The organism is Diaphorobacter sp. J5-51, assembly GCF_001023515.1.
GTDB classification, from domain to species: Bacteria; Pseudomonadota; Gammaproteobacteria; order Burkholderiales; family Burkholderiaceae_C; genus Diaphorobacter; species Diaphorobacter nitroreducens.
This window is the reverse complement of the sequence record NZ_JSYI01000075.1, coordinates 1-56641: the sequence shown is the minus strand read 5'-3', so window position 1 is coordinate 56641 and position 56641 is coordinate 1. Positions and strand designations below refer to the sequence as shown.

The 56641-nt window shown below is 63.9% G+C and carries 54 protein-coding genes and 1 pseudogene (1 of these 55 cut by a window edge); 15 read left to right on the top strand and 40 right to left on the bottom strand.

The annotated features are described in order from the left end of the window. A protein-coding gene (arsA, locus tag OX89_RS10580) for an arsenical pump-driving ATPase (protein WP_047350589.1) crosses the window boundary here: on the bottom strand, positions 1-166 show its 5' end (the start). The gene continues 1595 nt to the left of window position 1, outside the view; only the first 166 of its 1761 coding nucleotides appear in the window; it begins with the start codon at positions 164-166; its stop codon lies off the left edge, out of view. Between the two features lie 113 nt (positions 167-279). On the opposite strand from arsA, the gene OX89_RS10575 reads away from it, so the two are divergent. The 5 genes and pseudogenes from OX89_RS10575 to OX89_RS10555 all read left to right on the top strand — a co-directional run bounded on the left by OX89_RS10575 (position 280) and on the right by OX89_RS10555 (position 3903). Next, complete coding sequence (locus OX89_RS10575; protein ID WP_047350588.1) at positions 280-603, top strand: helix-turn-helix transcriptional regulator; 324 nt, start codon at positions 280-282, stop codon at positions 601-603. Positions 604-625: 22 nt separating this feature from the next. Next, positions 626-1111: an ArsI/CadI family heavy metal resistance metalloenzyme gene (locus tag OX89_RS10570; protein ID WP_047350587.1), complete on the top strand. Its 486-nt coding sequence runs from the start codon at positions 626-628 to the stop codon at positions 1109-1111. 17 nt (positions 1112-1128) lie between these two features. Beyond that, complete coding sequence (locus tag OX89_RS10565; protein WP_015912967.1) at positions 1129-1626, top strand: arsenate reductase ArsC; 498 nt, start codon at positions 1129-1131, stop codon at positions 1624-1626. 1 nt (position 1627) lies between these two features. Next, positions 1628-2710, top strand: a complete 1083-nt coding sequence (gene arsB / locus OX89_RS10560; RefSeq protein WP_047350586.1) for an ACR3 family arsenite efflux transporter — start codon at positions 1628-1630, stop codon at positions 2708-2710. A gap of 16 nt (positions 2711-2726) precedes the next feature. Further along, positions 2727-3903, top strand: a pseudogene (locus tag OX89_RS10555) (MFS transporter). 46 nt (positions 3904-3949) lie between these two features. Here OX89_RS10555 and OX89_RS10550 read toward each other — a convergent pair. Then, positions 3950-4867: a LysR family transcriptional regulator gene (locus OX89_RS10550; RefSeq protein ID WP_047350585.1), complete on the bottom strand. Its 918-nt coding sequence runs from the start codon at positions 4865-4867 to the stop codon at positions 3950-3952. Positions 4868-5080: 213 nt separating this feature from the next. Here OX89_RS10550 and OX89_RS10545 point away from each other — a divergent pair, with 213 nt between their 5' ends. Next, positions 5081-6778, top strand: a complete 1698-nt coding sequence (locus OX89_RS10545; RefSeq protein WP_047350584.1) for a thiamine pyrophosphate-binding protein — start codon at positions 5081-5083, stop codon at positions 6776-6778. A 437-nt stretch (positions 6779-7215) separates the two neighbouring features. On the opposite strand, the gene gshA is transcribed toward OX89_RS10545, so the two are convergent. The 11 genes from gshA to OX89_RS10495 all read right to left on the bottom strand — a co-directional run bounded on the left by gshA (position 7216) and on the right by OX89_RS10495 (position 24279). After that, complete coding sequence (gene gshA, locus OX89_RS10540; RefSeq protein WP_047350583.1) at positions 7216-8748, bottom strand: glutamate--cysteine ligase; 1533 nt, start codon at positions 8746-8748, stop codon at positions 7216-7218. 172 nt (positions 8749-8920) lie between these two features. Then, positions 8921-9832: an SDR family NAD(P)-dependent oxidoreductase gene (locus OX89_RS10535; protein ID WP_015912961.1), complete on the bottom strand. Its 912-nt coding sequence runs from the start codon at positions 9830-9832 to the stop codon at positions 8921-8923. 203 nt (positions 9833-10035) lie between these two features. Continuing rightward, positions 10036-12552, bottom strand: a complete 2517-nt coding sequence (ligD, locus tag OX89_RS10530) for a DNA ligase D (RefSeq protein WP_047350582.1) — start codon at positions 12550-12552, stop codon at positions 10036-10038. Positions 12553-12576: 24 nt separating this feature from the next. Then, positions 12577-13620 carry a Ku protein gene (locus tag OX89_RS10525; RefSeq protein WP_047350581.1) on the bottom strand — a complete coding sequence of 348 codons (1044 nt, stop codon included), beginning with the start codon at positions 13618-13620 and terminating at the stop codon, positions 12577-12579. 1023 nt (positions 13621-14643) lie between these two features. Then, positions 14644-16766: AAA family ATPase (locus OX89_RS10520; RefSeq protein WP_234305550.1), on the bottom strand; the 2123-nt coding region annotated here is incomplete at its 3' end. After that, positions 16763-16996 (bottom strand): hypothetical protein, encoded by a 234-nt coding sequence (locus tag OX89_RS10515; protein WP_047350580.1) that lies wholly within the window; start codon positions 16994-16996, stop codon positions 16763-16765. The genes OX89_RS10515 and OX89_RS10520, both read right to left, overlap by 4 nt. A gap of 62 nt (positions 16997-17058) precedes the next feature. Continuing rightward, positions 17059-18243: a GIY-YIG nuclease family protein gene (locus OX89_RS10510; protein ID WP_047350579.1), complete on the bottom strand. Its 1185-nt coding sequence runs from the start codon at positions 18241-18243 to the stop codon at positions 17059-17061. Next, the gene (locus OX89_RS10505; RefSeq protein ID WP_047350578.1) at positions 18236-20278 is read right to left on the bottom strand and encodes a DEAD/DEAH box helicase; all 2043 of its coding nucleotides are present in this window, start codon (positions 20276-20278) and stop codon (positions 18236-18238) included. Before OX89_RS10505 ends, OX89_RS10510 begins: the two co-directional genes overlap by 8 nt. Before the next feature lie 2 nt (positions 20279-20280). Continuing rightward, complete coding sequence (locus tag OX89_RS18595) at positions 20281-21294, bottom strand: hypothetical protein (protein WP_157497420.1); 1014 nt, start codon at positions 21292-21294, stop codon at positions 20281-20283. Continuing rightward, positions 21291-24020: a DNA methyltransferase gene (locus OX89_RS10500; RefSeq protein ID WP_047350577.1), complete on the bottom strand. Its 2730-nt coding sequence runs from the start codon at positions 24018-24020 to the stop codon at positions 21291-21293. Before OX89_RS10500 ends, OX89_RS18595 begins: the two co-directional genes overlap by 4 nt. A gap of 58 nt (positions 24021-24078) precedes the next feature. Continuing rightward, the gene (locus OX89_RS10495) at positions 24079-24279 is read right to left on the bottom strand and encodes an AlpA family transcriptional regulator (protein WP_010378957.1); all 201 of its coding nucleotides are present in this window, start codon (positions 24277-24279) and stop codon (positions 24079-24081) included. Positions 24280-24610: 331 nt separating this feature from the next. On the opposite strand from OX89_RS10495, the gene OX89_RS10490 reads away from it, so the two are divergent. Further along, the gene (locus OX89_RS10490) at positions 24611-24979 is read left to right on the top strand and encodes a helix-turn-helix domain-containing protein (protein WP_047350576.1); all 369 of its coding nucleotides are present in this window, start codon (positions 24611-24613) and stop codon (positions 24977-24979) included. Beyond that, positions 24976-25335 carry a transcriptional regulator gene (locus tag OX89_RS10485; RefSeq protein WP_047350575.1) on the top strand — a complete coding sequence of 120 codons (360 nt, stop codon included), beginning with the start codon at positions 24976-24978 and terminating at the stop codon, positions 25333-25335. The genes OX89_RS10490 and OX89_RS10485 overlap by 4 nt, the downstream gene beginning before the upstream one ends. A 245-nt stretch (positions 25336-25580) precedes the next feature. Here the strand turns inward: OX89_RS10485 and OX89_RS10480 are convergent, their stop codons facing one another. The 10 genes from OX89_RS10480 to OX89_RS10435 form a co-directional block, all read right to left on the bottom strand. Further along, on the bottom strand, positions 25581-25811 hold the full coding sequence (locus OX89_RS10480; RefSeq protein WP_010378963.1) for a type I toxin-antitoxin system ptaRNA1 family toxin: 231 nt from the start codon (positions 25809-25811) through the stop codon (positions 25581-25583). Between the two features lie 40 nt (positions 25812-25851). Beyond that, positions 25852-26124, bottom strand: coding sequence for a hypothetical protein (locus OX89_RS10475; RefSeq protein ID WP_210768845.1), 273 nt, complete (start codon positions 26122-26124; stop codon positions 25852-25854). Positions 26125-26126: 2 nt separating this feature from the next. Beyond that, positions 26127-27725: a P-type conjugative transfer protein TrbL gene (gene trbL / locus OX89_RS10470; protein WP_047350573.1), complete on the bottom strand. Its 1599-nt coding sequence runs from the start codon at positions 27723-27725 to the stop codon at positions 26127-26129. Further along, positions 27722-27991 carry an entry exclusion lipoprotein TrbK gene (trbK, locus tag OX89_RS10465; RefSeq protein ID WP_047350572.1) on the bottom strand — a complete coding sequence of 90 codons (270 nt, stop codon included), beginning with the start codon at positions 27989-27991 and terminating at the stop codon, positions 27722-27724. Before trbK ends, trbL begins: the two co-directional genes overlap by 4 nt. Before the next feature lie 15 nt (positions 27992-28006). Beyond that, entirely contained in the window at positions 28007-28792 is a 786-nt protein-coding gene (trbJ, locus tag OX89_RS10460) for a P-type conjugative transfer protein TrbJ (protein WP_033996778.1), read from the bottom strand. A 265-nt stretch (positions 28793-29057) separates the two neighbouring features. After that, complete coding sequence (gene traJ / locus OX89_RS10455) at positions 29058-29429, bottom strand: conjugal transfer transcriptional regulator TraJ (RefSeq protein WP_047350571.1); 372 nt, start codon at positions 29427-29429, stop codon at positions 29058-29060. 319 nt (positions 29430-29748) lie between these two features. Next, a complete protein-coding gene (locus OX89_RS10450; protein ID WP_047350570.1) occupies positions 29749-30027 on the bottom strand; it encodes a TraK family protein in 279 nt (92 codons plus the stop codon). Positions 30028-30746: 719 nt separating this feature from the next. Then, on the bottom strand, positions 30747-31616 hold the full coding sequence (repC, locus tag OX89_RS10445) for a replication protein C, IncQ-type (protein WP_011805736.1): 870 nt from the start codon (positions 31614-31616) through the stop codon (positions 30747-30749). Next, positions 31606-32484, bottom strand: coding sequence for a helicase RepA family protein (locus OX89_RS10440; protein WP_047350569.1), 879 nt, complete (start codon positions 32482-32484; stop codon positions 31606-31608). The genes repC and OX89_RS10440 overlap by 11 nt, the downstream gene beginning before the upstream one ends. Positions 32485-32487: 3 nt before the next feature. Then, positions 32488-32721 (bottom strand): plasmid-related protein, encoded by a 234-nt coding sequence (locus OX89_RS10435; protein ID WP_033996783.1) that lies wholly within the window; start codon positions 32719-32721, stop codon positions 32488-32490. A gap of 91 nt (positions 32722-32812) precedes the next feature. Here OX89_RS10435 and OX89_RS10430 point away from each other — a divergent pair, with 91 nt between their 5' ends. Beyond that, positions 32813-33793, top strand: a complete 981-nt coding sequence (locus OX89_RS10430) for a LuxR family transcriptional regulator (RefSeq protein ID WP_232346593.1) — start codon at positions 32813-32815, stop codon at positions 33791-33793. Positions 33794-33872: 79 nt separating this feature from the next. Further along, positions 33873-34118, top strand: coding sequence for an AlpA family transcriptional regulator (locus OX89_RS10425; protein ID WP_011805740.1), 246 nt, complete (start codon positions 33873-33875; stop codon positions 34116-34118). 91 nt (positions 34119-34209) lie between these two features. On the opposite strand, the gene OX89_RS10420 is transcribed toward OX89_RS10425, so the two are convergent. The 3 genes from OX89_RS10420 to guaB form a co-directional block, all read right to left on the bottom strand. Continuing rightward, the gene (locus tag OX89_RS10420) at positions 34210-35412 is read right to left on the bottom strand and encodes a site-specific integrase (protein WP_011805741.1); all 1203 of its coding nucleotides are present in this window, start codon (positions 35410-35412) and stop codon (positions 34210-34212) included. A 307-nt stretch (positions 35413-35719) separates the two neighbouring features. After that, the gene (gene guaA, locus OX89_RS10415; RefSeq protein ID WP_047350567.1) at positions 35720-37336 is read right to left on the bottom strand and encodes a glutamine-hydrolyzing GMP synthase; all 1617 of its coding nucleotides are present in this window, start codon (positions 37334-37336) and stop codon (positions 35720-35722) included. Between the two features lie 77 nt (positions 37337-37413). Next, on the bottom strand, positions 37414-38889 hold the full coding sequence (gene guaB, locus OX89_RS10410; RefSeq protein ID WP_011805743.1) for an IMP dehydrogenase: 1476 nt from the start codon (positions 38887-38889) through the stop codon (positions 37414-37416). Positions 38890-38994: 105 nt separating this feature from the next. On the opposite strand from guaB, the gene OX89_RS10405 reads away from it, so the two are divergent. After that, positions 38995-39492 (top strand): DUF4124 domain-containing protein, encoded by a 498-nt coding sequence (locus tag OX89_RS10405; RefSeq protein WP_047350566.1) that lies wholly within the window; start codon positions 38995-38997, stop codon positions 39490-39492. A gap of 86 nt (positions 39493-39578) precedes the next feature. Here the strand turns inward: OX89_RS10405 and OX89_RS10400 are convergent, their stop codons facing one another. Both OX89_RS10400 and OX89_RS10395 read right to left on the bottom strand, forming a co-directional pair. Continuing rightward, complete coding sequence (locus tag OX89_RS10400; RefSeq protein ID WP_047350565.1) at positions 39579-39923, bottom strand: RnfH family protein; 345 nt, start codon at positions 39921-39923, stop codon at positions 39579-39581. Further along, positions 39916-40356, bottom strand: coding sequence for a type II toxin-antitoxin system RatA family toxin (locus tag OX89_RS10395; protein ID WP_011805746.1), 441 nt, complete (start codon positions 40354-40356; stop codon positions 39916-39918). Before OX89_RS10395 ends, OX89_RS10400 begins: the two co-directional genes overlap by 8 nt. Before the next feature lie 114 nt (positions 40357-40470). On the opposite strand from OX89_RS10395, the gene smpB reads away from it, so the two are divergent. The 4 genes from smpB to OX89_RS10375 all read left to right on the top strand — a co-directional run bounded on the left by smpB (position 40471) and on the right by OX89_RS10375 (position 42810). After that, a complete protein-coding gene (gene smpB / locus OX89_RS10390; protein ID WP_011805747.1) occupies positions 40471-40944 on the top strand; it encodes an SsrA-binding protein SmpB in 474 nt (157 codons plus the stop codon). A gap of 98 nt (positions 40945-41042) precedes the next feature. Next, positions 41043-41408 carry a hypothetical protein gene (locus OX89_RS10385; RefSeq protein WP_011805748.1) on the top strand — a complete coding sequence of 122 codons (366 nt, stop codon included), beginning with the start codon at positions 41043-41045 and terminating at the stop codon, positions 41406-41408. 16 nt (positions 41409-41424) lie between these two features. Beyond that, positions 41425-41940, top strand: a complete 516-nt coding sequence (locus OX89_RS10380) for an RNA polymerase sigma factor (RefSeq protein ID WP_047350564.1) — start codon at positions 41425-41427, stop codon at positions 41938-41940. Between the two features lie 30 nt (positions 41941-41970). Then, a complete protein-coding gene (locus OX89_RS10375; RefSeq protein ID WP_011805750.1) occupies positions 41971-42810 on the top strand; it encodes an anti-sigma factor in 840 nt (279 codons plus the stop codon). Here OX89_RS10375 and OX89_RS10370 read toward each other — a convergent pair. The 12 genes from OX89_RS10370 to OX89_RS10315 form a co-directional block, all read right to left on the bottom strand. Continuing rightward, entirely contained in the window at positions 42761-43852 is a 1092-nt protein-coding gene (locus OX89_RS10370; protein WP_047350563.1) for an enoyl-CoA hydratase/isomerase family protein, read from the bottom strand. The genes OX89_RS10375 and OX89_RS10370 overlap by 50 nt on opposite strands. Beyond that, positions 43849-44733 (bottom strand): DMT family transporter, encoded by an 885-nt coding sequence (locus OX89_RS10365; protein ID WP_047350562.1) that lies wholly within the window; start codon positions 44731-44733, stop codon positions 43849-43851. Before OX89_RS10365 ends, OX89_RS10370 begins: the two co-directional genes overlap by 4 nt. A gap of 208 nt (positions 44734-44941) precedes the next feature. Further along, positions 44942-46771 carry a translational GTPase TypA gene (gene typA / locus OX89_RS10360; RefSeq protein WP_047350561.1) on the bottom strand — a complete coding sequence of 610 codons (1830 nt, stop codon included), beginning with the start codon at positions 46769-46771 and terminating at the stop codon, positions 44942-44944. Then, positions 46768-47769: a tRNA pseudouridine(55) synthase TruB gene (truB, locus tag OX89_RS10355; RefSeq protein WP_011805754.1), complete on the bottom strand. Its 1002-nt coding sequence runs from the start codon at positions 47767-47769 to the stop codon at positions 46768-46770. The genes typA and truB overlap by 4 nt, the downstream gene beginning before the upstream one ends. After that, positions 47766-48143: a 30S ribosome-binding factor RbfA gene (gene rbfA / locus OX89_RS10350; protein WP_011805755.1), complete on the bottom strand. Its 378-nt coding sequence runs from the start codon at positions 48141-48143 to the stop codon at positions 47766-47768. Before rbfA ends, truB begins: the two co-directional genes overlap by 4 nt. A 12-nt stretch (positions 48144-48155) precedes the next feature. Continuing rightward, on the bottom strand, positions 48156-50987 hold the full coding sequence (gene infB / locus OX89_RS10345) for a translation initiation factor IF-2 (RefSeq protein ID WP_047350560.1): 2832 nt from the start codon (positions 50985-50987) through the stop codon (positions 48156-48158). 24 nt (positions 50988-51011) lie between these two features. Beyond that, the gene (gene nusA, locus OX89_RS10340; RefSeq protein WP_047350559.1) at positions 51012-52496 is read right to left on the bottom strand and encodes a transcription termination factor NusA; all 1485 of its coding nucleotides are present in this window, start codon (positions 52494-52496) and stop codon (positions 51012-51014) included. 69 nt (positions 52497-52565) lie between these two features. Then, entirely contained in the window at positions 52566-53159 is a 594-nt protein-coding gene (gene rimP / locus OX89_RS10335; RefSeq protein ID WP_047350597.1) for a ribosome maturation factor RimP, read from the bottom strand. 151 nt (positions 53160-53310) lie between these two features. Then, positions 53311-53700 carry a thioredoxin domain-containing protein gene (locus OX89_RS10330; protein ID WP_047350596.1) on the bottom strand — a complete coding sequence of 130 codons (390 nt, stop codon included), beginning with the start codon at positions 53698-53700 and terminating at the stop codon, positions 53311-53313. A gap of 10 nt (positions 53701-53710) precedes the next feature. Beyond that, positions 53711-54985, bottom strand: coding sequence for a cytochrome c (locus OX89_RS10325; RefSeq protein WP_047350558.1), 1275 nt, complete (start codon positions 54983-54985; stop codon positions 53711-53713). Continuing rightward, entirely contained in the window at positions 54982-55668 is a 687-nt protein-coding gene (locus OX89_RS10320; RefSeq protein WP_199856236.1) for a cytochrome c4, read from the bottom strand. Before OX89_RS10320 ends, OX89_RS10325 begins: the two co-directional genes overlap by 4 nt. 43 nt (positions 55669-55711) lie before the next feature. Continuing rightward, on the bottom strand, positions 55712-56467 hold the full coding sequence (locus OX89_RS10315; protein ID WP_047350557.1) for an SDR family oxidoreductase: 756 nt from the start codon (positions 56465-56467) through the stop codon (positions 55712-55714). Positions 56468-56641 lie beyond the last annotated feature (174 nt).

Here is a 56641-nt window from a genome sequence, read left to right as displayed (position 1 = left end):
CATCAAGGTTCGACGCCGCGTCGGTACTGACCAATAGAACCTTCTTGCCCGCGTCTGCCAAGGCGATGGAAACCGCTGTGGATACCGAGGTCTTGCCGACACCACCCTTGCCGGTGAAGAACAGGTACCTGGTGGGCGCGTCCAGAAGGGTGAAGTGAGATGGCATAAGCGTTCGTGGTCAATGCACCGAATGGGCGGGGATAAGGGATTGCCTCAGGCATGCGTCATGTTGCACCGAAGAAATTTACAATAATTCCAATATCGTTGTATAGTTGTTTTATGCAAGAAATCGATGTCATCCGCTCCCTCGCAGCGTTGGCCCAAGAAGTACGCCTGCGGGTGTTTCGCGCACTGGTCGTGGCTGGCGCAGAGGGACTCACACCGGGCTCGTTGTGCGAGCAACTGGCGGTGGCACCCAACACCCTGTCCTTTCACCTCAAGGAGCTCGTGCACTCCGGCCTCGTCAGCCAGGAGCGTCAGGGGCGCAACCTGATCTACCGGGCCTCCTTCGACACGATGGACGATCTGCTCGGCTACCTCACCGAGAACTGCTGCCAGGGCGCGTCCTGCCTGGCGGAGGCAGCAAAGAGCTGCGACTGCTGACCCACTTTTGAAGGAGAACCCCATGAAGCGATTCCATGTCCACCTGCATGTGGAAGACCTGGCCCAGAGCATCCGTTTTTACTCCCAGCTCTTCGCGGCCGAGCCCGCTCGCGTGGAGGCCGATTACGCGAAGTGGATGCTCGACGATCCGCGGGTCAACTTCGCGATCTCCACGCGGGGCACCTCCCCAGGCCTGGATCACCTGGGCTTTCAGGTGGACGACGCGGCCGAACTGTCAGAACTGAAGGCCAGGGCCGCATCGGCCGACATGGCCCTGCTCGACGAAGGCGCCACCACCTGCTGCTATGCGCGCAGCGAGAAGCACTGGGTTACCGACCCGCAGGGCATCGCGTGGGAGCACTTTCACACGCTCGGCGACATTCCCATGTTCAACGAGTCCAGCCCAACGGCTGCCGCCGGCGCGTGCTGCACGCCAAAGGAGCCTGCGGCCACGGCATCCAAGACGCCCTGCTGCGGGCCCGCCACGTCCTCATCCACCTGCTGCTGATGCGCTGAAGGTTCTTCATGACAACGCCCTTGAACGTTCTTTTTCTCTGCACGCACAACTCCGCGCGCAGCATCCTGGCCGAGGCCTTGCTCAACGCCATGGCGGGCGGCCGCTTCAAGGCCTGGTCTGCCGGCAGCAGCCCGCGCGACAACCAGCAGCCGCATCCCCTGGGTCTGCAAGTCCTGCAAAAGGCAGGCGTCTCCACCGAGGGCTTGCGCAGCAAGAGCTGGGATGAGTTTGCCGCCCCAGGCGCGCCCACGATGGATCTGATCATCACCGTGTGCGACAACGCCGCGGGAGAGGTCTGCCCGATCTGGCCGGGGCACCCCGCAACGGCGCACTGGGGCTTCGCCGATCCTTCCGAAGGCGACGCGCCTGACTCAGAAAAGCTGGAAGCCTTCCGCCAGACGCTGCACCTGATCAAGCGCCGCTTGGACCTGCTGATCAACCTGCCCGCCGACAAGCTGGAGAAAGCGGTATTGCAGACCAGCGCCCGCGAACTCGCAGGGAAATGACATGAGTGCCCAGTGCGAAACCACCGCCCAACGCGCGGCAGGCGCTCCCATGAGCGTGTTCGAGCGCTATCTCACCGTGTGGGTGCTGCTGTGCATCGTGGTAGGCATCGGGCTGGGCCAGGCGTTTCCCGGCGCGGCGCGGACCATTGGGTCGTGGGAAGTGGCGCGTGTGAACCTGCCGGTGGGGCTGCTCATCTGGGTGATGATCATCCCGATGCTGCTCAAGGTGGACTTCTCCGCCCTGGGCGAGGTGCGGCACCACGTGCGCGGCATCGGGGTCACGCTGTTCGTGAACTGGCTGGTCAAGCCATTCTCCATGGCCTTCCTGGGGTGGCTGTTCATCCGCCAGTGGTTTGCCCCCTACCTGCCAGCGGACCAACTCGACAGCTACATCGCCGGCCTGATCCTGCTGGCCGCCGCCCCCTGCACGGCCATGGTGTTCGTATGGAGCCGCCTGACCGGCGGCGACCCCCTGTTCACGCTGTCCCAGGTCGCGTTGAACGACAGCATCATGATCGTGGCGTTCGCGCCGCTGGTGGCCTTCCTGCTCGGCCTGTCGGCCATCACGGTGCCATGGGACACCCTGCTCACCTCGGTGGTGCTGTACATCGTCATTCCGGTGGTGCTGGCCCAATGGTGGCGGCGCGCCTTGCTGGCACGGGGGCAGGCCGCGTTCGACGCGGCACTCCAGCGCATCGGGCCGTGGTCCATTGCGGCGCTGCTGCTCACGCTGGTGCTGCTGTTCGCCTTCCAGGGCGAGGCCATCCTGCGCCAGCCACTGATCATCGCACTGCTGGCCGTGCCCATCCTGATCCAGGTGTTCTTCAACTCGGCGCTGGCCTACTGGCTCAACCGCGCGGCGGGCGAGAAGCACGCGGTCGCCTGCCCGTCCGCCCTGATTGGCGCATCCAACTTCTTTGAACTGGCCGTGGCCACCGCCATCAGCCTGTTTGGCTTCGAGTCGGGCGCGGCACTGGCCACGGTGGTGGGCGTGCTCATCGAAGTGCCGGTGATGCTGCTGGTCGTCAAAGTCGTGAATTCATCCAAGGGCTGGTACGACGCGGGTGCAAAGCGTGCAGCGTAGAACCACCACCACGCTGATGCTGGGCGTGGCCCAGACACTGGCGTGGGCGTCGTCGTACTACCTGCCGGCCGTGGTGGCCGCGCCGATGGGGCGAGACGTCGGCATGTCTTCGTCGGCGGTGTTTGGGGCGTTCTCGATGGCGCTGCTGGTTGCCGCAGCAACCGGCCCCCGGGGCGGGGCGCGCCATTGACCGGGCTGGTGGGCGGCCAGTGCTGATCGTCAGCAACCTGGTGTTTGCCGCAGGGCTCGCGGCGCTCAGCCTGGCCTCACAGCCCGCCCATGTCTTTGCTGCCTGGGCCCTGATGGGCCTGGCCATGGGCAGCGGCCTCTACGAGGCCGCGTTCGCCACCGTGGTCCGCCTGCATGGCCAGGACGCCCGGCGGGCGATCACCGGCATCACCTTGCTGGCAGGCTTTGCAAGCACGATCGGCTGGCCATTGACGGCCTCCCTGGAGTCGGCGTTCGGCTGGCGGCAGGCCTGCCTGACATGGGCGGCGCTGCATCTGCTCATCGGCCTGCCGCTGAACGCGATGCTGCCCACGGCCGCGCCGGCCGCTTCGGCCGGTGCGCAGGCCGCTGCGGCAGGGAGCCCTCATGCACAGGCAGCGGCAAGCCCGGCACCGGCCCGGCGGCGTGCGGCCGTGCTCATGGCCTGCGTGTTTGCCATTGCGTGGTTCAACAGCACCGCGATGGCGGCGCATCTGCCGCAGGTCCTGCAGGCTTCGGGCGTGGCCTTGGCTGGCGCGATCGGCATTGCGGCGCTGGTGGGGCCGGCCCAGGTCGCGGGGCGATGGGTCGAATTCACCGTGCTCAAGCGGTCGCATCCGCTGTTGTCGGCGCGGCTGGCCACGCTGGCGCATCCGCTGGGCGTCGTACTGCTGATGCTGCTGGGCAGCCACGCGGCGCCCGCGTTCGCCGTACTGCACGGGCTCGGCAACGGCATCCTGACCATTGCCATCGGCACCCTGCCGCTGCTGATCTTCGGCGCACAAGGCTATGGGCAGCGGCAGGGGTTCCTGATGGTGCCCGCGCGCATCGTGCAGGCCGGGGCGCCATTCCTGTTCGGGTTGGCCGTGGAGCGCTGGGGCGGCGCGGCGCTCTGGCTCTCCGCCACACTGGCGGTCCTGGCGTTTTTGGCACTGGCCGCCCTGGCCGCCCTGGCCGCAGGCATGAACCGGTCCGGCGACGCTTGACCGCTATTGCCAGGGAAGGTGTCCGCCCGCAATGCGCACCATGCGCTCATCCACCAACGCGGCCCAGCTCCCGCTGGCCCGCCACCTCCCGCAGCCACGCCCTGAAGGCCTTCACCCCCGCCGACTCTGCCCGCGCCAGCGGCACCACGAGGTAGTACGCATCGCTGCTGGTCAGCACGCCACCGGGCAGCTCCACCAGCGCGCCGCTCGCCAACTCCTCCTCCATCAGAAACCGCGGCAGCAGGGCCACGCCCAGGCCGGAGATGGCGGCCTGGGCGATCATGGCGAACTGCTCGAAGCGCGGGCCGCGCAGGGCCTGGGGCGCGGGCACGCCCTCCTGCTCGAACCAGTCGGCCCACAGCATGGGGCGCGTGGTCTGGTGCAGCAGGGTCAGGCCGGCCACGTCGGCAGGGGTCTCGATGCGGTGGCGGGTGCGCAGCGCGGGGCTGCACACCGGCACCACTTCTTCGTGCATCAGGTAGTCGCACACGGCGCCGGCCCAGTGGGGCGCACCGTAGTGGATAGCGGCATCGAACGGCTCCTGGGCGAAGTCAAAAGGCTCGCCACGGGCAGAAAGATTCACCGTCAGCTCCGGGTGCAGCGCGGCAAACGCAGGCAGGCGCGGCACCAGCCAGCGCGCGCCCAACGTGGGCAGCACCGCCAGGTGCAGGAGTCCGCCGCCATCGGCCAGGGCCATGGCCTTCTGCGTGGCGGCACCGAGCTGCTGCAGCACGGCGCGTACGTCGGCGGCGTAAAGGCGCCCCGCATCCGTCAACACCACGCGCTGGCGCACCCGGGTGAACAGGGCCTGACCGAGCTGTGCCTCCAGTTGGCGCACCTGGCGCGAGACGGCGCTTTGCGTGAGGTGCAGCTCCTCCGCCGCACGTGAGATGCTGGCGTGGCGCGCGGCGGCCTCGAAGGCGAGCAGGTCGGCCAGGGGCGGCAGGAAAAGTTTGCGAAACATGGCGTTAATTCATGCAATCAAAGAATGAACCCGACCAAGGCTTGTGGTAACGCATAAGGCGTCAGCGCTTGATCCATAAGCGCTGGCGGCAGGCAGGGCTGGGACGGGATATTGCCACTTGATGCGATTTAAGCAACAAGTCGTTCCGCTTTTTTGCTATGCAAGCGCGCATGGCTGGGCGATATTTGCAGCTTCGCCTTCTCTTGGACCTCCATGCCGCACACCGCTACCTCCACCGCCGCATCCCGCACGGGCGGGCAGATCCTCGTCCAGCAGCTCATCGTGCACGGCGTGCAGCAGCTCTTTTGCGTGCCGGGCGAGAGCTACCTGGCCGTGCTGGACGCCCTGCACGACGCCAACATCGCCGTCACCGTGTGCCGCCAGGAGGGCGGCGCGGCCATGATGGCCGAGGCGCAGGGCAAGCTGACCGGCCGCCCGGGCATCTGCTTCGTGACGCGCGGGCCGGGGGTCACCAACGCATCGGCGGGCATCCACATCGCGCACCAGGATTCGACGCCGTTGATCGTCTTCGTAGGCCAGGTGGCGCGCGGTGCGCTGGGGCGCGAGGCGTTCCAGGAGCTGGACTACGGCGCCGTGTTCGGCACCATGGCCAAGTGGGTGGTGCAGATCGACGATGCGCGGCGCGTGCCGGAGCTGGTCTCGCGCGCATTCCACGTCGCCACCTCGGGCCGCCCCGGCCCCGTGGTGGTGGCCCTGCCCGAGGACATGCTGACCGATGCCGTGCAGGTGGCCGATGCCCTGCCCTACTCCGTGCCCGAGACCTACCCCGGCGCGCCCGCACTGCAGGCACTGGCGGCGCGGCTGCAGGCGGCCGAGCGGCCGGTGGTCATCGTGGGCGGCAGCCGCTGGTCCGACCAGGCGGTGCGCGACATGCAGGCCTTTGCCAGCGCCTGGCGGCTGCCGGTGTATTGCTCGTTCCGCCGGCAGATGCTGTTCCCGGCCAACCACGCCAGCTACGCGGGCGACCTGGGCCTGGGCGTCAACCCCCAGCTGCTGGCGCGCATCCGCGCGAGCGACCTGGTGCTGGTGCTGGGCGGGCGGCTGTCGGAGATCCCCTCGCAGGGCTACGAGCTGTTCGACATTCCCGTGCCGGCGCAGCCGCTGGTGCATGTGCATGCCGACGCCGACGAGCTCGGCCGGCTCTACCGCCCGGTGCAGGCCATCCACGCCACGCCGCAGGCCATGGCCGCCGCCCTGGCCAGCCTGCGCCCCGCGGCCGAGCCGCGCTGGACCGCGCACACCGAGGCTGCGCGCGCCGAGTACCTGGCCTGGAGCGACCCGGCGCCCATCCGCATCCCCGGCAAGCTGCAGATGGGCGAGGTGATGCAGCACCTGCGCGCGGTGCTGCCCGCCGACACCATCTTCTGCAACGGCGCGGGCAACTTCGCCACCTGGGTGCACCGCTTCTGGCCGTTCACCACCTATGCGAGCCAACTGGCCCCCACCAGCGGCTCGATGGGCTACGGCCTGCCGGCCGGCGTGGGCGCCAAGCGCCTGTGGCGCGAGCGCGAGGTGGTGGTGTTTGCGGGCGACGGCGACTTTCTGATGCATGGCCAGGAGTTCGCCACCGCCGTGCAGTACGGCCTGCCGCTGATAGTGGTGCTGTTGGACAACGCCATGTACGGCACCATCCGCATGCACCAGGAGCGCGAGTACCCCGGGCGCATTAGCGCCACACAGCTCAAGAACCCCGATTTCAAGGCCTATGCCCAGGCCTTCGGCGGGCACGGCGAGCGCGTGGAGCGCACCGAAGACTTCGCCCCGGCACTGGCACGCGCACGGGCGAGCGGGCTGCCCAGCGTGCTGCACTGCCTGATCGATCCGCAGGCGATCACACCCACGGGAACGCTGGATGGCATCCGGTCGGCGGCGATGGCGCGCAAGGGGTGATCTGAAGGGCTAGGGCCTGTTCACACTATTTTTGCCAGATGCGTTGCGATCAAAAAGGGCCAGGCGCAAGGCGCCAAACGAAGCTGGGGTGCTACCCCAGCGAGGCTTGGCAACGCCGCGAATGGCCCTTTTTGATCGCAACCCGGAGGGAACGGAGTGAGAACCGCGCCATTCGTCGTTGCCCTCCTAGCCAAGGCCCCGGCCTTGGCGTCGTCACGCGCCTAGATTGGCGCGGTTTTCACGCCATTCGCACTGGCAAAAATAGTGTGAACAGGCCCTAAATGGGGCTCTGCGCTTGTGGGGCAAGCGCGGACAGCTATCGTTTCTGAGTTTTTTCTGCTGAATGCTTGGGTGCCGACCGGGTTATGCGCCCCCGCGCAGCAACATCAAAAAGAATAGCTGGCGGCGCTTACGCCATAAGCGCTGCCCTCAAAAAACTACCCCAACTGCTCGACCGCCATGAACCGCTCGCGCCACGCCTCGAACGGCAGGTCATCTGCCACTTCAATGGCCCGCTGCTCCTCCAGCGACCGCTCGGCCAGCGCCTGGTAGCGCGCCTGCTGCGACTCGCTCCAGGGCTGTCCCATCAGGATGTCCCGCGCCGACTGGGAATGCGCAAGTGCGAAGGCGATGAAGTCGTTGTCATGCTGCTGTTGCAGCTCGGCCAGCACGCGCGCGGACGGTGTGGAGTGCGGGGCCGCCAGTGTCGCCTGGGCCGCCGTCAGCGCGTGCGCATAAGCCTCGCCGCCGTGGGCGGCATCCAGCGTGGCGGCAATGGGCGCGCATTCGGCCAGCACCTCGGCGGCCCAATCGGTCAGCAGCACACGCTGGCCGCGGCGCATGAGCTGCAGGCCGGCCTCGCGCCCGCGCTCGGCCGCCAGGTGCTGGTTGTTCTTGAGTTCGGCGATCTCGGCCGGCGTGTCGGGCGGGCTGTCCGACAGCAGGCAGTGCAGCAAAAACACGTCCAGCAGGCGCATGGTGTCGGCGGTGATGCCCACGGGCACGAACGGGTCCAGGTCCATCAGGCGCACCTCGACATACTCCACGCCGCGCTCGCGCAGCGCGTGCAGCGGGCGCTCGCCGCTGTGGACGGTGCGCTTGGGCCGGATGGTGCCGTAGAACTCGTTCTCGATCTGCAGCAGGCTGGTGCCCAGCTGGTTGTAGTCGCCGCCGGGGTTGCGCACGCCAATCGCCTCGTAGGCCGGATAAGGCCGCGTGAGCGCCTCGTGCAGCGAATCGGCATAGCCCTGCAGGCCGTTGTAGCTGACGGCCAGCGTGGCCTGGGCGTCGCTCTGGTAGCCCAGGCGCCCCATGCGCAGCGAAGTGGCATGCGGCAGGTACAGCGCGCGCTTGCCGTCGCCCAGCGGCTGCAGGCTGTGTTGTCGCCCTTCGACGAAGCACGGGCACAGCGCAGGCGATGCACCAAACAGGTACAGAAGCACGAACGCGTGCCGGCGGAAGTTGCGGATCAGCGCAAAGTACTCGTCGCTGCCCACGCCGGGCAGCGACCAGTTGTAATGAATGCCCGAGATGGTCTGCATGCGCCGGCCGTAGCGGTGGCCCAGGCCCATGCGGTACACGCTCTTGGCACGCCCCGGGTTGGACGAGCCATAGCGCGCCAGCGGAATGGTCTCGTCCGTAGGCAACATGCAGGGCATGCTGGACACCCAGAGCATCTCGCCGCCCGGCTGCTGCTGGAGCACGCGGTGCACGAACTGGTGGATCTCGGTCAGTTCATCCTGGCATTCCTGCACCGTGCGGTGGGCACCGGTGATGAGCTCGATCTGCGATTCGCTGTAGTCCGTGGTGATGCAGGGGTGCGTGAGGGCCGAGCCCAGCGCCACCGGATGGGGTGTGAGCGCCAGGGCGCCCGTGGGCAGCACGCGCAGCCCCTCCTTCTCGATGCCGCGGCGCATGCCTGCCAACCGGTCGGCGGACAGGGCTGCGATTCGCTGTGGGAGTGTGCTCATGGTGGTGGTTGTTCCATCTTTTTTGATGTGGGGCCGAAACTTAGCACGCCGCGCTGCGGCCTGCCCGCGCCCACATCAAGCGCCGGCCTGACACCGGGGAACTGCCGCCGGCCTCTGCACGGTCGCTCTTGGTACCGTAGCAGCGGGGCAGCACCGCCCCGGACAGGCCGTGTCAGCGGTGCGCAGCCAGGGCCTGCGCCACCTCGTTCGTCCCCTGTGCGGCGCCGCTTTGCGGTACCTGCTCACCCGCTCCGCGGGCCGTCACCTCGGCCAGGCGCGCGGCCAATTGCTCCGGCACATCGGCACCTTGTCCCAGGTGGATGCCCTGGGTGAGCGTAATGTGCGCGGCCTCGAATGTGCCCGCGCCTGCACACAGAATGGTGCGCGTGGGCGCGCTCTCATGCGCCAACACCAGCATGGCGGGTACCACCGCCTCGGGCTGGAGGGCAGCCAGCACGTCCTCGGGCATCAGGCCCTCGGTCATGCGGGTGGCGGCCGTGGGTGCCAAGGCGTTCACATGGATGCCGTACTTGGCCCCTTCGATCGCCAGCGTCTGCATCAACCCCACCTGCGCCAGCTTGGCCGCGCCGTAGTTGGCCTGGCCGAAGTTGCCGTACAGGCCCGTGGAGGACGTCGTCATCACGATGCGCCCATAGTTCTGCGCCTGCATGTGCGGCCACACCGCCTTGCAGCAATGGGCCGCGCCCATGAGGTGGACCTGGACCACGAGGGCAAAGTCCGCCATGTCCATCTTGGCAAACGACTTGTCGCGCAGGATGCCGGCGTTGTTGACCAGGATGTCCACGCGACCCCACGCGTCCATGGCCTGCTGCACCATGGCCTGTACAGCCGCGAAATCGGTCACCGACGCACCGTTGGCCAGCGCCTCGCCGCCTGCGGCGCGGATCTCGTCCACCACGGCCTGCGCGGCAGACACCGAGCCGCCGCTGCCGTCCACGGCGCCGCCAAGGTCATTGACCAGCACCTTGGCGCCACGCGCTGCCAGCGCCAAAGCATGCTGACGGCCCAGGCCGCCACCTGCACCCGTCACGATGGCCACACGGCCGTGGAAATCAAGGGACATGTTGAAGTCTTTGAACGAAGGATTGCCACCAGACACGCAGGCCCGCAACCACCGGTGGCCGGGCACACGCGCAGCGAGAAGAAATAGCCCCGGCCGATGACCGGGGCGCTTCAAAGGATACAGGAAGCAACCAGGTTCAATGAGGGCCGCCTAGACCGCTTGTATGCCTTCGCCCCACCATGAGTGCTTGCAGGGCACCAGGGCTATGTGTGGCGTTTTTCCCCAAGCGCCTTGATCGCCGGCCCGATGGACACGGCAGCCTCGTCATAGCCTGACCAGGGGCCGTTGCCGGTCTTCAAGCGCCGGTCCACGGTCTGCACCGTCCAGTGGGCGCCACCCGTGAGCGCGTCCAGTTCCTGCCAGGCGACGGGCACAGACACGCCCATGCCTGGCCGCGCGCGCGCCGTCCACGCACAGGCCGTGGTGGCGCCAAAGCCATTGCGCAGGTAGTCCACAAAGATCTTTCCCACGCGGTTGCGGGGCCCGCTCTTGGCCACGAAACGCTGCGGCAGGGTGCGCGCCAGATGCTGCACCACGGCTTGGCTGAAATCTTTCACGGCATCCCAGCCGTGCAGCCGCTTGATGGGCACCACCACATGCAGCCCCTTGCCGCCGCTGGTCTTGAGGAACGATGGCAGGCCCAGCTCGGTGAGCATCAAGCGCACGAGCGCTGCGCCCTCTTGCACGTGCGCCCACGGCACGCCCTCGCCCGGATCCAAGTCGAAGGTGATGCGGTTGGGCCGCTCGATCCGGTCCTTGCGAGCATTCCAGGTGTGAAACTCGACGGTGTTCATCTGCGCGGCCGACAGCAGGCCCTGCGCCGTGGCCACTTCCAGCAGCGGCGGGTGGCCAGGATCCAGGTCGGGTGACAGCGCACTCACCCCGTCCAATGCCCCCGTGTCCAGGTGCTTTTGAAAGAAAAGCTCGCCCTCCAGACCTTGCGGCGCCCGCAGCAGGGATACCGGCCGCCCCTGCAGGTGGGGCAGCATGAGGGGCGCTACCGTGGCGTAGTACCGCACCAGATCAAGCTTGGTGAACCCCGTGGAGGGATCGACCACGCGCGCCGGGCTTGTCACCTGCAGCCCCCCCACGCGCGCGGCGCGGCTGGGCGCAGCCCCCTGCAGGTGCGCAGGCTCCTCGTGGACGATGGCGGCGGCGGGCTTGTCGTCGCGCAACCCGCGGAACACGGCGTGGCGCACCTTGCCCTCTTTCGTCCATTCGGCGAAGGAAACCTCCGCCACCAGCGTGGGCCTCACCCAATGCACCTTGCGGGGGATGGAGCGCGGCTGGGCAAACGGGCTGTCCTGGGTGCGCAAAGCGCCCAGCCGCCGGGCCAGGTCCGCGAGAACGCGCTCGCTGAAACCCGTGCCCACATTGCCGGCATAGCGCAGGGCACCGCCCTCGTCATGCACGCCCAGCAGCAGTGAACCGATCCCTGTGCGTGAGCCCTGCGGGTCGGTGTATCCGCCGATGACGAACTCTTGCCGATGGCTGCACTTGAGCTTGATCCAGTCCGTGCTGCGGCGGGAGGCATACACGCTGTCCTTGCGCTTGCCGATCACCCCTTCAAATCCCAGCCGGCAGGCCGAGGCCACCAGGTCCGCCGGCCGGGCTTCGAACGATTCGCTGAACCGCACCCGGTCTGAGGAGGCTGGTTGCAGCACACTGCGCAGCAGCGCACGCCGTTCAGCGAGGGGCATCTGCCTCAGATCGCGCCCGTGCGCATAAGGCAAATCGAAGGCATAAAAGACCAGCGCGTCGGTCGATCGCCCGTCAAACGCATTCTGCAGCGCCTGGAAGTCGGGGACACCCTGGGCGTCCAGCACCAGCACCTCGCCGTCGATCCATGCAGAGGACAGCGGCAAGGCGGCCAGCGCTTGCGCCAGGGCGGGCATCCTGGCGGTCCAGTCGTTGCCGTTACGGGTGTACAGCCGTGCCTTGCCGCGCTGAACCCGGGCCAGCATGCGATAGCCGTCGAACTTGAGCTCCCACAGCCACTGCGAAAGGTCGGCCGGCGGTCCGTCCACCAGCGTGGCGAGTTGCGGGGATAGCTGGTCAGGCAGCGGTGCCGTGGGCGCTGATGTCCACGGCACCGCCGCTGCCGTGGGAGGCTGAATCTGCGCGGGCCCGGCCCGCTGAGCGAATGCGCGCGTCGGTGGCGCAACGGGCGGCTGGTCTGCCACGGTGTCGGGCATCTCGTCGACCACGCTGAATTCCCCGGCCGCACGCTCCAGCCCGTCGCGCTCCTTGATCAGCAGCCAGGGGGGCTGCTTATCGTCGTCCCGGCCATGCATACGCACCAGGGTCCAGTGACCATGCAATTTGTGGCCGTGGATCTCGAACTTGAGCTTCCCCTTGCGGTAGCCTTCGCGCGGATTGCCCTGCGGCACCCAATAGCCGCGGTCCCAGATGATGACCCGACCCGCGCCGTATTGGCCCGGCGGGATCTGCCCTTCGAATTGGTTGTAGGAGATGGGGTGGTCTTCCACCTGCACGGCCATGCGTTTGTCCGCCGGGTCGTAACTGGGGCCCTTGGGTACGGCCCAGCTCTTCATGGTGCCGTCCAGCTCCAGGCGCAGGTCATAGTGCAGGCGGCTGGCCCAGTGCTTCTGGATCACGTACTGCAGCGCCTGCGACTGCGCTCCGCCGTCCGCGGGCTCTGGCGTCACGGCAAAGTTGCGCTTTTGCTTGTACGCCGCCAGCGGGTCTTTGCGGGGCATGGTCCGTCGCCTTGTCCGGCACCGCTATCCGTGCGCGCGGCGAGGCTTCTTGGCCGCAGCGGTCTTGGCAGGCGCCGCCTTGGCCGCCGTCTTGCGGGCCGGTGACTTTTTGGCGGCGGTGGATTTGGCCGCTGCCTTGCCCGACGGTGCAAGGCGTGTCACGGAGGCGGGCTTGTCCTTGCGCGGCGGGGTGGCCGAGGCGCCCTCCAGGCTGCGCTTGAGCAACGCGGTGAGGTCCAGCACCTCCGCCCCCGCAGCCACCGCCGGTCCTTCATCCGGCTGAGCGACATGGGCAATCTCTCCCGCAGAGGCCTTGGCCTCGACCAGCCTGTGGATCTCCTCAGAGAAGGAATTGCGGAAGCGGTCCGCGTTCCAGTCCTGTGTCATGTCATCGATGAGCTGCATGGCCATGGCCAGCTCCGCGTCCTTGATACCCGCGGCTTTCGCATCCAGCGGCGGCAGGGCCAGTTGCTCGAATGAGCGGATCTCCCCTCCCCAGCGTAGCAGGTTGAGGATCAGCGCTCGGCCGCACGGAATGAGCACGGCCAGGTGCTGCTTGGACTGGATCACCACTTTGGCCACGCCCACGCGGTTGCTCTGGCGCAGGGCCTCGCGCAGCAGTGCGTACACCTTTTCGCCACGCTTGAGGGGTGCCGTGTAATAGGGGCGCTCCAGGTAGACAAAGGGGATCTCGTCAGCGTCAAGAAACGCCTCGATCTCGATCGTCTGCGTGACCTTGGGAAAGGCGGCCGCGATTTCCTCGGGCGTCAGAATGACGTAGCGGCCTTCTTCATACTCCACACCCTTGACGATATCGGCCGTGGCGATTTCCTTGCCCGTGATTTTGTTCACACGCTTGTACCCCACCGGCTCCATCGACCGGCGGTCCAGCCAGTCAAAGTCGATGCCCGAGCTGACGGTCGCCGAGTACAAGCCCACGGGAATATGGACGAGGCCAAAGCTGATCGCCCCCTTCCAGAGGGTGCGTGTCGAGGTGGGGGCCTTGCCCTGCCCCTGCTTCGCGCCAGATGGCAGAGCGTCGCTCGCGGTCGGCTGCTTAGATCGCATGTGCAAACGCTATCCATGGCGCAGGGGCGCAGATGTAGGACAGCGGTTGCTTCTATCGTGGTGGAATCTCCAGTCATCGTGGGTCTTGGACGATGTGCGGAGGCTTCTTGCCGTCGGCCTGATGTGCGGACGCTGCCGCCCCCTCGCCGCGCCCCCGGTGCATCGCCCTGCACCAACAACTGCGCTGCCCGCACACGGACCAGCGGCTCGCGCTGCTTGTTCAGGCAGCCTGGCAGGCACCAGCACTAAGCCACACGTTCATAGGCAGCCCCGTGTGCGCCCCGTTCGGCGCAATCCACCCCCTCTTCCCCAATGCAATCCATATTCACAAAAAAAGGCTTCAACCCCTACCTAGCAAGCGCCAGCAGCTCCTATTTTTAGAGCAAAAAAACAACGCCCGGCGTTCAGACCGGGCGTTGTGCGGAAGTTGACGGGGGTCACAGGTGCAGCACCTACTGCCTCCTAGACGCCGGTAAGGGTCACTCCCACTCGATTGTTGATAGACAAGAAAACCACTTTTATATCAACATCATTTTTGAAGAAGAACAACAAGATGCCATGAAAAATACCATGCCAAGTTCTCCCGGCGCTGGGTGACGCCAAGGATTCAGGGCAACCTCGCAGCGCCCTGACGCTGCCGAAGGCTGTCCGCCCAGGCCGCCAAGGCATCAATCTCTGCCGTCAGTGCTTCTGGCCTCGGCAGAGGGCGGTTCAACGCAGCGGCGGCGCTGTGCAGCAGCTCGGAACAGCGACCAAAGCCGTCACGCATGGCCTCGCAGTCGGGAACCGTGATCGCGGTCAGCTTGACCAAGCCAGGCGTCTTCACTTCGTTGGACAGTCGCCGGATGACGTGCCCGACAGCTTCTTCAACCGCGATCTCCCACGTATCGCGCAACGTCGCGGCGATGGATTTGACGGACTTTCGCCACTCGTCTTGATTGCCTTGCTCGAAATGGTAGCGTTCACCGGCAAGCTGATTGCTCAGACTTGTGGTGATGTCACTGACCCGACGCGCTTTGAATNTTGGGCTGCGCATCGTCAGCCGCGCGATTCAACTCGAACAGGAACGCAAGGTCATGAGTGAAGACGATGACCTGGCGATGAGCGGCCTCAGCAACCAGGCGTTTAGCTACGGCCTCCCGGTGCATGTGGTCGAGCGAGGAAACGGGATCGTCAAAGACGATGCCGGACTTGTTTTCGGTAGTGGCGAGTTCGGCCATGAACGCGGCCAAGGCAACGCAGCGATGCTCGCCTTCGCTCAAGACCTGTCCCACCGCAGCCGTGGGCTTCCGTGTAAGTGTGACCTTGAAGCGAGGGATGCCCTGAACACTGTTTTGCTGTCGAAGCTCCACAGCGAGGCCAGCAATCTCGAAGCTCGCCACCTCGCGAGCAAATTGCGCGCGTAGCGCGTCCGTCACCAAAGCCTGAGCGATCTCGGTGCTCTTTGTGGTGACGCGGTTGGTAGCAGTGTCCCTCTGGGCCGCCTCAAGCCGTGCGATTTTCTTCTGGCGTTCGATTTCGGCGAGAACATCGGCTTTGATGCCACCAAGCCATTGCCGATCCACAAGCTCGGCCTTTTCGGCAAGCAAGGCGGAGCGAGCTGGAGAGCCAGCCTCCGCGGCAAGGGCGTTCGCCCGAGTCTCAATGCCCGCTGATTGATCGACCAGCGCCTGGCGCGAATATTCGGTAACGGGCACGTCAATAGCGGCGCTTGGATTCGCGTGGCGTCGCCTGATCTGGCGATGACGCCACAGGGCGCGCAGGGTCACGCCCCTGATCTCCATCGCCAAGGCATCCTGGCGCAGTTCGTCGCGGACGGTTGCCACAATGTTCGCCAGCTCGGCCAACGAAACAGCCTCACCCTTGAACGTTGCCAGCGCCCTGTCGTATGTGACGCGCGCAGCGTCGGCACGTTGCTGGCTGTCGTCGCGCACAAAAGCCTCGAAGCGATTGAGCCGATCAGCGGCGACGGGCGTCAATTCCTGCTGGCAAAGCACGCATACGCTGCCGGACTCAGTGACGGGGAAGCGCCGTTCGGGATAGGCTTCCGCGTCAGAAAATGCTCGGGCACTGGCCCATAGCGCCTGCCAAACCTCCGACCCGATCTGCGGCAACGGTTCGTCGCGGAAAAGCGCACTGGAAGCAGCTTCTGCCGCCCGGCGTGCGGCGTCACTATCAACGGCAAGGCGGCGCAGGTTATTGGCGGTATCGTCGCTGATAGAAGCCAATAGTCGATCCAGGCGCGCAATGTGCCCGTCAACCTTGGTCTTCAACGCCGCAAGCTGGCGCGCCGCGCGAGCCGGATCACCTGCCAGGTCCGCCGTGAGCTGCGCCAATCGGTCTTGCTCTGCTTGCGTGAGCGTTGCCAACGCTTCGACCGTCGCCGGCGCAGTGTTGGCGGTGAGCTTGGCCATGAGCTTGCCGACCGCTGTGTCCCGGCTGCATGCCGGCGTCCTGATCGCTTCGGGCGTTTGCGCCTTTATCTGCGCGATCTCGGCTGCCAGCTTATCCTTGACCGACTTGCAGAGCTGCGCCAGCGCACCTAGCAGCTTGAGCGGAAACGGCGTGTAAGCCACGTCATTCGTATCGTCCACGTGGACGTTCGCGGTGCGGGAATCGAACACGCTGATGCCTGAAAGCGCGGTGTCGGCAGCCTGACCAAGCTGCCAAGCGCAAGTGCGGTTCTGACCGCTGATCGCGTATTCAATCGTGGCGCTCGGCGTGCCTGGTGCAGCGTCATAGATGTCGGGAGCGATTTCCTCGGCTCGGCCTGGAATACGGGCGCGACATACCTTCTTGAGAATCCGCGCGTAGCCGGATTTTCCCGATCCGTTGTCGCCATAGATGATCGTCAAACCGACGCGATGGAGTGTCAGCCGTTGGTCGGGAGCCAGGGCGTTGACATGCCGGACTCCATGGACCTGCCGCAGATAGACTTCCCCCTGATCGCGGTTCGGGCCGCGAAGATGCCCCGCTTCCAGCGGGACCGCCGGGTTGTCACCCTTGCAGATGGAAGCCAGCTCGTCGATCTCGGCCTGCTCCAAGGCCGCTTGCGTTGCAAGCCGGCGCAGTGCGTCGCGCTGCCAGCCAGGACTATCAGCAGACCACGCAAGGATGTTGGCGAGCGCCTCTGCTTCCGTCGTCATACACCTTCGCCTCTCGGTTCGCACCCGCTACCTGTACCAGCCTTCTCCAGGTGCCTGCTCACGGCCTCGGATAGCGTTTCGCCGGGCTGCCAGCCGAACAGATCGCGGATGCTCGCCGTTCGCGCATGGCTCGGCGGCACGAACTCGTAGCCAGCGGCGGTCAACTCGGCCGCCACGTCCTCGGTGATGAAAAACGGCTCGGCCTGGTCTTCCTGATGCGGCTTCGTCATGCTGGTTCCTCCTGGCGTTCATCCTGGCAGGCGGCCAGGGCTAGTCATGCATTTGGGCTGTCCTATGCCTTCACCAGCTTCGCGGCGCTGGGATCGTAGATGTAGCCGGTGATGCTGCCATCCTTGATGCGCGCGACGGCCTCGTCGATCACGAACAGCGGAACGAGAAACCATTCCTCGGGCTGCACGGGGTGACCAAAGCGGTCGTTGATGGTGATGCTCAATCGCGCGGGTGCGAACAGCCTGTGGAACAGGTTCTCCATCCGGGTGCGGTTGATGCCCGCGAGCTTGTAGGTCGCCACCACTTCGACCTTCGCCAGCAGGTAGGTGGAGTCGTGTTCGGCGTTGGCAATGCGCGTCTCCACCCTGCCCCCGGTCACGCCCATCTTGTGAATGATGTCGCGGTGCTGCGCGACATAGGGATGATCGGAGAGGGAGCGCAGGACGTAGATCGTGCCGCTTTCGACATCATCGGCCTCAAGCTCACCGCCGAAAGAGAGTTGCCCGCTCTCGGGCGAGGCCAGCCGCCGCGCGGCGGGGTCGTTGTAGAAAGCGCGCTGGAGCGAGCGCAGCAGCAGGTTGCTTTCGGTACCGTTGGAGAAGATGAGGCGCAGGCGGCGGTCCACTTCCCCGGCGGTGGTTTTCAACGGCTCGCCGACCTCGGCGACGTAGAGAGTAAGGCCATCGAGAACGAAAAAGTCCCCGACTTCAATCGCACGGCGGCCCGCTTCGATGGGCTGGGACTGGCGCATACCGGTTTTGACTTCCGCTTGCACGCGCTCGAACAAGGGCCGGAAGGTCTCGAAGTCCTCGCAGGGCTTGCGATCCGCGATCTCCTCGGCGGCTCGCTTGTCGGCGCTGGTGCGGACATGGCGTAGGACCGTGATGTCGTCCGCGTCGGCTACGCCCGCCAGCTCGGCGGCCAGGTAGTCGATGTCGATGGCTTCATCTGCCGAAGCGGCAACGGTAGGCGCCCCGGCAAGCAATCCCTGATGGTCTAGCGGCTCCAGCAAGGTGCGACAGTCCGGGAGCGCGCGCAAACGGTCCAGACGCACGGCGTAAAGGCGCTCGAATATGTCGCGGTCTTCACCGTGCTGCGGCGCACGGCCGTGCTTTTCGGTGAAGCGTTGGATTTCCTCGAAGCCCGCGATGACGCGCTCCTCACTGGCCGGCCGTCCGCCCTTCTTCTCAGGCGGCGCGAACTCAGCAAGCTCCGCAGCAAGTTCGTCAAGATCGGAGTTACTCATAGCGTCCCTCCGCCTTGAAGCGCATGAAGGCGGCAGCGCCTTCGGCCATGCGTCGCTCCCAGGCATCCTGGGAATCGAGCGCCGGAATGCGGCCGCGCTCCTTCTTGAACTGGACGGCGCGAACGGCCATCTCCTTCGCCTCGTCCGGCGTCAGGCTCGTGCGCTTGGCCGAGATGGCCGCCGCGACCTGCTTCAAGCTGTCCTCGCTCATGGTCTTGGCAAGGATGGCGTAGGCTTCCCCGAAGGGGTTGATGCGGTCGATCAGGTCGATGTCCAACTCGCGCACGTCCATCGCGAAGCGGCGCACGCCGTCGATCAGGGCGGTGTTGGGCGACCCATCGCTCTCGCCTTCGGTAACAAGCCGCTTGGCCTGCTGCGTGAGGTTGAGGGCGGCGATGGCGTGCTCGCGCACGGCCTCCTGATCTTCGGCGTCAAGCTCGGGATACTTGTCCTTGATGATCTTGCCCATGCGAACTTGCGTCAGCTCCTCGGGCACCAGCTCCTCATCGAACAGGCCGCGCTCGATGGTGGGCTTGTCCTGCACGAAGGCCGCGATGACTTCGTTCAGGTCTTCCTGACAGATTCGCGCCGCCTCCTTGCTCTTGGGCTCGGCGAGGCCCTTGATCTCGATTTGGTACGCCCCTGTCTGCTCATTAACACCTACATTGCAGCGGTCCGGGTCGTAGCCACCCTCGCCGTAGTTAAAACCCGGTGCAGGGCCACTGTCGGGGTTCTTGGGCTTGAACTCGAAGCGCGGAGCAAGAACCTGCTCCATCAGCAGGCTTGCCGCGATGGCCTTCAACGTATCGTTGACGGCCTCGGTGACAGCTTCCTCGGCTGCATCCGGCTCGGCGATCAGGTTGGTGAACCTCGCGCGGGTCTTGCCGGGCGCGTCGCGGGTAGCTCGGCCGATGATCTGCACGATCTCGGTCAGGCTGGCGCGGTAGCCCACGGTCAGCGCATGTTCGCACCAAATCCAATCGAAGCCTTCCTTCGCCATGCCCAGCGCGATGATGATGTCCACATGGTCGCGGTTGTTCTTCTGCGCCGGGTCTTTGAGCGAGGCGGACACGCGGTCGCGCTTGGCGGCATCGTCATCGACGAGATCGGCGATCCGCAGCACGCGGCCGTCGGGGCGCTTGACACGTTGGAAGCCGGTCGCAGGGTCGATGCCTTGCCATTCACCCAGCGCCTCGATGATGTGCTCCACTTCCCGCATCTTGTCCTTCGTGCTCTCGCGCGAATTGACATTCGGGATGTGAATGATGGTCTTCTCGGCGGGATCGAGGACATTGAGGATGTCATCGACGTAAGGCCCGCTGTAGAAGAAGTAGCCGATGTCGAGTTGCTTGAGGTACTCGTAGCCGTTGAGCTGCTCGTAGTAGGTGTAGGTGACGGTATCGAACTTCGACTCATCCTGCGGTGCGAGCACGGCCTCGGCGTCGCCACGGAAGTAGGAGCCGGTCATGGCAACGATGTGCGTCTTGCCCCGCGCGAAGAACTGCCCCAGGTGCAACCCGAGCTTGTTGTCCGGGTTGGCCGAAACGTGGTGGAACTCATCGACCGCGATCAGTCGGTCGTCGAACGCCTCCACGCCGTAGGCATCGACCGCGAAGCGGAACGTTGCATGGGTGCAGACCAGCACCTTGTCGTCGCCTTCAAGGAATGCGCCCAGCGACTTGACCTTCCCGCCGTTGTCGTTGCCTGGCGCGTTGCACAGGTTCCACTTGGGTTCGACCTGCCAGTCGGACCAGAAGCCGTACTTCGACAGCGGCTCGTCGTTGAAGCTGGCACCGATGGACTTCTCTGGCACAACGATGATGGCCTGCTTCAAGCCTTGGTTCTTGAGCTTGTCGAGTGCCACGAACATCAGCGCACGGCTCTTGCCCGATGCGGGCGGCGACTTGATAAGCAGGTATTGCTCTCCGCGCTTCTCATAGGCGCGCTCCTGCATTGGACGCATACCAAGGGCGTTGGCCTTGGTGGAACAGCCATTCTGGGCGTAGGAAACGGAGACGGATGGAACAGAAATCATAACTAAATCAACCCCCCAAAACGCCTTCCCCCAGCCATTTTTTGAACATTCGCCAGCCGATGTCCATAGACCAGATCAAAATCCTCAAGCTCAACTGCAGTTAACAAAAAATTGCTACCTTCCGGCTCGAAGACCAAAACTTTTCCATCGTAAACACCGAAACCATGATCTTCAGGCATTGGTAGTGTCAACTTTTCCATGCCGTTATCATTCTCGCGATAATTTTTCGTGACCATAGGACCAACCTCAGTTTTGAAGGTGATCTCGCCGATGTGGGTTGATGTGTTCTTGCCCTTCTTGAGTCCGAAAAAGCTTCGAAATCCATTAGGCGCAAAAATCTGATTTCCTGGCTTATCTTGTCCACGATTTTTTGTAACGTAGCCTGCCTCGATCCAAAAACCTCTAACTGGGCCTGCGACCTTGGCAGATCTCGTCGTATCGCGTGAACCAACCAGAGCCGCCAAACGATCTTCATAGCTCTTTACAATATCTTCCAGCGGGCAAGCCTGTCGCCACAATTCTTCGAACACAGAACGCACAGGCTTGATGTGCTCATCAAGATGAGCCTTCTTCGTAGAAATGATTGTCGCGCCAGCTTCTACACTGCGTCGAAGACCATTGTTCGAGAAATTGCCGGAACCGAGCACAACCCCCTGCATTTTGGTGGTCGTGTTCTTCATCATCGCGATCTTTGGGTGGAAGTCGCGACGAGGATCAAAGCCAGGTCGATCAACGACGAAACGTCCGTCAAAAATTCTGACTTCCGTATTGGTACGGCCTGCAATTTCACGCAGTGCACGCGGGTCCGTCCTGCCATAGTCGATACCAAACAGCCATCGCGACCTAGTCTCCGACCAGAAATCCTTTCCGACACTCAACTCGAACACTCGAAAGCCCGACTGAGTTGCATAAGCAAAGCATCCGAAGAACTCATCTGCAGAAATTGCAAGTCTTACCCGAGCGATCTCTGACAGCGTTGTCGTGCCAGAAGGATGATTGTGTGCAAAGCAACTCATCTCACCACCGCCTTACGGTACAGCGTGAACAGACTTTCCAGTCTGTCCGTGTCATTCTTCATCCGGCGACCAAAGTAGATTCTTTCGATTAACTCATCATTTTGGCGATGCGCCTCGCGCAGGTCTTCCGGCATGACCTTCGCATCGTAAAGCTCGGCGATAGTGCAGGGAAAGTGCCTTTCACGCGCAATCAGAATGTTTTCCGATGATCGATTGAGATCACGCCGGTTCTTTTCGGTAAGGAGAGGGATCGGGAAAGTGTTCCACCCCAACGTATTTGAGTACGAGAAGTCAGTGCGCATGCGGACGCAAACCGTGCCTATCCAGACCCAGTGAAGACGAGAGGCTATCAGCGCCATATTCCAAAGGGGCGCATCGTAAAGAGCGAAATTTCGGTCCCCAATGATGCAGTCGGCGGTCACGAGATCGACCGGCAGATACTCGCGGTTTTCAGAGGATACCCTTGGCACGACGATCGCCGATCTCTTCGCCGTGCCCGCAATCTGGACAAAGCGGTGAGGTGAGTCCGCGAACGCGCGCGTAGATTCGGCCGGAGATCGGCGCCTGTTATCAGCGACGAGTGCAAGCCGGTCGGCGATGAATGAATTTCTCTTAGCTGCCTCGGCCTCTCCCTCTTCGATCCAGAGACAAAAACGAAGCTTGCCGTTGATCAGTTCGTCGGAGCCAAGGAATCTGCGCACGTAAGAGTTGGTGCTGGGGTTCAGCCGAAGCTCGCGCGCTTCTTGCTGTGTAAGGAACAAGTGCCCTCCGTCTCTAGGCATGTTTCCAAACAGCATAGTGGATTGAGGGCCTAACGGTCTGTTGGCCTTCGTGACGGTATCCGGCATATTGGGCACGAGATACGGCCCGATGACTTCACACTCGCGTACGAGGCCATCGTCTCCGAATACACGCTTCGACGAAGACGATTTTGGACCTAGACCAATAATGATCACAGTGACGCCGGCGTTATGGACCGCGAGATTCTTCCACGTAAATGGAGCGTGTGCGAATCGAAGTTCTCTCCCTTGTTGAGTCACCACGGGCCAAATCTCGGATGCCTGCTGACCTTGACAGATGCTGTTAGTGGTAACGAAGGCCGCCATCGCATCTGGCACCAAGCGGGCATACTTGAGATATGCAGCGATCCAGCCCGATACGAAGTCGGTAGTCTTGGCGAGTTGCGGGTGCTCGGACCATGCACGCGCGAGATCCGCCTTCTGTTCTTGATCTTGCCACTTGCTTCCTCTATATGGCGGGTTACCACAGATATACGTCTCCCCGCCCTCATTCTCAAAATCGATCTGCGCCTGATCCAGCGGCGTCTGGAATAGATCGTCGCTAATAAGCTTTACTCCGGTCCCTGTTGGTGGACAGATGCTCAGCCAATCAAGGCGAAGCGCATTGCCACAGGTGATCCAGTTCTCATTGCGCAGTGGCAGGAACTCTAAGAGCGCTAGCTTCTGGCCTCGGTACAACACATCGCACTGGTACTCGGCGATGACCAGCGCGAGGCGTGCGATCTCAGCCGGGAAGTCGCGCAGCTCGATCCCTCGAAAGTTCGTGAGCGGGATTTCTGATGCACGGTCAGGCTCGCCGCGCCGACGATTAATCTCGGCCTCGATGGCGCGCATTTCCTTATAGGCGATAACAAGGAAGTTGCCGGAACCGCAGGCGGGGTCAAAGACCCTGATCTTCGCCATGCGTTTGCGCAGGTTCAGCAGGGTGCGGTGGTTGTCGCCCGCCTCTGCCAGCCGCGCACGCAGGTCGTCGAGGAACAGCGGGTTCAGCACCTTAAGGATGTTGGGGACGCTGGTGTAGTGCATGCCCAGCTCGCCGCGCTCCTCGTCGTCGGCGACGGCCTGAATCATCGAGCCGAAGATATCGGGGTTGATCTTGGTCCAATCGAGGCCGCCAACGTGGAGCAGGTAGGACCGGGCGATCTTGCTGAACCGAGGCACTGCGTCGCTGCCCGCGAACAACTGGCCGTTTACGTAGGGGAAATCCTCCGCCCATCGTGGGATGTTGGCGGCTACCCGATCCTCGCGCTTGGTGTTCATGGCGCGGAACAACGTAGCGATGACCTCGTGCGTATTCGTCGAGTCCTTGGCGCTCATCGTTGCCACGGTTTCGGTGAAGCGGGCCTTGCCGACGAAGATGTCGGTATCCTCAGCGAAGAAGCAGAAAATGAGCCGCGCCATGAAGTGGTTCATGTCGTGGCGGCGCTCGGCCTTCCCCCAGTCGGGATTGTCTTTTAGCAGTTCGACGTACAGGCGGTTCAGGCGGCTGGTGGCCCGGATGTCGAAGGCGTTTTCGCTGATCTGGCGGACGGTGCTGATGCCCGCCAGCGGCAGGAAGAAGCCGAAGTGATCCGGGAAGTCCTTGAAGGCGCAGGCAACGGTCTCGCCGCTGGTCAGGTCTTCGGCCTCGAAGTCCGCGCCGTCCGTGGCGAGGATGAACTTCGCCTTGGCCTTGACCGTCGCCGGGCTGGCTTTGAGGGCGGCCAGCGTCTGGGTCACCCGCCCTGCGTCGCACGTCAAGATGTGGATGTTGCTGGTCTGGAGAACACCGCCGAGGTCAGACTTGTTCGACGCCCCCGCGCGCAGGCGCTTGATGGTCGTCGCCTTGTTGCCAAAGGCTTCAAGGAAGGCGTAGGGGAACTCTGCGGGGTCAAAGGGCTGCTCCGCAAGGTCTGTGATGGCCTGTTCGATTTCTACGGCATTCATGGGCGTGTAGCCCCCCCTCTGGGCGAGGTCGCCAGGTTGTTGTCGTTTTGCGGGGCGCTCATGTCTTGTCCTGAGTTTTCTCGGCTATCTGCGCGGCAATCCAGCGATCCAACTCGCTGCGACGAAACCGCCAGGTGCCGCCCAGCTTGAATCCCGGTATCTCCCCCTGCTGGGCCAGCCGGTAAACGGTCTTCTTCCCTGCCTTGAGGTAGACCGCCACTTCATCCAGCGTGAGAATTTCGCTATCAGGTTGGTTCATATCAGGCGGCTCGCTTGGTGTCGCGCGGCGAAGTCTTCCAAAGTTTGGCCAAGTTTACCATCTGATCCACCCAAATGAACCCCGAATCTCATGTGCACGAAGCTACGGATTCGGCCGATGCCCCTGTCCTGCGGCGGCCTCGCGGCACCGGCTCGATGGCAACACCATGTGCTTCGGCCGGCCAAGTCGTAGATGGATTACGCCAAGAAGGGGTCGCATGTCGCTTCCCGGAAAAATCAGGCAACGTAGTACCCTTTGACCTTTCAAAGCCGTGCTCTCTGTGGCCTCATCTGGATGAGACGGGCTAGGCAACATCAGCGTGAGGTGTGCGATGGGCAGGAAGGAAACCGAGGAAGCGATTGCAGACAGCCGCGCCGGCCGTGTCTCGGGGCGGTTCGCCACAGTCGCCGAGCTGCTGGCCGACCTGAACGCTGACGACACCCCGAACATTCAGCACGGCAGCGCCAACGTCTATGCCGACCTGGGCTATCCCGACGCCGGCGAAATGCTGGTCAAGACCCGACTCGTCACCAAGATCGGCCAGGCCATCAAGGCGCAACAGTTGTCGACCGAGCAAGCGGCTACGCTTCTCGGATTGACGCCGGCCGCGCTGCACGAGCTGCTGACCGGCCGCTTTCGCTCGCAATCGGTCAATGACCTGGAGCGCCTGGCATCCATGCTTGATGAGGCCAGTCGATGACAGGCTCGAAGAACCTGGAAAACTGGCTGCATGAGAAGGTCGGCCCGGCCTATGACGCCTTGAAGGCCGATCCCGCCCGCGCCGTCACGCCTGACCAGGTGCGCTACACCCTGGCCGAGCTGCTGGCCGAGGCCGAAGCCGCCGGCGTGTATCCACTGCCGCCGGAACAACGCGAATGGGTGGATGCGCCGGCCGTTGGCCGTGAGCTGACGCCTTTCGACCCGGCCGAGACGCTGACCTCGGCCGAGGCGATCAGCACCTTCCTGGCCGAAGCCGAGGCCACAGCCGACCCGGCCTATATCGAACACGCACAGGCCGTCGCAGCGCGGGCGAAGGCCATGCACGGCATCGAGTAGGAGAGCTGGCCAGCATCGCCATTCCTGGCGGTGCTGCAGCTCGACGTGCGCCGTTCTGGTGCGCTGGATCTCATCGCTAGAAGCGACGATGCGAGATCCACGCCAAGGGAGAAGGCCAGAGCGGCCGTCATCGTCCGATCTGGCGATGCTCGAGCACGCCAGCGCACATCGTCACCTTTGACGATGCAGGCCCGGAAATGACAAGGGCGGCCAATGGCCGCCCTTGCTGCTCCTGGTGCGCGTGCCTACGCGGCGCCGAGTGACTGCCGCACCGCGTCCAGGGCCTCGCGAAAGTCGGCAGGTGTCGCCTGGCCCGTCTCGGCCTGGTAAAACACGACCATGAAAGCGTTCGCCACGGCCTCGGCGAGCGGCCCGAGCTGCCGCGCCGCGTCCTGGTCTAGCCAGTCGAGCGCGGCGAGTTGCACGGCTGCATGATGAACGGCCTGCGTTGCATTGGTAGGATTCAGGGTTGCCATGATTCACCTCTCTAACAGGTGGGTTGTGGANCCGACGCGCCTATCGGCTGCCGGTGCCGTAGAAGCCGGCGGCCTCGGCCAGCGGCGTGCTTCTCGCGCTGCTGCCGTAGCTGCTGGCGTAGCCGCCCGACCTGGCCGCCAGCTTGGTGGCCTCAATGACGGGCGGAGCAGGTCGATCAACAAAGGCCGCAACTTCTGCCGCCGGGTCTGCATCAGTCGATTGATCGTCGACCGGCTCAACCTCAACCGCCTGCGCCTGGCGCTGCTCGGCAGCGGCAACGTCCAGGCAGTCGAAAAATCCTCTCGGCGTCATCGTCATACCTCCTTGTCGCGGTTGGCGAACGCGGCCACTTCATCATCAGGATCAGCAGCAGCCGAATCGGCCCCTGCCAGGCTGTTGCCGCCAAAGCTGGGCACATCGTCGACCGCCCGGTCTGTCTGGCTGCTCGCCCGGATTGCGGCGGCGATCTTCCCGCCGGTGGTGTCGGCGATGCGTTCGGCGGCGGCGTCGCGGATGCTGGCCGCCTTGGCCTTCGCAACGTCGCCAATGCCTTGCACCAGGTTCGTAGCCGTCGCAGCGACAAGACCTCCCGCACCTCGGCCGGCTTGGCCGCCAGCGTCGCTGCCGCCGCCGGCCTTCGAGCCGCCGCCATCGCCGCTACCCTTCGAGCTGGAGCCGGCTTTGTCGCCGCCCCTCGATTCGCCGCCGCTGCCGCCCGAATTGCTGGAGCTTCCAGAGCTGTAAAAGCCAGCCGCCTGGCCGAGCGGCGTACTTGTGCCGGCACTGGAACCGCCGCCACCAAAGCCCGCCGCCTGCGCGAACGGTCCAGCGTCGGAATCACCGCCAGCACCACCACCAAACATGGGCACTCCGCCCGACTCGCCACCGGCGCTAGCCCCTGCTTTCTCGAACGCCGCCCTAATCGCCGACATGCCGCCGGCGGCCGAGGCCGCACCGCCCATCACGGCCGCGCCAGCCACGCTGGCCGCTCCGGCGGCCATACTCGCCGCGCCCATAGCCGCACCGATGGCGGCACCTGCACCGAAGTTGCCAATGCCGCCAGCGCCACCGATCCCCGAGCCGGTGATGATGCCGGCGACAAGCGGGGGCACACGATTGACCAGCATGAGCAACGCCACGCAGAACACCAGCATCACGCCCAGCTCTTCAAAGTTCAGGGTGCCGGTGTTCATCCTGGCGTAGAAGCTGGAAAGCAGGTCGTTCCCGATGCCGACCAGGAGCACCATCGTCATGATCTGCGCGGCCACGCCCAGCACGGTCTTGTAGTAGTTGATCGCCATGTCGGAAGTCCAACGGCTTCCACCGAAGCCGAGGAAGAAGATTCCGGCGTACATCAGCAGCCAGCCTGATACGAGCAGCAGCAACATATTCACGGCGACAACAGCCAGCAGGATCAGGATGCCGACGCTCAAGGCCACACCGATGAAGCTATCCACGGGCGACCAGATCGACGAGTTCCTGAATGCCTGCTTCAAGATCATGAAGCCGATATCCACAATGCCCGAGGGTGTCACCGACGCCACCCCGGACGCCTGCTCGCCGATCCGGGCCAGTGACTGGATGATCGAGTTGGCGAAGGCCGGGCCGTTGCGCAACAGCCAGAGGAAGAAGCCGAAGAACAGGATGAACCTGATGAACTCGGCGAAGAACTCGCCAATGTCAGCCTTGCGCAGCGCCATGAAGCCGAAGGTGAAAACCAGCGAGATCGTGCCCAGCGTCCAGAACAGGAACGTCGCGGCATTCATCACCACCGTCTGCCAGGACGTGGCTCGCGTGGCGAACTCCATCACCACCTGGTCAAGCATCCCCTGATTGGTGAGTTGGGCCGATGCGGCGGTGGAGTAAAGCGCGAGGGCGACGCCGATCAGCGCCGCCTTGTGCAGTGTTTTCATGGCTTCGCCTCCTTCTGGTCTTTCGGGTCGGCCAGTTCGAGCCAGTTCATGGGCTTCTCGGTCGGCGCGATGCCGCCGGCAGCCGGCGACCGGCGCGAGCACAGCCCGGCGAATTTCTCGCGCGTGACCCTGTCCTCGATCTTCTTGATCGCCTCGATCTGGCAATTGGTGTCATTGACCTCGGGCATGGGCGGGATGGCCGGCTTGTTGTCGCAACCAGCCACCAGCACCACCACGAGGCCGGTAAGCAGCATCGTTTTCTTCATGGTGCAGGGCCTCCGTCAGCGGGTCAGTTCGAGCCAGTTTCTCGGGTTGGCCGTCCGCTCGATCCTGGACTCCCGGGAAGTCGCGCCGGCGGCCTGCTGTTGCGCCTCTAGGTCGGCCTGCGCCTGCATCCTGGCCGTCGCGGCGTTCTGCTGTGCGATCAGCAGGCCACGGATTTGCAGAAGCTGGTTTGCCTGGTTGGCGGCGAGCTGGTTGGCGTAGCCGATGGCCTGCATCTGCCCGGTCGCGCCCTGCGCGGCGGACTGGAGCCGTTCGAGCTGGCGAGCATCGGCGGAAAGGTTGCGCTGCTGTTGCTCCAGGCCCTTGAAAAGCGCGTCGTTCGCCTTCTTCTGACTCTCGCTCGCCAGGCTGCGGTTTTGCTCCATCGCAGCGCGCTCGGCATCCGAGCACCCAGCGGCCGAGAAGCAAGGCGAACCACGGTAATAGGCCACATCCTGGAACTTGCCCAGGTACGCATCGATGCTGCCGAGCTGATTCCGGTAGTAGTTCAGCGTGTCGGTGGCGGCCATCAGTCCGTTGATGGTGGACTGCGCCTGGTCCCAGATATAGGCGGCCGGAGCCATGGTGTTTTGCAGCATGTTTTCGTACTGCTGCAATTGAGTCTGGTACTGCTCGATCTGCTTGAGCGTCTGCGCCACCGACTCAATGGCGGTCATGACGTTCTGCACCAGGTTGCCGCCGTCGATGACGGGGATGCCGGCCTGCGCCGGGGTGACGATGATGCTGCCGGCCAGAGCGGCGGCGAGCGCGGTTTTAGCCGCTAAAAAACGGACGTGCTTCATGGTCGCAATCTCCATTCGATGAAAGAAAGGCAATGCCTTGACCAAGCTCGCGCTTGCCCACGGCAAGGTTTCATCGAAGAGCTACGCCACTAGCTAATCGGTATCGCCCTTGGCACTGAGGCCCGGGCTTCGGTGGTTCTGCTCTCGGCCTTTACGGGGTGTCCCTGGCCTTATGCGTCCTCCCGAGAGTTGATAACGCTCAGGCCGGCGGCCTGGAAGTGCCTCGTGTCGCGTCCGGCACACGGAAATTTAGCCGCTAAAACTCTCAACGGTCGGCCCTCGGCTGCACCACCGATTTCATAAGCCGACTCATTTCACCCTGAGTAGCTTCGATCCGAGCCAACAGGGCGAGGATCGTTGCATCGCCGAAACGGGCAGTGCGCGGATCGTCGGTTAGCCAGAGCTTGAGCAATCCGCCCAGCCGGCCAAGGTCGCCATTCACCCGCATCAGCTCGCGCACGTAGTGGTAGTCCATGACTCCCTTGACCTGGTAGCCCTGGCCTACGTCGCGCAGATAGCGCGCCACGCTGATCCCCGCCATCTTGGCGTTCGCCTCAATCAGTTCGCGTTCTTCTGGAAGGCAGTACACCTTGATCGGCGGGCTGCCCTTCCTGGTGATTCGATTCTCGTCACCCATGTGTCCTCCAACCGGCGGTAGCCGGCAGCCTCGCAGAGCAGGATGCCCGTTGAGCGCCCCGCGCGAATAAGGGACAGTGAAGAAGGACAACCGGCTTGCCGGTGGGCCTACTTCACACATCCTGCCCGCCTTACGGCGTTGTTTTTGCCTCGTATGACTCATCGAACTTCGCGCTGTAACCGCACCGTTGCTTCGCAACAGCGCGCCAACAGCGGGAAAACCAACGGAAATTGCCAATGTCCGCGTGCTTGCAGCGATCCAAGAGGCCGGTAACAGCGTTTCAGCCATGCGCTTGCAGCGATTGAGCATGGAACTTTGCTTACTTCGTACCCTGCCCCATGGAGCTAGGCCGCGCATTGGTGATGTGCTGGCGAACGTACTTCAGGAACGTCTCATACCGGAAAGGGATGCGCCCGACCTCGCGCAGGTGCTCCCAGATGATCTTGAGCGCGTAGCCGGCCTCCATCGCTTCCTTCACGTCCGAGCGCACCGCCATGAAAGCGGCCAGGTAGTCCCTGCGCTTTGTTTGCGAGGTCTTCTGCTGAAGAGCCAGCCGTGCGGCCAGCTCCTCGGGGTAGCTGCTTTCTGTCGTCGCCATGTCCGTAAACCTCCGTTATCAACTGAACTACTCCGAAGGTTACGGAGTGCTGGCCTACACAACATTCCAATAATTGGCCGAAATGGTTGACATGGAGCCGATGACACAGGCACGCCCATCGAAACAGGGATGGAAGCTCATTCAGCACGGAAAATTGAACGCCAAGAGGGGAGTAGGCCGGGAGATCCCCGCCGCTCGGCCCCTCAAGTGTCAAAGAGAGGATCGGATCGTCAGAAGTGGCGATGCGAGCTCCAGCGCCGGCGGCCGTCATCGTCAGAACTGGCGATGGGGCCCTCGGTGCATCGTCGGACGTGGCGATGGTCGACCATGGCCCGGACATGGCCAGCCTCGCCGGAGATGACGATGCTGCAGCTCGACGTAGCGCGCGAAAGAAAGGCCGATCTCATGACGTGGCCAGGGCATTGAATTGAACTGTTGTATGTTGTAGCGCGCTACAACATACAACATACAACACCTGCCTATTGACACTTGAGGGGCGCAGCGTTTCAGCCGCTAAAAAGAACCGGCCGGAGCTGACCGCCCTTCTGGCGTACAACTCGGCCGCAGGCCGACCATCGGCAAGGACTTGGCGTCGCCCTAAAGGGCGGCGGCAAGTGCCGCGCCTAGTGGATGATCTTGGAAGATCATGGATGGAATTTGCGGACTAGCCGCAAGCCCGCGCCGTTGCTCTGTTTTCCGGTTTAAGGCAGGGAACGTTGCTACGGGTGAAGGGGAACGTTGCTACGGAGCTTGGGGAACGTTACTACGGGCTTCGGCCTGCCAATTTCCCACTTCCCTGCCGCATACTCGCTGACCTTCCATCCCACGGTGGCAAGCTCGGCCAGAGCCTTGCGGGCCTTCTGGCGGCGCTTCTTCATGGCCTCGGCGTTCGCCTGGTCCGGCCAGACATAACCGGAAAGGGTATCCAGTTCCACACGCCCGGCTTTGCCCGGATCGATCCAGCCGCATAGCCGCTGGTGAATCAGACGGGCCGGGTCAGTCTGTAGCGCCCGCACCTCGGCCATCTCGATGCGGGTATACGGGCGACGCCCAAGAATCGCCTCTGCAATCTGAGGATTCAGCGCGACGAATAGCCGTCCGTCCTCCTCGTCGAAGGCGTAGCTCATCAGGTGAAAAGACCTTTGCCTGCTCCCCTTGGTGACGACCACCGTCACGTTTGCCATGCGCAGCAAGCTCGCCTTGATCGCCCTGATATTGTCGCCGCCATCGGTCAAGCCGATTTCGCCTAGCAGGCTGGTCATACTCTCTCTCACGACCAGCGCATCCTGCCCTACCGCGTCGAACTTCGGCTCAAGGAATAGACGGAGTTGCTTCGGCAAGTCCGCTGTTGGCTCTGGCGTCAGGATGATGCCCTTCGGCCCTCCAAGAGCCACAAGACCTTGCAGCAGCCGCATGTCATCTGCACCAAGAGGCTCGAATCCGACGAACCGCGCTAGTTCATTTTCGGCGTAGTGATACGTCACATCGAGCTTGAGCTTCTTCCGTTCGCCGCGCTTGAGACTGCGGAACAAGCCGGGGACCAAGCAGTGCATTGGATCGTGCCTGGCATGGGTGAGGTCAAAAGCCATCGCCTCGCCTCCGACCGTCACGTCCCTTCTCCTCATTCCGGCTGGCCACATACAGCTCCACCGGCACCAGCACGCCGCCGGCGTGCCGCATGTACCAGCGATCAAGCGGCGTGGCGTCGTAGTTCTGCTTGCTGACGCCGAAACGCACGAAGAAGCCGCGCCGCTCATCGCCGATGGGCTGCCGGTCATGGGCGCGGTCGCTGAGGCGCTTCGCCTCGTCCTCAGTCATGCGGGCGACGTAACCGCACCACCTGGCGTTGTCGATCAGCGCGGACGCGCCACGCGCGGCCTGCTGCTGGTCGGTCTGCCCTTCGCGGGCGCTTCCTTTGCTGACGTGGTGCAGGTAGAGCACGGATGCGCCCGTGGTAGCCGCGACCTGCTCCAGCACGGCCACGAGGTGGGCCATGTTGCCGTTGCTGTTCTCATCGAGGGCGTGGATGCGGCTCAGGGTGTCCAGCACGATCAGCCTCGCCCCGGCGCTGTACTCGATGACGCGGCGCAAGTGAGCCTCGTCCATGACGTTCAGGCGCTTGCCCATGATCGGCTCAAGCACGAGGTTCTCGGCGATGGCTTGGCGGGCTGTATGCCCGAGGTGCTGGCCGATGGCGTGAATGCGCCGGACAAGCGCGGGCGGCGGGTCTTCCCCGGCCAGATAGACCACGCGCCCGGTGTGTGCGGGGGCCAGGCCCACGAGGTCGCCGCCTGCAACGCTGCATGCGATGCTCATGGCCGCTTCCAGCGCCCAGAAGCTCTTGCCCGTGGCCCCTGGGGCGACGAGCGCGCCGACGGTTCCCGCGAGGAAGCCCGGCCATATGAAGTCCAGCACCGGCGGTTCGCACTCGAACGCCGCCAGGACGTCAATCGCCACGACTCAGTTCCCCGTTCCGTACAGGGATTCGTCGCTCAGCACCTCGGCGATCTGCGAGGTTCGAAAGTAGACGCGCCGACCGATCTTCAAGCGAGCCTTGTTGATTCGCCCCGCCCATTCGCTCGTCGTGCGCAAGCTGACCCGCAGCCCATCCGGTGATCGATCCAGGACGGAGGCGAGCTGTGCCATGCTCAGCAGCGGGCCGAAGCGTTGCAGTAGCGTGTCTTCTATCGTCATTGCGTAAACCTCCGTTATCAACTGAATTGCTACGAAGGTTAGGCGTTATTGGGGGTTGCCTACATCTTATTAGTTGTCCAAAATGGTTGACATGAAGAATGATCCAACCATTGTCATCTGGGAAGGCTGCGATCCCACTGTCTCGGAAGCCATCGGGCAGTTTGAGGATCGCTGGCGGCCGTATTCCGCCTCCTCGCGGCGCTACCCCATCGTTGGGCTGTTACAGGAACTCATTGACCCCGCCGTGGCTGCGTACACGGCGACGCTGCCACAACGCTACTTGGGCCATATCCCCGGAGCAGGAACAGGGGTGAGCTTCAGCGGAATCATTCGACTGGTTGGACTTGATGCGATGGTTCGCATGCAGCGGCAGTTGCTGCGCCAGTTCATCAAAACGGAGGATAGGCAGACGCCAAGAGATCGGCGGTTTGTTGCAACACTCGAATCGTTGATCGGGCTTGTATGGGACTGCGCCTGCAAACGGCCGGTGAAGTCGAAGGTGCGCGACACCCGACTGAATGGCGAACGCCTCCAGGGGTTCTGCCGGTTCTGCGGATCACTCGCCGAGCTGACCTCATTCGCCGGCGGGAGCGATGATCCGAAGGCGGACGATCCAGAGGAAAAGCTTCGACTAAGCAGCCTGTATTGCCTGGATCACCGGCCTAAATTGCCGAGCGGCGCATGGAACCCTGTCTACAGACAAGCAAGGCGATCCCTCGCGCAATTCGACCTCGAACTGGCGAGACTCAACCAGCAATGCGCGAAGCCGGCCACTGCCCAAGTGAAATCGGGCGATCAACTGGTTGACAGCTACTTCTTCCACTATGTCGCAGGCCAGACCTTACAGCCGGCGGACAAGGCAGAGCTGCGCAATCAAGCACGGCTGATGGTGGACTCGAAGCTATCGGATCGCAAAAAGCAGATGCTGATGCTCCAGCGGTCTGGACTCAATCAGTCGGAGATTGCGCGAAAGCTCGGCATCGAGCGCCAAGCGGTATCGAAGGCGCTGGCGGCGATCCCCGCGATGTTCCGCTTGAGTACAAAGCCGCGCTCACGGCGTCAACCTAATTGACCAACTAATAGGACGAAACAATCCGCATTGCCAGGCACCATCAGGCACATGTTCGCAAGTGACTGAAAGAGGCCAGGGGATGCAGGCAACGACAAGCAAGACGCTCATCAATCGGAAGAAGCTACTGGCAATGATCCCGCTGTCTGAGCGCACGATCTTCAACATGGAGCAGCGCGGGGAGTTTCCGCGCCGGATCGCACTCACCAGCCGAAACGTTGCCTGGGACTTGGCCGAGGTCGAGGAATGGATCGAGGCGCGGAAGTCGTCGGGCACTCAGGCGATGCGGCCAGGCTTCACTCAGTCGGTCGCAGCCGCCACTTTTTAGCCGCTAAAACGCCGCGCCCCTCAAGTGTCAATGACGCGCGAAGCCACACCTCGATGCTCGGGCGGCGCTGCTGAACCCGCCCTCCTCTGACTTACGCCTTCGGCCGTCTCAGCGTCCATTCGTCGATCATGTCCGCCCAGTCCTGCAACATCGCCGTGCGCTGCTCGCGGTACTCGGCCTTGTTGTAGACGGCCCTGACGCCCCGCTGTTCGTGCGCCAGGCACTTCTCGATCCAGTCCGTGTTGTAGCCGGCCTCATGCAGCAACGTACTGGCCGTGCGCCGCAAGTCATGCGGCCCGAACTTGGCGAGCGACTTCCCTTCCTTTTGCGCCAGCCGATACGTCAGCGTCAGCACCTGGTTGAGCGTGGCGCTGCTCATGGGTAAGTCCGAGTCATATCGCGACGGAAGCACGTAGTCCGATCCCCCCGCGAAGGTTTTCAGGGCGATGAAGATGTCCAGCGCCTGCCGGGACAGGAACACCAGATGCGGATTGCGCCGCTTCATCCGCTCCTTCGGGATCGTCCAAAGCGCGTCGCTGAAATTGATCTCGCTCCAGGTCGCGTTGGTCAGCTCGCTCTTGCGCACCATCGTCAACAGCAGCAGCTTGGCCGCCGCCCGAATGGATGGCGCTGTGCCGATGCGCTCCATGTACTGGTACATCAGGCCGATCTCGTCGGGCGTCAGCGCACGGTCGCGCGGCTCGAACTTGGCAATGGTCGTCGGGCGTACCAGCTCGGCCGGGTTCTCGACCTTCTGGCCGCGCTCGATGGCCCAGCGAAAGACCTGGAGCACCACCTCGCGGACATGCACGGCCGTCGCCGGCGCGCCGCGCTCGACGATGGCATCGGTCAGCGCGCGCAGGTCTTCGTGGGTGATCTCCACCAGCTTCTGATTGCCGAACTTTGGCTTCAGCTCGCGCTCGTAGACCGAGCGGCGCATGTCGCGGGTGGAGTCGGCCATCTGGTAGCCGCGCAGCCACTTTTCCGCCCAGGCCCCGAACGTCTCCGCGTCCTTGACGCGGGCCTTGTCCCGCGCCTTTTCCTTGGCCGGCGACTTCCCGGCCGCGATCATCTTCTTGGCCTCGCCCAACCGCTCGCGGGCTTCCGCCAGGGTGATCCCGCCGACACCGTAGCGGCCGAAGGTGATGGTCTCCTGCCTACCGTGGATCGAGTAGTTGTAGCGGAACGAGATCGCTCCGGCGGCCGTGACGGCTACATAGAGGCCGTCACGGTCATTCACCTTGTAGAGCTTGTCCTTCGGCTTGAGGTTGCGCAGCTTGGTATCGGTCAACATGGTTCTCGCCCTGATTCAGCTCAAATACCATGATCCGAAGACCGGCCGCCCTGGCGTAAAACATCAATTAAATCATCGTATTACGCAAACTCGATACCATGAACATTCGGCAAGGTGGTTGCATGGTATCGGCGACTTCTCATGGCATAGAAGCATTCAATGCCATCCATCATGCCATGAAAAAACGGTGCTTGGCGATGCCAAATGTTGCCAGGCGGTGCCGAACGAGATCACAAAAAAGCCCGCAATGACGCGGGCTTAGGGGTGTTTTCGTGCTACTAGATGCCAGCCGATGCCAGACGCCCAATCACTCCCACTCGATGGTGGCAGGCGGCTTGCTCGACACGTCGTAGGTCACGCGGTTGATGCCGCGCACCTCATTGATGATGCGGCTGGAGACCTTCTTCAACAGCGCGTAGGGCAACTCCGCCCAGTCGGCTGTCATGAAGTCGCTGGTCTGCACCGCGCGCAGTGCCACCACATAGTCGTAGGTGCGGCCATCGCCCATCACGCCCACGCTCTTGACCGGCAGGAACACGGTGAAGGCCTGGCTGGTGAGGTCGTACCAGGTCTTGCCCGTGGCTTCGTCGGTGAAGTTGCGCAGCTCTTCGATGAAGATGGCATCGGCGCGGCGCAGCAGGTCGGCGTATTCCTTCTTCACCTCGCCCAGAATGCGCACGCCCAGGCCCGGGCCGGGGAACGGATGGCGGTAGACCATTTTGCGCGGCAGTCCCAGGGCCACGCCGAGCTCACGCACCTCGTCCTTGAACAGGTCGCGCAGCGGCTCCAGCAGTTTGAGGCCGAGTTGCTCGGGCAGCCCACCCACGTTGTGGTGGCTCTTGATGGTGACGGCCTTCTTGCTCTTGGCACCGCCGGACTCGATCACGTCGGGGTAGATGGTGCCTTGCGCCAGGAAGGTCGCGCCCTTGTGGCCCTGGCCGCTGGCCTTGAGCTTTTCGGCTTCGGCCTTGAACACGTCCACGAAGAGGCGGCCGATGATCTTGCGCTTTTGCTCGGGCTCGGACACACCGGCCAGCTCACCCAGGAACAGGTCCGAGGCATCCACGCGCACCACCTTCGCGTGCAGCTTGCCTGCGAACATGTCCATGACCATATCGCCTTCGTTGAGGCGCAGCAGGCCGTGGTCCACGAACACGCAGGTGAGCTGGTCGCCAATCGCACGGTGGATCAGGGCCGCAGCCACCGACGAATCCACGCCGCCAGACAGGCCCAGGATCACTTCCTCGTCGCCCACCTGCTCGCGGATCTTTTGCACGGCTTCCTCGATGTGGTCGCGCATGATCCAGTCCGCCTGGGCGCCACAGATCTCGCGCACGAAGCGGTTGAGCAGCGCGGCGCCCTGCACCGTGTGCGTGACCTCGGGGTGGAATTGCACGGCGTAGAAGCGCCGCGTTTCGTCCGCCATGCCGGCGATGGGGCAGCTGGCGGTAGAGCACATCAGCTTGAAACCGGGAGGCAGCTCGGTGACCTTGTCGCCGTGGCTCATCCACACCTTCAGCATGCCGTGGCCCTCGGGCGTGGAGAAATCCTCGATGCCCTTGAGCAGCGCGGTATGGCCATGGGCGCGGACTTCGGCATAGCCGAACTCGCGGCTGTGCGAGCCCTCGACCTTGCCGCCCAGTTGCGCGGCCATGGTCTGCATGCCGTAGCAGATGCCCAGCACGGGCACGCCCAACTCGAACACGGCGTCGGGGGCGCGGTCGTCCACTTCGTAAACGCTGGCGTGGCTGCCCGACAGGATCACACCCTTGAGCTTGCCGTCTGCGGCGAACTGGCGCACCCAGTCGCTGCTCACGTCGCAGGGGTGGACCTCGCAGTAGACATGCGTCTCGCGCACGCGGCGCGCGATGAGTTGGGTGACCTGGGAGCCGAAGTCGAGGATGAGGATCTTGTCGTGTTGCATGGAGAGCGACAGGGTCGGTAAAAGACAAAAGGCCCGAACACCTGGAGACGGGTTCGGGCCTGCGGAATGGCGAAGACTCAGTCCGCCCGGTAGTTAGGGGCTTCCTTGGTGATCTGCACGTCGTGCACGTGCGACTCGCGGATGCCAGCCGCCGTGATCTCCACGAATTCGGCCTTGTTGTTCATCTCTTCGATGGTTGCGCAACCACAGTAGCCCATGGCCGCACGCACGCCGCCGGCCATCTGGAACACGATGGACACCATGGAGCCCTTGTAGGGCACGCGGCCTTCGATGCCTTCGGGCACCAGCTTGTCGGCGTTGGGATTGCCCGTGGTGGCTTCCTGGAAGTAGCGGTCGGCCGAGCCCTGCTGCATGGCGCCGATCGAGCCCATGCCACGGTAACTTTTGTAGGAGCGGCCCTGGTACAGGATGACTTCGCCCGGCGCTTCTTCGGTGCCAGCGAACATGCCGCCCATCATGATGGTCGACGCGCCTGCGGCCAGCGCCTTGGCGATATCCCCCGAGAAGCGGATGCCGCCATCGGCGATCAGCGGCACACCTGTGCCCTGAAGCGCGGTGGCGACGCTGTCGATGGCCATGATCTGGGGCACACCCACGCCAGCCACGATGCGTGTGGTGCAGATGGAGCCGGGACCGATGCCGACCTTGACCGCATCGGCGCCTGCCTCGGCCAGGGCCAGCGCGGCAGCGCCGGTGGCGATGTTGCCACCGATCACGTCCACCTGCGGGTAGTTCTGCTTGACCCAGCGCACGCGGTCGATCACACCTTTGCTGTGGCCGTGGGCTGTATCTACCACGATGGCATCCACACCGGCCTTGACCAGCAACGCCACGCGCTCTTCGGTGCCCGCGCCGACGCCCACGGCAGCGGCCACGCGCAGGCGGCCTGCCGCATCGCGCGCGGCGTTGGGGAACGTGGTCTGCTTGTTGATGTCCTTGACCGTGATGAGGCCCTTGAGCTCAAAGGCGTCGTTCACCACCAGCAGGCGCTCCAGCTTGTGGCGGTTGAGCAGTGCCTTGGCCTGGGCCGGAGTGGTGCCGTCTTTTTCGTTGACGGTGATCAGCTTCTCGCGCGGCGTCATGATCTCACGCACCTTGACGTCGTAGCGCGTCTCGAAGCGCACATCACGGCTGGTGACGATGCCCACCACCTTGCCACCATCACAGACCGGGAAGCCCGAGATGCCCAGGTTCTCGGACAGTTCCAGCACCTGCAGCACCGTGTGCTCGGGCGTGATGACCACGGGATCGTGCACCACGCCGGATTCATGCCGCTTGACCTTTGACACCTCGGCCGCCTGCTGCTCGGCCGTCATGTTCTTGTGGATGACGCCAATCCCCCCTTCTTGCGCGATGGCGATGGCCAGACGCGCTTCGGTCACGGTGTCCATGGCGGCGGACACGAGCGGGAGGTTCAGGGTGATGTTGCGCGTGAAGCGCGTGACGAGGGAGGTGTCCTTGGGCAGGACCTGGGAGTACGCCGGCACCAACAACACATCGTCGAAGGTGAGCGCTTTTCCAAGAAGGCGCATGTGAAAGCTCCAAAAAAAGGATTGTACCCGCCGCGCGACAAATCGCACACGCCCCGCGTGAACGCCCCTTGGTGGGTGCGGCCGCTCACCGCTACACTCGTCCGCATGAAACCGCACAAGCTTCTTCTGCTGGCGCTGGGCTGCGCCTGGGCCATGGGCGCATCGGCCCAATGGCAATGGGTGGACAAGGATGGGCGCAAGGTGTTCAGCGACCGCCCGCCGCCACAGGACATTCCAGACAAGAGCATCCTCAAGCAACCGCAGCGCGCCCTGCCGCGTACCGCGATGGCAGCGCCCGCATCGCCAGCGTCGGCCCCCGCATCCGAAGCCGCCGCGCCTGCCAGCGGCAAGGACAAGCAGCTGGAGGAGAACAAGGCCAAGGCTGACGCCGCCGAAGCCGCCAAGAAGAAAGCGGAGGAGGACCGCGTGGCCAAGGCCCGTGCCGACAACTGCGCGCGCGCCAAACGCGCAAAGGAGCAGTTGGCGCCCGGCCAGTTGGTGAGCAATGTCAATGCCAAGGGGGAGCGGGGCTTCATGGACGACGCAACCCGCGCAGCAGAATTACGCCGAGCGGAAGCAACCATCGCTTCCGACTGCAAGTAGCAGCTACCCCATAACCGCCGCCACCGGCCGCCCTTCCGCATGGATGAGGCGGCCGTTTTGTTTTCAGCGCATGCTGGGAAGCACTCTCAATAACCGGACTTGGCCCCCGGCCGGCGTTTGGCGAACAATCCCGCCGCACGAGCGCCCTGGCGCGCAAAGCGCTGGCGGCGCGCCAGCTTCGGGTCAACCCGCAAGGGGCGGCAACCTTCCACGCGGTCACCATCGTGCAGCAAATCGTCCAGTCTGCCTTCCCTGCCCCAAATGCCCCAGACAAGCCCCTCAGCCTGTGCATCCAGTCCGCAGGCGCTCAGAGCATCGGCCACCGTAGCGCCAGCGGGAAGCAGCACCACCCACTCCTGCACATCGGTAGGTTGCCGCGAGATGGCCACCGCGATGCGCAGCCGCCCCGGCGGGGGCGGGGTTTCAGCCATAAACCTGCTCGGCCCGTTTGATGAAGGCATCGATGAACGTGGCGGCGATGCGGTCAAACACGGGGCCGACCAACGCCGCCAATGCCCGGTTGTCAAAGCCGTAGCTCAGCTGCAGTTCGACCTTGCATGCGCGCTGCGTACCGTCCCCCACAGGATGAAAGTGCCAGTCGCCGTCGAGCTGTGAGAAGGGGCCCTCCACCAGCTCCATCTTGACGCGGCGCCCGGGCTCATGCGTATTGCGCGTGACAAACGACTTGCGTATGCCGCCCAACGCAATGCCCACTTCCGCCTTCATGCCATTTGCATGGGTTTCCAGGACGGTGGCGTGGTCGCACCACGGCAGGAACTGCGGATACTTGGCCACGTCCGTCACGAGGGCGAACATTTCTTCGGGGCTGTACCAGATGAGGACGGACTTGTTGACAGTTTTCATGCAGGCGAAGGCTGGATGGGCCTGGTGGCACAGCCGGCCTAGAATCGATGGTGCGAGACGACAACAATTGTAGGGAGACCCTTGATCTCCCGGTTTGCGCCGCATCTATTCACCATGGCCAAGAAACCTGACACATCGTCCCGCATCGCCGACAACAAGAAGGCGGCATACAACTATTTCTTTGAAGAGCGCTACGAGGCGGGGCTGGTGCTGCACGGCTGGGAGGTCAAGGCACTGCGCGAGGGCAAGGTGCAGCTTACCGACGGCTACGTGATCATCAAAGATGGGGAACTGTTTCTCATCGGCTGCCAGATCAACCCGCTCAAGACCGCGTCCACGCACGTCAGCCCCGACGCGGCGCGCATCAAAAAGCTACTGATGCACAAGGACGAAATCCGGCGCCTGATCGGCAAGGTCGAGCAAAAAGGCTACACCCTGGTGCCGCTGAATCTCCACTGGAAAGACGGCCGCGCCAAGTGCGAGATTGCCTTGGCCAAGGGCAAGGCCGAGCACGACAAGCGCGACACCATCAAGGAGCGCGAAGGCAAGCGCGAGGTGGAACGCGTCATGAAGAGCCGCCACCGCTGATCTTTTTTTGGCGGAGGGTGGAATAAACGCACCGCCCCCGGTGTTCATGCCAGCGTCCGGCCACAATTCCTCTGGCCGGCACCCTTCCGGAGAACACCATGACCAAGCTCAGTTCCCTGCTCGCCGCGCTGGCACTCGCCGGCTGTTATTCCCTCGCGCCCGCGCAAGTCAGCACCCAGGACGGCGTGCTCGTCGGCCCGAACGGCATGACGCTCTACACCTTCGACAAGGACGTAGCGGGCGATGGCCAGTCGGCCTGCAACGGCGCCTGCGCCACCAACTGGCCACCCCTGACCGCCACCAGCGCCCCCGCGGGTGAAGGCTACAGTCTGATCCAGCGCGCCGACGGCAGCAAGCAGGTGGCCTACAAGGGCAAGCCGCTGTACTACTGGATCAAGGACGGCAAGCCCGGCGACAAGACGGGGGACGGCGTGAACAACCTGTGGCGCGCCGCCAAGCCATGAGCCCCACAATGCGTCCATGAACCGCGTCCAGATCGTGGAGCAACTGCCGGGGTTGCGCCGCTATGCGCGCGCGCTCACCGGCGACGCATGGGCAGCCGACGATCTGGTGCAGGACACGCTGGAGCGCGCCTGCCGCAAGTGGCTGCTGTGGCGCGGCGGCAGCAATCTGCGCGCCTGGCTTTTCACGCTGATGCACAACCTGTACCTCAACCAGCGCCGCGGCCTGGTGCCCGTGCAGGCGCTGGATGTGGATGCCCTGGCGGCCATCGCGGACGCGCCTGACGCCTCCCACGAAACAGCCATGGACCTGGACCGCTGCCTGCAACGCCTGCCCGTCGATCAACGGGCCGTGCTGCTCCTGGTGACACTGGAAGACATGGCCTATGCCGACGTGGCGCGTGTGCTGGGTATACCGGAAGGCACGGTGATGTCGCGGTTGTCCCGCGCTCGCGCACGCATGCGCGAATTGATGGAGCCCTCAGTCCACGCCCAGCCGTCATCCACCCCGACTGCCTTGCGCCGCATGAAATGAAGCGCCCTTTCCGCCCGTAGTGAGCCCGCCATGAAGCCCGACCCTTTCAGCCCTTCGGACGAGACGCATCTGCATGCTTTGGCGGACGACCGGCTGCCGCGCGCCCAGGCAGAGTCGCTGCACTCCCGCATGGACTCCTCGCAGAGGCAGCGTGCCGAAGCGTGGGCGCAACAGCGTGCGCAGCTGCAGACCCTGCACGCTGACTGGTTGCGGCAGCCTGTGCCCAATGTGCTGGTACAGGCGGCAGAGCGCCTGCAAGACGCACACGACACGCAACAGCACTGGGCCCGTTGGGGCGGCTTTGCCGCGGGCTGGGTGCTGGCGTTCGGGCTGGGCTGGAGCCTGCATGCGACGGACGGCAAACAAACCACACTGGCCACGGCCCCCCCGCAACGGTTCGTGCAGCAGGCGGCCGTGGCGCACGCGGTCTACCAACCCGAACAGCGCCATCCTGTGGAAGTGGCGGCCGCGCAGCAGGACCACCTGGTGCAGTGGCTGTCCAAGCGGCTGGCGCGCCCGCTCACCGTGCCGCGGCTGCAGGCCGAGGGGTTCGAATTGATGGGCGGGCGCCTGCTGCCCGGCGGCAGCGGGGCGCGCGCGCAATTCATGTACCAGAACGCCGCGGGCGCGCGAATCACGCTGTACCTGGGCGCACTCGACGGCCTACAGGCTGCGGCGGCACCGACCACCGCGTTCCAGTTCCACGACGAAGGGACCGTGTCCAGTTTCTACTGGGTGGACCAGGGTTTTGGCTACGCCCTCAGCGGCGAACTGCCGCGGCCCACGCTGCAGGCGCTGGCCACGGCGGTGTACCAGCAGATCAGCGCAGCGCCGCCAGCGGGTGCGCGTGCGCCGGCCAAGGGCTCTTGAAGAACGCTTGCACCAGCGCGGGCTCCACATCCTCCACGCGCGCGGGGTTCCAGCGCGGGCTGTGGTCCTTGTCCACCGCCAGGGCGCGAATGCCCTCCACCGTCTCGCTCTGGCCGGGACGCAGGTAGAAGCAGTGCCGAACCATGTCGCGCTCCATGCGCAAGTCGTCGGCCAGACCCATGCTGCGCGCACGGCGGACCTGCTCCAGCACGACATGCAGCATCAGTGGAGAGCGCTTGCGCAACGTGGCAGCCGTGGCGCGTGCCCACTCGTCGTCAGACTGCCCCAGCGCAGCCACGATGGCCGCCGCATCATCCAACGCGAAGTAGTGATCAATTTGGCCTCTAGCGCTTACAGCGCAAGCGCCAGCAGCTACAAATTTTGATGCGACCCACTGCTGAACGGCAGCGCCGTCGGCAAACGTCTGCAACGCCAGACCGTCCCACACCGCCGCTTGCTGGCCCGCCGGCAGGAAGCCGTCCGCCAGGCCGAAGTCAATGGCATCGGCTGCGCCGATGGCGTCGCCCGTCAGTGCCAGCCACTCGCCCACGCGGCCAGGGCAGCGCGAGAGGAAGTAGCCGCCGCCCACATCGGGGAACAGGCCGATCGCCGTCTCCGGCATGGCCATCTTGGTGCGCTCGGTCACGATGCGCAGCGTGCCGCCCTGGCTGATGCCCATGCCGCCCCCCATGACGATGCCGTCCATGAAGGCGATGTAGGGCTTGCCGAAGGTGTGGATCAGATGGTTGAGGGCGTATTCCTCGGTGAAGAAGTCCTCCAGTTGCGGATTGCCCGTGCTGCCCGCGGCGTGCAAAAAGCGGATGTCGCCGCCCGCGCAGAAGGCGCCGAAGGGCCCTTCGCGGCCGTTGCCGCGGATCGCCACGGCCAGTACCTTGTCGTCATGCTGCCAGGCCAGCAGCGCCGCCATCAGGTCGCGCACCATGCCCAGCGACAAGGCATTCAGCGCCTTCGGGCGGTTCAGCGTGATGCAGCCGACCTGGCCGCGCACCTCGGTCACGACTTCCGCCGTCATCTCCGTCATTGTTGTTCCTTCCATCCAAGCAGTTCATTGAAAACGAGCGCGCCGATCACCAGCGCGCCTCCCATCAGCACGGCCGGGGCTGGGCGCTCTCCAGCGCCCACCCAGGCCAGCAGAATGCCAAAGATCACTTCCAGCAGGCCCAGCAGCGCAATCTCAGGCGCCTTGAGCACGCGCGCGCAGTACACCACCAGCACGCAGGGGATCGCCAATTGGACCAGACCCAGCAGGGCCAGAAGGGACAAATCACGCGCCGTGGCCTGGAACGGCCACGCAAGCGGCAGCGTGGCCAGGGCGGACAGCGCCGCCCCCAGCAGCACGGCGGGCACCAGGCCCACCGCATGGCCCTGGCGCTGCGAGTGCTGCACCACCACCCAGTTCACGGCCGCAGCCACCGGCACGCACAAGGCAACAAGCACGCCCACCACGGACAGGCCGGAGATGCCCGAGCCATACATCCACCCGATGCCTGCGCCCGCCAATGCAATCGCGCACCAGGTGCGCGGCGCGATGTGGTGGCCAATGAAGACGCGCGCCAGCATTGCCGTGAGCAGCGGTCCGATGGCCATGGTGACCAATACGCTGGCCACGGGGATGAGCAATATGGCGATCATGAAGGCCGTGAACATCACGCTCCAGCACACGCCAGAGATCCACACCGCCCGCCCCCCGCGCCGCAGATTGGCCAGCAACGCCCTGCCCTGCAGCACCGGCAGGATTACGCACAGCGACAGCAGCATGAAGAAGCTGCGCCAGAAGGTCACTTCAAAGCTGCGCGCCTGGTCCAGATGGCGCGTGACGACGCCCGCGATGGACCACATGAAGGTGACGGCCACCATCAGCCAGACCGCCCGCGCGTGGCCGGGCAAGGCATTCGCGGTCATCGCTGTCTCCTCCCTGTGGATTTCTTGTGTCGTCGGCATGTGCTACCCACGCATGCCGTGAGGCCCGCATGTTAGCGGCTGGCGCCATACCGCGCTGCCTCAGATGCGCGAAGGGCGAACCCTCCTTGCGGATGGGCTCACCCTTCGTCGGCTCGCAGCGCCTTGGCTGCCGCAGCCAAGCCGGTTCAGGCAGAACAGGCCTTGCCGATCACGCGCCTTCGCGGCTGGCGCGCTTACGCTCGTGCTCCTTGAGGTGGCGCTTGCGCAGGCGAATGCTCTTGGGCGTGATCTCCACCAGTTCATCGTCCTCGATGAACTCCACACCGTACTCCAGCGTGAGGTCGATCGGGGGCGTGATCTTGATCGCGTCTTCCTTGCCGCTCACGCGGAAGTTGGTGAGCTGCTTGGTACGCGTGGCGTTCACCACCAGGTCGTTGTCGCGGTTGTGCACGCCGACGATCATGCCTTCGTACACCGGGTCGCCTGCCTTCACGAACATGCGGCCACGGTCGTCGAGCTTACCCAGGGCGTAGGTGAAAATTTCACCATCGTCCATGGAAATCAGAACGCCGTTCTTGCGGCCGCCAATGTCGCCCTTATGCGGCTCATAGCTGTCGAAGATATTGCTGATGAGGCCCGAGCCGCGCGTCAGGTTCAGAAATTCGTTGGTGAAACCGATCAGGCCACGGGCCGGGATGCGGTACTCCAGGCGCACGCGGCCACGGCCGTCGGGCTCCATGTTCACCAGTTCACCCTTGCGCTCGCCGAGGGCCTGCATCACACCGCCTTGGTGGCCTTCCTCGATATCAGCAGTCACCAGTTCGATAGGCTCGCAGCGCTCGCCGTCGATGTCGCGGTACACCACGCGCGGCTTGGAAACGGCCAGCTCGTAGCCTTCACGGCGCATTTCTTCCAGCAGGATGGTCAGGTGCAGTTCGCCGCGGCCGGACACCTCGAAGATGCCGTCCTCGTCGGTTTCCTTGACGCGCAGGGCCACGTTGGAACGCAGCTCCTTCTGCAGACGGTCCCAGATCTGGCGGCTGGTCACGAACTTGCCTTCACGGCCCGCCAGCGGCGAGGTGTTCACGCAGAAGTTCATCGTCAGCGTGGGCTCGTCGATCTTCAGCATGGGCAGCGGCTGGGGGTTGGCGGGGTCGGTGAGGGTCTCGCCGATACCCACGTTCTCGATGCCGTTGATGAGCACGATCTCGCTGGGGCCGGCTTCGCTCACCTGCACGCGGTCCAGGCCCTGGAACTGGTGGATCTGGTTCACGCGGCCCTTGTAGCTGGCGCCGTCCGGCCCGGCCATGACCAGCACATCCTGCCCGGCCTTGAGCGTACCCTGGGTGATGCGACCCACGCCAATGCGGCCCACGAAGGTGGAATAGTCCAGCGCCGATACCTGCATCTGCAGGGGTGCCGTGGCGTCACCCTTCACGGAGGGCACATGCTTGAGGATGGTCTCGAACAGCGCCGACATGTCGGGGCCCCATTGCTCGCCGGGGTTGCCCTGCTCCAGCGCGCTCCAACCGTTGATGCCCGAGGCGTAGACCACGGGAAAGTCCAGTTGCTCGTCGGTGGCGCCCAGCTTGTCGAACAGATCGAAAGCGGCGTTCACCACGTAGTCGGGGCGCGCGCCGGGCTTGTCCACCTTGTTGACCACCACGATGGGCTTGAGGCCCAGCGCCAACGCCTTCTTGGTCACGAAGCGCGTCTGGGGCATGGGGCCTTCCTGCGCGTCGATCAGCAGCACCACGCCGTCCACCATCGACAGGGCACGCTCCACCTCGCCGCCGAAGTCCGCGTGGCCGGGCGTGTCCAGGATGTTGATGTGCGTGCCGTTCCAGCTCACGGCGCAGTTCTTCGCCAGGATGGTGATGCCGCGCTCGCGCTCGATGGCGTTGCTGTCCATCACGGTGTCCACGACCTTCTCGTGCTCGGCGAAGGTGCCGGACTGGCGCAGCAGTTGGTCCACCATCGTGGTCTTGCCATGGTCGACGTGGGCGATGATGGCGATGTTGCGGATTTGTTTGCTCATAGCGTAGTTGCTTCCAATGTGCCGCGTTCAGCCCGCGGCGAGCTCTCCAGAATCTGTTGAATTTCAAGGGGGCTGAGCAGCCGGTCTGGAATCAGCTCTCCTCCCCGCACATGCCCGACCCCCAGCAGCACGCGCGGGCGCGCCCCGAACACGGCCACGGCGGGCGCGTCGGGCCAGGGGCCGCGCCGGCGCATGCCCGAGAGGAAACGCCCGGCATTGTCATCGTCCAGCGTGACAGCCGTGTGCTGCGCTAGCAAGGTCTCCACCGGGTGCACGCAGGCCATGCGCGCATCCTCGTCCATGGCCTGCAGCGCCTCCAGCGTCACGCAGCGCTCCACGCCGATACCGCCCGTGTCGATACGGCGCAGGAACGTGAGATGCGCGCCGCAGCCCAGCGCCTGGCCGATGTCTTCGCCCAGGGTGCGGATGTAGGTACCTTTGCTGCAGGTCACTACTATTTTAATAGCTGGTTGCGCTTGCTCCGTATGCGTTAGCGCCAGTTTCAATGCATGGATCGTGACATCACGCGCCTCGCGCTCCACGGCAATGCCGGCACGCGCGTACTCGTACAGCGCCTTGCCGTCTTTCTTGAGCGCGCTGTGCATGGGCGGCACCTGGCGGATGGGGCCAGTGAACTGCGCCTGTACCGCCGCCAGCCGCTCGGGTGTGAGCATGGCCGGATCGACCGCGCACTGCGCCAGCACCTGACCCTCGGCGTCACCGGTGGTTGTGGTGGTACCCAACAGTGCGACGGCTTCATAGGTCTTGGGCGCTTCCAGCTGCAACTGGCTGAACTTGGTGGCGGCACCAAAGCACAGCGGCAGCACACCACTGGCCAGCGGGTCCAGCGTGCCCGTGTGGCCAGCCTTCTCGGCGCGCAGCAGCCACTTCACCTTCTGCAAGGCGTCATTGCTGGACAGGCCCAGGGGTTTGTCGAGCAGCAGCACTCCGTGCACCGGGCGCCGCTGCACCCGGATGCGGGGAGCGCGTTCGGTCATGCTGCGTCGTCGTCTTTGGAACGAGAGGCCACCGCGCGCGCGATCAGCGCATTCATGTCGGCCGCCTTCTCGGTGGTGCGGTCGTACACGAAGTGCAGCGTGGGCACGGTGTGGATGTGCAGGCGCTTGAACAGGCCGTTGCGTAGAAAGCCAGCCGCCTGGTTCAAGGCCTCCTCGGAGGCCTCACCATCACCGATGAGCACACTGAAGAACACCTTGGCGTGCGCATAGTCCGGCGTCACCTCGACCCCTTGCAGCGTCACCATGCCGATCCGCGGATCCTTGAGATCGCGGATCAGCTCGGTGAGGTCGCGCTGGATCTGATCCGCGACCTTGAAGCCGCGGTTGGGGGAAGAGGATTTCTTGGCAGCCATGTCGTACGGCCCTTACAGCGTGCGTGCGATTTCCTTGATCTCGAAGAACTCCAGCTGATCACCTTCCTTGATGTCGTTGTAGTTCTTGAGCTTGATACCGCACTCGAAGCCTTCCTTGACTTCCTTGACGTCGTCCTTCATGCGGCGCACCGATTCCACATCGCCCGTGTAGATGACGATGTTGTCGCGCAGCAGGCGGAACTTGCAGTTGCGCGTGACCTGGCCCGACGTGATGTACGAACCCGCCACGGTACCGATCTTGGAGGCCACGAACACGGTACGGATCTCGGCCGTGCCGATGGCTTCCTCGCGCTGTTCGGGCGCCAGCATGCCGGACATCGCTGCCTTCACTTCATCCACGGCGTCGTAGATGATGTTGTAGTAGCGGATGTCCACGTCGTTGCCTTCGGCCGTTTTGCGGGCCTGCGCATCGGCGCGCACGTTGAAGCCAATAACGATGGCCTTGGAGGCGATCGCCAGGTTGACGTCCGACTCGCTGATGCCGCCCACGCCGGAGTACACGATCTGCACGCGGATCTCTTCGGTGGAGAGCTTGAGCAGCGAAGCCGCCAGCGCCTCCTGGGAGCCCTGCACGTCCGCCTTGATGATCAGCGGCAGGGTCTGCACCTCGCCCGCCCCCATCTCGGCAAACATGTTCTCCAGCTTGGCCGCTTGCTGCTTGGCCAGCTTGGTGTTGCGGAACTTGCCAGCGCGGTACGTCGCGATCTCGCGGGCGCGGCGTTCGTCCTGCAGCACCATGAAGTCGTCGCCCGCCTGGGGCACTTCGTTCAGGCCTTGGATCTCCACCGGGATCGACGGGCCGGCTTCCTTGGTCTGCTTGCCGTCTTCGTCCAGCATGGCGCGCACGCGGCCGAAAGTCTGGCCTGCAAGCACCACATCGCCCACCTTGAGCGTACCGGACTGCACCAGCACGGTGGCCACGGACCCGCGGCCCTTGTCCAGCTGGGCCTCGATGACGATACCCTTGGCAGCCGCATCGACGGGAGCCTTGAGTTCCAGCACCTCGGCCTGCAGCAGAACCTGCTCCAGCAGAGCATCAATGCCCATTCCCGTCTTGGACGACACGGCCACGAACGGCGAATCGCCGCCATATTCTTCAGGCACCACCTGCTCGCCCACCAGTTCCTGCTTGACGCGCTCGATGTTGGCCTCGGGCTTGTCTGCCTTGGTAAGCGCCACCACGATGGGAACACCAGCCGCCTTCGCGTGCTTGATGGCTTCCTTGGTCTGGGGCATCACGCCGTCGTCTGCCGCACACACCAGAATCACGATGTCGGTGGCCTGGGCGCCGCGCGCACGCATGGCCGTGAAGGCCTCGTGGCCCGGCGTGTCCAGGAACGTGACGATACCGCGTGGCGTCTCCACATGGTAGGCGCCGATGTGCTGGGTAATGCCGCCAGCTTCGCCAGAGGCTACCTTGCTGCGCCGGATGTAGTCCAGCAGCGAGGTCTTGCCGTGGTCCACGTGGCCCATCACCGTCACCACGGGGGCGCGGGACAGTTGTTCGGCATCCTGGCTGGACACTTCCTCGGCGGTGAAGGCTTCCGGATCATCCAGAGCGGCCACCTTCGCGGTGTGGCCCATTTCCTCCACCACGATCATGGCGGTGTCCTGGTCCAGCGGCTGGTTGATGGTGACCATCTGGCCCATCTTCATGAGCGACTTGATCACTTCGGAAGCCTTGATGGCCATCTTGTGCGCCAACTCGGCCACCGTGATGGTCTCGGGCACATAGACCTCGAGCACGCGGAACTCTGTGGCTGCCTGCTGCTGGCGCTGGTCGTCGCGGTCATTGCCGCGGCGGCCGCGGGGGCCGCCACGCCAGTTGTTGCGCCCCACGCCGCCACTGCTGTCGCCGCGGGTCTTGATTTCCTTCTTCTTGGTTGTGTCGTTGGCCCAGCTGGACGACAGCTTGGCCGACTTGACCTCCTTGCCCGCCCCGCCTGGCGCCGATGGCGCAGCGGTGCGCGCGCCCGTGCCGGAACCGGTGGCGGGTTTGTGCAGCGTACCCTTCTTGGCATCCCCGGAAGCTCCCGCCTTGGCGGCAGGCTTTGGTTCCTCGGGCTTCTTCGCCACGAGCACCTTCTTGGGGGCAGCCATCATTGCGCGAATGGCCTCGGCCTCGGCAAGCGCCTTGCGGCGGCGCTCGTCCAGGTCGGCCGCACGCGCGGTTTCTTCCGCCGCGCGTGCCTTGGATTCTTCATCGGCCTTTGCCCGGGCATCGGCCTGCGCCTTCGCACGTTCTTCGGCCTCCACGGCTGCTTCGCGCTGCGCCTCGGCACGCTCCGCAGACTCCTGCGCCTTCTTTTCCGCCTGCTGGGCGGCATAGGCGGCAGCGCGTTCTTCGGCTTCGCGCTCGCGGCGCTCGCGCTCTTCACGCTCGCGGCGTGTCAAGGCCAACTCTTCCTCCTGGCGGCGAATCAGCTCTGCCTGACGGCGCGCCTCTTCCTCGCGGCGCACGAGCTCGAGATCCTCCGCCGAAGGAGCGGATTCAGTCGCATCGGAAGGCGCGTCGACACTGTCGTCACGCTTGATGAAAGTACGCTTCTTACGCACTTCGACCTGGATCGTGCGTGCCTTGCCAGAAGCGTCGGCCTGCTTGATCTCGCTGGTGGACTTCTTGACCAGGGTGATCTTTTTGCGGTCCCCCCCCGCAGTGCCATGACTGGCCTGCAGGTGGGCCAGCAGCTTTTGCTTGTCGGCTTCGTTTAGAACGTCCGACGGCGACGCCTTGACCACACCGGCGGACTTCAGCTGGTCCAGCAAGGTTTCAGGCGATTTCTTGAGCTCTGCAGCGAACTCAGCAACAGTGTTACTCGACATATTGTGTTCGAACCTCCCTGACCCTTACTCTTGCCCCGTGAACCAGTGCTCGCGCGCCTTCATGATCAAGGCGGTCGCATCTTCGGCAGACTGGCCGGTCAGCTCGGTCAGTTCGTCAATGGCCAAATCGGCCAGGTCGTCACGCGTATGCACGCCGCCTTCCGCCAACTTGGCGATCAGTTCGGGCGTTAAACCTTCGAGGTCACGCAGGTCTTGCGATACGCTTTCCACGCTTTCTTCACGAACGATTTCCATGGTGAGCAGCGCATCCTTGGCGCGTGCGCGCAGTTCGTTCACCGTGTCCTCGTCGAAGCTCTCGATCTCCAGCATTTCCTGCAGCGGCACATAGGCCACTTCTTCGAGGCTGGCAAAGCCCTCCTCGATCAGGATGTTGGCGATCTCCTCATCCACATCCAGCTTCTCCATGAACAGGCGACGCGCGGCATCGGTTTCATTGGCCTGCTTCTGCGCGGATTCGGCCGCATCCATGATGTTGATCTTCCAGCCCGTGAGGTCGGACGCCAGGCGCACGTTCTGGCCGCCGCGTCCGATGGCGATGGCGAGGTTTTCCTCGTCCACCACGACGTCCATGGCATGCTTCTCTTCGTCGACCACGATGGAGGTCACGTTGGCCGGAGCAAGCGCGCCGATCACGAACTGCGCAGGGTCGTCGGACCACAGCACGATGTCCACGCGCTCCCCCGCCAGTTCGTTGGTCACGGCGTTCACACGCGTTCCGCGCACGCCCACGCAGGTGCCGATGGGGTCCACGCGCTTGTCATGGCTGAGCACAGCGATCTTCGCGCGGCTGCCGGGGTCACGGGCACAGCTTTTGATCTCCAGCAGGCCCTGCTCGATCTCGGGCACCTCGTTGCGGAACAACTCGATCATGAACTCCGGCGCGGAGCGCGAGAGGATGATGGGTGCTCCGCGCAGCGTGAGGTCCACATCCATGATCAGGGCGCGCACACGGTCTCCATTGCGCAGGTTTTCCTTCGGGATCATCTCGCCGCGACGCAGGCGCCCTTCCACCCGGCCGCTCTCGACGATGATGTCGCCCTTGTCCATGCGTTTCACCGTGCCGGTGAAAATTTTCTCGCCGCGTGACATGAAATCGTTGAGCAGCATCTCGCGTTCGGCATCGCGGATCTTCTGCAGGATCACCTGCTTGGCCGCCATGGCCCCGATGCGGCCGATCGGTACCGACTCGACGGCTTCCTCGATGTACTCCCCCACCTCGATATCGGCCACCCGTTCGCGGGCATCCATCAGCAGCTCTTCGGCGTCGGGGTTCTGCAATCCGGCATCGTCGGGCACCACCAGCCAACGACGGAAAGTCTCGTATTCGCCGCTGTCGCGATCAATCGACACGCGGATGTCCACTTCACCCTGGTAGAGCTTCTTCGTGGCCTGTGCCAGAGCAGACTCCACAGCGCCCAGGACCACATCGCGCTCCACGTTCTTTTCGCGCGAAATGGCTTCTACCAACATCAACAACTCGCGATTCATGCGACGGCTCTCCTGTTTCTCAATTCCTGACGAACTGCCCGTTCAGAGGACAGTCCGGTTATGCAACCTTCAGCCCGGCTCTCCGGGCTTGATCCCTCGTCCTTTGAAATCCACGATCGGCGCAAGCCGCGCCTCGCGCAACTCATCCAAAGTGAAACCAAGGGCCTGCAAAGGCGCTGGCACGCGCTTCTTGCTGATGCGCTGCCCCGGCTTCACGGGCGGCTCATCGCTCCAGACAATCTGCCAACCGCCCGAATCGGCATGCTCGAGCGTTCCCCGGAATTTCTTGCGGTTGGCATGCACTTGCCCTCCCGCCGCAGCGCCCATGGGCTGCTTGAGTGTGATGTCGATCACCTCGCCCTCGAAACGCTTGAAGTCCGCCTCGTTGCGCAACAAGCGATCGATCCCAGGGGATGAGACTTCCAACCGCGTGTAGTCCACCCCCTCCACCTCCAGCGCGAACTGCAGCTGACGGGTGACCTTTTCACAATCCTCTACGGTAATGAATTGCTCGACGCCTACGGCAGCGGACACCTCATCCGTGGGCGGCACCCAAACCAGGTCAATGGTAATGCGCAGCAACCCTCCGGCGGAGCGCTCAATCTCCACCAGGTCATAGCCCAACCCGGCCACGGTTTGTTCAACGATTTGCTGCAATGCCACGTGCGTGCGCTCTATCCAATTCCAAGTGAAGGCCCCGCCNAAAAAAAAGGGCGGTAAGTACCCGCCCGTTTTGGTCGTGAAGCCAGTATTGTAGCCAATATGCGAGGCACCTGCAAAGATCAAAGGCACGTATCTTGCGTTCGGGCGGGAATCAACCCTGGCGGCTTGACCGTATTCTCTCAAAAAGGTCCTGCGCTGCGCTGTCCATCGTGGCTACTTGGGAAGCCTGCTGCATGCTTTGAAGCATGCGCCCCAACACTGTGGCCTGAGGCAATAGGGGTCCCAGAAACCGTGCAGCCCTGCCATCGGCAATCAAGACAGTAGGAAAAGTCTCTACATCCAGGTCGCCGACCACTTCTTCCTCATCCTCCACATCCACCCATTCAAAGCGCATTTGCGGCCAAGCGCGCGCAGTTTGGTCGAAGGCTTGACGGTATTCACGGCATACACCGCACCATTGTGCGCACAGGCACACAACCCACCACTGCGGCGTTGCGCTGGCATGTGAAGCAGCATCCGGCAAAAAGGCTTCGGAGTCCATGAGAAGTTCCTTAAGAATCACGCCCCTCACGGGTCCGATGGACATCGATCGTATCGACCCTGGAAGCCGCATTACCCCAGGCGTTACGAATATATGAAAGCACATCCGCCACTTCTGCGTCACTCAAACGCTGCAGGAATGGCGGCATGCCATGGGGTTGCGGATTACCGCCGGTGGCTGGCAGATACCCGCCCCGCAGCACCATATGCACCAGATTGACAGGATTTTCCAGCATCACCGCCCGATTGCCTGCCAGCGGAGGAAAGGCCTCAGGATCGCCCTGGCCCTCGCCTCCATGGCACTGCATGCATTGACGCTCGTACGTGGCCCGCCCACGCTGCATCGACGCAGGTGAAGGTGGCCGCCGAGGCGCGGCGACCTTGTCCGTTGGCGGCAGCGCTTGCAGATAGTCCGCCATCGCTTGCAGATCGGCATCGCTCAAATACTGAAGGCTGTGGTAGACCACCTCCGCCATGGGGCCGGATACCGCGGCCCGGGGTGAGCGCCCCGCCCCCAGGAGCATAACCACCTCCTGCCAGGGCCATTCCGCCACACCTCCTTCATTCGAGGAGTTGAGCGCTGGGGCGTACCAGCCTGCCGCCATACCCCCGCTCAAACGCCCGTCTGTAGATACCGCCCCCATCGCGTTACGCGGCGAATGGCATGCAGCGCAGTGCCCGAGCCCCTGCACGAGATAGGCGCCTCGATTCCATTCCGCAGAGCGGGACGGTACGGGCTCGAATACACCAGGCCGAAAATACAACGCTCGCCACACTGCCAATGCCGCTTGGGTATTGAACGGGAAGCGCACGCTCGACGGCACGCCGGGTTGCACCACTGGCGGCAAGCTTTGCAAGAAGGCAAAGATGGCATCCGAGTCTTCACGGGTGACGCGCGTATAGCTCGGATAAGGAAAGGCCGGCGAAAGCAGCCTGCCATCGCGCGAACGGCCATTGTGCAGGGCACGCCAGAATTCCGATGCAGACCACGCTCCGATACCCGTTTCCCGGTCGGGTGTCAGGTTGGGGGCGTAAATCACGCCAAAAGGCGTCTCTATCCCACGGCCCCCTGCAAATGCCACGCCTCCTTGTCGGGTGTGGCAGGCGAGGCAGTTACCGGCACGTGCCAAGTACTGGCCTCTGGCAATGTCGAGAGAGGCCGTGGTGGTCACGCGTTCGGCGTGCGGCAACGGAGCTTCATCCAGCCGGTTCAATACCCAGATCCCTCCCGCAACCAGCGCTACGGAAAGCCCCGCCGTCGCAAGCCTTTTGCGCCAAGCACTCATTGCACCTGCTCCGCGCCAGCCTGCAACGCCGGAGAACCCATGCCGCCACAGGGTATTGGCAGCGGCGCCTTGAATGCCGGCGCCGGTGTGAACCTTGAGGGAACAGGACGGGAGGACAGCCACGCCGCGATGGAACTTACATCGTCAGCGGTCAGTTTGCCGGCGATGCGCGCCATGCAATCTGGCGCATGGGCGCGCCGCAGACCGGTCTGCCAGGCCCCCAACTGGGCGCTCACATAATCGCGAGACAGTCCCAGCAACCCTGGAATGAAAGGCGCGACGCCCGCCAGAGCATCGCCATGGCACTGCACGCAGGCCGGCAATTGGCGGCTCGCATCCCCCCACCGCACAAGCCTCTCTCCCTGCGCCAGTGTGGCTGCTGATGCAGCTGCAGCTACCGGTGGCGCATAGGGCAGGTCCAGTCTTGCGAAGTAGTCCGCCATCTCCTGGAGATAGTCATCCGTCAGATGCTGCAGCAAGTACGCCATCTGCGGATAGCTGCGCCGGCCATCCCGGAAATTGAGCAGTTGGTTGTGCAGATATCCCGCCGGCTTTCCCGCGATGCGAGGGAAATAACCGTCAGGAGTGGCACGCCCCTGCTTGCCATGGCACGCGGTGCAGGCCTGCACACGCGGCGCCATATCCACGGCCGGCGCGGCGGCCACAGAGGCAGCGAGCAGCATGCACAGCGCCCCTGCCGCGTGCTGCAAGGGGCGTATGAATTTCTCAGCCACGCCCGACAAAAGGCATTTTGGTCGCCATGACGGTATGGAACAACACATTGGCCTCCAGCGGAAGATTGGCCATGTAAAGCACGGACTGCCCCACGATGTCCACGTCCATCAGAGGTTCCGCCGCAATCTGGCCATTGGCCTGTTGCACGCCCTGCGTCATGCGCTGGGCCAGCTCGGTCTGGGCGTTCCCGACATCGATTTGTCCCACCGCAATATCGTACTTGCGCCCATCGAGAGCCGCTGTCTTTGTCAGGCCCATCACCGCATGCTTGGTAGCGGTGTAGGCGATGGAGTTGGGCCGCGGGGCGTGAGCTGAAATCGAGCCGTTATTGATGATGCGCCCGCCCCGTGGCGACTGCGTCTTCATGACCCGAAAAGCGTTCTGCATGCAAAAGAACATGCCATTGAGGTTGACGTCGACCACCTGCCGCCACTGCTCCACCGCCAGATCCTCCAGCGGCACGGCGGGAGCACTCACGCCCGCATTGTTAAACAACAGATCCACGCGCCCGAACTGAAGCACAGCCCGGTCAAACAGCGTGCGCACCGCAGCGGGGTCGGATACATCGGTGGGAACGGCGAGCGCACGCACCCCACCCTCGGATTCGCCCACGACATCCTGCAATAGCGACTCACGCCGCCCAGCGAGAACAACGCTCCATCCATCGCGCAGCAGCGCCAAAGCCGCCGCCTTGCCAATCCCTGACCCAGCCCCCGTAACGATGGCCACCTTCGATGCTTTAACCATATGCGACGCTTGTCTCCTGTCCTTCTTACCCATCAATCTACTCAACCGCGGGATTTGCGGCCCTTAGCAGGCCGTTGAAAAAGTGGGCATCGAACGCATCAGGGACGCTGTTTTCGAAGAAACGAGTGGCCCAGACGCGTCTGCGCAGCGATTGCAACGGCCCATCTGGCCGGT

Coding starts and splice junctions, on each gene's coding strand:
- OX89_RS10575 (WP_047350588.1), top strand. CDS start 280: ATGCAAGAAATCGATGTCATCCGCTCCCTCGCAGCGTTGGCCCAAGAA.
- OX89_RS10570 (WP_047350587.1), top strand. CDS start 626: ATGAAGCGATTCCATGTCCACCTGCATGTGGAAGACCTGGCCCAGAGC.
- OX89_RS10565 (WP_015912967.1), top strand. CDS start 1,129: ATGACAACGCCCTTGAACGTTCTTTTTCTCTGCACGCACAACTCCGCG.
- arsB (WP_047350586.1), top strand. CDS start 1,628: ATGAGTGCCCAGTGCGAAACCACCGCCCAACGCGCGGCAGGCGCTCCC.
- OX89_RS10550 (WP_047350585.1), bottom strand. CDS start 4,867: ATGTTTCGCAAACTTTTCCTGCCGCCCCTGGCCGACCTGCTCGCCTTC.
- OX89_RS10545 (WP_047350584.1), top strand. CDS start 5,081: ATGCCGCACACCGCTACCTCCACCGCCGCATCCCGCACGGGCGGGCAG.
- gshA (WP_047350583.1), bottom strand. CDS start 8,748: ATGAGCACACTCCCACAGCGAATCGCAGCCCTGTCCGCCGACCGGTTG.
- OX89_RS10535 (WP_015912961.1), bottom strand. CDS start 9,832: ATGTCCCTTGATTTCCACGGCCGTGTGGCCATCGTGACGGGTGCAGGT.
- ligD (WP_047350582.1), bottom strand. CDS start 12,552: ATGCCCCGCAAAGACCCGCTGGCGGCGTACAAGCAAAAGCGCAACTTT.
- OX89_RS10525 (WP_047350581.1), bottom strand. CDS start 13,620: ATGCGATCTAAGCAGCCGACCGCGAGCGACGCTCTGCCATCTGGCGCG.
- OX89_RS10515 (WP_047350580.1), bottom strand. CDS start 16,996: ATGACGAAGCCGCATCAGGAAGACCAGGCCGAGCCGTTTTTCATCACC.
- OX89_RS10510 (WP_047350579.1), bottom strand. CDS start 18,243: ATGAGTAACTCCGATCTTGACGAACTTGCTGCGGAGCTTGCTGAGTTC.
- OX89_RS10505 (WP_047350578.1), bottom strand. CDS start 20,278: ATGATTTCTGTTCCATCCGTCTCCGTTTCCTACGCCCAGAATGGCTGT.
- OX89_RS18595 (WP_157497420.1), bottom strand. CDS start 21,294: ATGAGTTGCTTTGCACACAATCATCCTTCTGGCACGACAACGCTGTCA.
- OX89_RS10500 (WP_047350577.1), bottom strand. CDS start 24,020: ATGAATGCCGTAGAAATCGAACAGGCCATCACAGACCTTGCGGAGCAG.
- OX89_RS10495 (WP_010378957.1), bottom strand. CDS start 24,279: ATGAACCAACCTGATAGCGAAATTCTCACGCTGGATGAAGTGGCGGTC.
- OX89_RS10490 (WP_047350576.1), top strand. CDS start 24,611: ATGGGCAGGAAGGAAACCGAGGAAGCGATTGCAGACAGCCGCGCCGGC.
- OX89_RS10485 (WP_047350575.1), top strand. CDS start 24,976: ATGACAGGCTCGAAGAACCTGGAAAACTGGCTGCATGAGAAGGTCGGC.
- OX89_RS10480 (WP_010378963.1), bottom strand. CDS start 25,811: ATGGCAACCCTGAATCCTACCAATGCAACGCAGGCCGTTCATCATGCA.
- OX89_RS10475 (WP_210768845.1), bottom strand. CDS start 26,124: ATGACGCCGAGAGGATTTTTCGACTGCCTGGACGTTGCCGCTGCCGAG.
- trbL (WP_047350573.1), bottom strand. CDS start 27,725: ATGAAAACACTGCACAAGGCGGCGCTGATCGGCGTCGCCCTCGCGCTT.
- trbK (WP_047350572.1), bottom strand. CDS start 27,991: ATGAAGAAAACGATGCTGCTTACCGGCCTCGTGGTGGTGCTGGTGGCT.
- trbJ (WP_033996778.1), bottom strand. CDS start 28,792: ATGAAGCACGTCCGTTTTTTAGCGGCTAAAACCGCGCTCGCCGCCGCT.
- traJ (WP_047350571.1), bottom strand. CDS start 29,429: ATGGGTGACGAGAATCGAATCACCAGGAAGGGCAGCCCGCCGATCAAG.
- OX89_RS10450 (WP_047350570.1), bottom strand. CDS start 30,027: ATGGCGACGACAGAAAGCAGCTACCCCGAGGAGCTGGCCGCACGGCTG.
- repC (WP_011805736.1), bottom strand. CDS start 31,616: ATGGCTTTTGACCTCACCCATGCCAGGCACGATCCAATGCACTGCTTG.
- OX89_RS10435 (WP_033996783.1), bottom strand. CDS start 32,721: ATGACGATAGAAGACACGCTACTGCAACGCTTCGGCCCGCTGCTGAGC.
- OX89_RS10430 (WP_232346593.1), top strand. CDS start 32,813: ATGAAGAATGATCCAACCATTGTCATCTGGGAAGGCTGCGATCCCACT.
- OX89_RS10425 (WP_011805740.1), top strand. CDS start 33,873: ATGCAGGCAACGACAAGCAAGACGCTCATCAATCGGAAGAAGCTACTG.
- OX89_RS10420 (WP_011805741.1), bottom strand. CDS start 35,412: ATGTTGACCGATACCAAGCTGCGCAACCTCAAGCCGAAGGACAAGCTC.
- guaA (WP_047350567.1), bottom strand. CDS start 37,336: ATGCAACACGACAAGATCCTCATCCTCGACTTCGGCTCCCAGGTCACC.
- guaB (WP_011805743.1), bottom strand. CDS start 38,889: ATGCGCCTTCTTGGAAAAGCGCTCACCTTCGACGATGTGTTGTTGGTG.
- OX89_RS10405 (WP_047350566.1), top strand. CDS start 38,995: ATGAAACCGCACAAGCTTCTTCTGCTGGCGCTGGGCTGCGCCTGGGCC.
- OX89_RS10400 (WP_047350565.1), bottom strand. CDS start 39,923: ATGGCTGAAACCCCGCCCCCGCCGGGGCGGCTGCGCATCGCGGTGGCC.
- OX89_RS10395 (WP_011805746.1), bottom strand. CDS start 40,356: ATGAAAACTGTCAACAAGTCCGTCCTCATCTGGTACAGCCCCGAAGAA.
- smpB (WP_011805747.1), top strand. CDS start 40,471: ATGGCCAAGAAACCTGACACATCGTCCCGCATCGCCGACAACAAGAAG.
- OX89_RS10385 (WP_011805748.1), top strand. CDS start 41,043: ATGACCAAGCTCAGTTCCCTGCTCGCCGCGCTGGCACTCGCCGGCTGT.
- OX89_RS10380 (WP_047350564.1), top strand. CDS start 41,425: ATGAACCGCGTCCAGATCGTGGAGCAACTGCCGGGGTTGCGCCGCTAT.
- OX89_RS10375 (WP_011805750.1), top strand. CDS start 41,971: ATGAAGCCCGACCCTTTCAGCCCTTCGGACGAGACGCATCTGCATGCT.
- OX89_RS10370 (WP_047350563.1), bottom strand. CDS start 43,852: ATGACGGAGATGACGGCGGAAGTCGTGACCGAGGTGCGCGGCCAGGTC.
- OX89_RS10365 (WP_047350562.1), bottom strand. CDS start 44,733: ATGACCGCGAATGCCTTGCCCGGCCACGCGCGGGCGGTCTGGCTGATG.
- typA (WP_047350561.1), bottom strand. CDS start 46,771: ATGAGCAAACAAATCCGCAACATCGCCATCATCGCCCACGTCGACCAT.
- truB (WP_011805754.1), bottom strand. CDS start 47,769: ATGACCGAACGCGCTCCCCGCATCCGGGTGCAGCGGCGCCCGGTGCAC.
- rbfA (WP_011805755.1), bottom strand. CDS start 48,143: ATGGCTGCCAAGAAATCCTCTTCCCCCAACCGCGGCTTCAAGGTCGCG.
- infB (WP_047350560.1), bottom strand. CDS start 50,987: ATGTCGAGTAACACTGTTGCTGAGTTCGCTGCAGAGCTCAAGAAATCG.
- nusA (WP_047350559.1), bottom strand. CDS start 52,496: ATGAATCGCGAGTTGTTGATGTTGGTAGAAGCCATTTCGCGCGAAAAG.
- OX89_RS10330 (WP_047350596.1), bottom strand. CDS start 53,700: ATGGACTCCGAAGCCTTTTTGCCGGATGCTGCTTCACATGCCAGCGCA.
- OX89_RS10325 (WP_047350558.1), bottom strand. CDS start 54,985: ATGAGTGCTTGGCGCAAAAGGCTTGCGACGGCGGGGCTTTCCGTAGCG.
- OX89_RS10320 (WP_199856236.1), bottom strand. CDS start 55,668: ATGCTGCTCGCTGCCTCTGTGGCCGCCGCGCCGGCCGTGGATATGGCG.
- OX89_RS10315 (WP_047350557.1), bottom strand. CDS start 56,467: ATGGTTAAAGCATCGAAGGTGGCCATCGTTACGGGGGCTGGGTCAGGG.